Annotated in this window: 61 protein-coding genes and 4 pseudogenes (2 of these 65 cut by a window edge); 25 read left to right on the forward strand and 40 right to left on the reverse strand. The window is 67.1% G+C overall.

Annotated elements, in window-relative coordinates; all coding sequences use genetic code 11:
* From EH231_RS31290 to EH231_RS31300, 3 genes are all read right to left on the reverse strand, one after another.
* Positions 1 to 179, reverse strand: the start of a protein-coding gene (locus tag EH231_RS31290) for a GNAT family N-acetyltransferase (protein ID WP_124714004.1). 385 nt of this gene lie to the left of the window's left edge; the window shows 179 of its 564 coding nt (coding positions 1-179); its start codon is at positions 177 to 179; its stop codon lies off the left edge, out of view.
* A 33-nt stretch (positions 180 to 212) separates the two neighbouring features.
* A complete protein-coding gene (locus EH231_RS31295; protein ID WP_090434625.1) occupies positions 213 to 623 on the reverse strand; it encodes a transglycosylase family protein in 411 nt (136 codons plus the stop codon).
* A 397-nt stretch (positions 624 to 1020) separates the two neighbouring features.
* Positions 1021 to 2376: an alpha/beta hydrolase-fold protein gene (locus tag EH231_RS31300; RefSeq protein WP_090434628.1), complete on the reverse strand. Its 1356-nt coding sequence runs from the start codon at positions 2374 to 2376 to the stop codon at positions 1021 to 1023.
* A 139-nt stretch (positions 2377 to 2515) separates the two neighbouring features.
* Here EH231_RS31300 and EH231_RS31305 point away from each other — a divergent pair, with 139 nt between their 5' ends.
* From EH231_RS31305 to EH231_RS31315, 3 genes are all read left to right on the forward strand, one after another.
* The gene (locus EH231_RS31305; RefSeq protein ID WP_090434829.1) at positions 2516 to 3532 is read left to right on the forward strand and encodes a TIGR03617 family F420-dependent LLM class oxidoreductase; all 1017 of its coding nucleotides are present in this window, start codon (positions 2516 to 2518) and stop codon (positions 3530 to 3532) included.
* A 69-nt stretch (positions 3533 to 3601) separates the two neighbouring features.
* Positions 3602 to 3991, forward strand: a complete 390-nt coding sequence (locus EH231_RS31310; RefSeq protein WP_090434631.1) for a TA system antitoxin ParD family protein — start codon at positions 3602 to 3604, stop codon at positions 3989 to 3991.
* Positions 3992 to 4028: 37 nt separating this feature from the next.
* Complete coding sequence (locus tag EH231_RS31315; protein WP_090434634.1) at positions 4029 to 4619, forward strand: ATPase; 591 nt, start codon at positions 4029 to 4031, stop codon at positions 4617 to 4619.
* A 7-nt stretch (positions 4620 to 4626) separates the two neighbouring features.
* On the opposite strand, the gene EH231_RS31320 is transcribed toward EH231_RS31315, so the two are convergent.
* Genes EH231_RS31320 through EH231_RS31330 form a run of 3 tightly spaced genes read right to left on the reverse strand, consistent with a single transcriptional unit; the run spans position 4627 to position 6577 of the window.
* On the reverse strand, positions 4627 to 4983 hold the full coding sequence (locus tag EH231_RS31320; RefSeq protein WP_090434637.1) for a thiocyanate hydrolase: 357 nt from the start codon (positions 4981 to 4983) through the stop codon (positions 4627 to 4629).
* Between the two features lie 10 nt (positions 4984 to 4993).
* On the reverse strand, positions 4994 to 5719 hold the full coding sequence (gene scnC / locus EH231_RS31325; RefSeq protein ID WP_090434640.1) for a thiocyanate hydrolase subunit gamma: 726 nt from the start codon (positions 5717 to 5719) through the stop codon (positions 4994 to 4996).
* Positions 5720 to 5752: 33 nt separating this feature from the next.
* The gene (locus EH231_RS31330; protein WP_090434642.1) at positions 5753 to 6577 is read right to left on the reverse strand and encodes an SH3-like domain-containing protein; all 825 of its coding nucleotides are present in this window, start codon (positions 6575 to 6577) and stop codon (positions 5753 to 5755) included.
* 266 nt (positions 6578 to 6843) lie between these two features.
* On the opposite strand from EH231_RS31330, the gene EH231_RS31335 reads away from it, so the two are divergent.
* Positions 6844 to 7482, forward strand: a complete 639-nt coding sequence (locus EH231_RS31335) for an FKBP-type peptidyl-prolyl cis-trans isomerase (protein WP_164481095.1) — start codon at positions 6844 to 6846, stop codon at positions 7480 to 7482.
* Positions 7483 to 7530: 48 nt separating this feature from the next.
* On the forward strand, positions 7531 to 8136 hold the full coding sequence (locus tag EH231_RS31340; RefSeq protein WP_124714005.1) for a class I SAM-dependent methyltransferase: 606 nt from the start codon (positions 7531 to 7533) through the stop codon (positions 8134 to 8136).
* Here EH231_RS31340 and EH231_RS31345 read toward each other — a convergent pair.
* A pseudogene (locus EH231_RS31345) lies at positions 8133 to 8892 on the reverse strand (thioesterase family protein). The gene EH231_RS31340 and the pseudogene EH231_RS31345 overlap by 4 nt on opposite strands.
* A gap of 104 nt (positions 8893 to 8996) precedes the next feature.
* Positions 8997 to 9074: pseudogene (locus EH231_RS34930) on the reverse strand (putative immunity protein); the annotation flags it as partial.
* 82 nt (positions 9075 to 9156) lie between these two features.
* On the opposite strand from EH231_RS34930, the gene EH231_RS31350 reads away from it, so the two are divergent.
* Positions 9157 to 9573, forward strand: coding sequence for a hypothetical protein (locus tag EH231_RS31350; protein ID WP_090434648.1), 417 nt, complete (start codon positions 9157 to 9159; stop codon positions 9571 to 9573).
* A gap of 52 nt (positions 9574 to 9625) precedes the next feature.
* On the forward strand, positions 9626 to 10987 hold the full coding sequence (locus tag EH231_RS31355) for a TIGR01777 family oxidoreductase (protein WP_090434651.1): 1362 nt from the start codon (positions 9626 to 9628) through the stop codon (positions 10985 to 10987).
* Here EH231_RS31355 and EH231_RS31360 read toward each other — a convergent pair.
* From EH231_RS31360 to EH231_RS31375, 4 genes are all read right to left on the reverse strand, one after another.
* Positions 10977 to 11534, reverse strand: a complete 558-nt coding sequence (locus EH231_RS31360) for a hypothetical protein (protein WP_090434654.1) — start codon at positions 11532 to 11534, stop codon at positions 10977 to 10979. The genes EH231_RS31355 and EH231_RS31360 overlap by 11 nt on opposite strands.
* Before the next feature lie 278 nt (positions 11535 to 11812).
* Positions 11813 to 12535 carry an ABC transporter permease gene (locus EH231_RS31365; protein WP_234939927.1) on the reverse strand — a complete coding sequence of 241 codons (723 nt, stop codon included), beginning with the start codon at positions 12533 to 12535 and terminating at the stop codon, positions 11813 to 11815.
* A gap of 35 nt (positions 12536 to 12570) precedes the next feature.
* The gene (locus EH231_RS31370) at positions 12571 to 13533 is read right to left on the reverse strand and encodes an aliphatic sulfonate ABC transporter substrate-binding protein (protein WP_164481096.1); all 963 of its coding nucleotides are present in this window, start codon (positions 13531 to 13533) and stop codon (positions 12571 to 12573) included.
* A gap of 1 nt (position 13534) precedes the next feature.
* Positions 13535 to 14347, reverse strand: coding sequence for an ABC transporter ATP-binding protein (locus EH231_RS31375; RefSeq protein WP_124714006.1), 813 nt, complete (start codon positions 14345 to 14347; stop codon positions 13535 to 13537).
* An 80-nt stretch (positions 14348 to 14427) separates the two neighbouring features.
* Here EH231_RS31375 and EH231_RS31380 point away from each other — a divergent pair, with 80 nt between their 5' ends.
* Positions 14428 to 15645 carry an NAD(P)/FAD-dependent oxidoreductase gene (locus EH231_RS31380; protein ID WP_090434838.1) on the forward strand — a complete coding sequence of 406 codons (1218 nt, stop codon included), beginning with the start codon at positions 14428 to 14430 and terminating at the stop codon, positions 15643 to 15645.
* A gap of 5 nt (positions 15646 to 15650) precedes the next feature.
* On the opposite strand, the gene EH231_RS34160 is transcribed toward EH231_RS31380, so the two are convergent.
* From EH231_RS34160 to EH231_RS31400, 4 genes are all read right to left on the reverse strand, one after another.
* The gene (locus EH231_RS34160) at positions 15651 to 16130 is read right to left on the reverse strand and encodes a peptidoglycan-binding domain-containing protein (protein ID WP_205263737.1); all 480 of its coding nucleotides are present in this window, start codon (positions 16128 to 16130) and stop codon (positions 15651 to 15653) included.
* Between the two features lie 119 nt (positions 16131 to 16249).
* Positions 16250 to 17611, reverse strand: a complete 1362-nt coding sequence (locus EH231_RS31390; protein WP_124714437.1) for an NAD(P)/FAD-dependent oxidoreductase — start codon at positions 17609 to 17611, stop codon at positions 16250 to 16252.
* A 25-nt stretch (positions 17612 to 17636) separates the two neighbouring features.
* A complete protein-coding gene (locus EH231_RS31395) occupies positions 17637 to 18806 on the reverse strand; it encodes an RNA polymerase sigma factor (RefSeq protein ID WP_164481098.1) in 1170 nt (389 codons plus the stop codon).
* A complete protein-coding gene (locus tag EH231_RS31400; RefSeq protein WP_044518650.1) occupies positions 18807 to 19214 on the reverse strand; it encodes a YciI family protein in 408 nt (135 codons plus the stop codon).
* 233 nt (positions 19215 to 19447) lie between these two features.
* Between EH231_RS31400 and EH231_RS31405 the strand changes: the two genes are divergently transcribed.
* Both EH231_RS31405 and EH231_RS31410 read left to right on the forward strand, forming a co-directional pair.
* Positions 19448 to 19684 (forward strand): hypothetical protein, encoded by a 237-nt coding sequence (locus EH231_RS31405; protein WP_044518651.1) that lies wholly within the window; start codon positions 19448 to 19450, stop codon positions 19682 to 19684.
* A gap of 26 nt (positions 19685 to 19710) precedes the next feature.
* Positions 19711 to 20559 carry an SMP-30/gluconolactonase/LRE family protein gene (locus EH231_RS31410; protein WP_090434664.1) on the forward strand — a complete coding sequence of 283 codons (849 nt, stop codon included), beginning with the start codon at positions 19711 to 19713 and terminating at the stop codon, positions 20557 to 20559.
* A gap of 8 nt (positions 20560 to 20567) precedes the next feature.
* Here the strand turns inward: EH231_RS31410 and EH231_RS31415 are convergent, their stop codons facing one another.
* The 10 genes from EH231_RS31415 to EH231_RS31460 form a co-directional block, all read right to left on the reverse strand.
* Positions 20568 to 22127, reverse strand: coding sequence for a threonine/serine exporter family protein (locus EH231_RS31415; protein ID WP_090434668.1), 1560 nt, complete (start codon positions 22125 to 22127; stop codon positions 20568 to 20570).
* Positions 22128 to 22191: 64 nt separating this feature from the next.
* Positions 22192 to 22851, reverse strand: a complete 660-nt coding sequence (locus EH231_RS31420; RefSeq protein ID WP_090434671.1) for a class I SAM-dependent methyltransferase — start codon at positions 22849 to 22851, stop codon at positions 22192 to 22194.
* Between the two features lie 187 nt (positions 22852 to 23038).
* The gene (locus tag EH231_RS31425; RefSeq protein WP_090434674.1) at positions 23039 to 24067 is read right to left on the reverse strand and encodes a DUF2278 family protein; all 1029 of its coding nucleotides are present in this window, start codon (positions 24065 to 24067) and stop codon (positions 23039 to 23041) included.
* A gap of 117 nt (positions 24068 to 24184) precedes the next feature.
* On the reverse strand, positions 24185 to 25102 hold the full coding sequence (locus tag EH231_RS31430) for an extracellular catalytic domain type 1 short-chain-length polyhydroxyalkanoate depolymerase (RefSeq protein WP_164481099.1): 918 nt from the start codon (positions 25100 to 25102) through the stop codon (positions 24185 to 24187).
* A 214-nt stretch (positions 25103 to 25316) separates the two neighbouring features.
* Positions 25317 to 26330, reverse strand: a complete 1014-nt coding sequence (locus tag EH231_RS31435) for an alcohol dehydrogenase catalytic domain-containing protein (protein WP_090434677.1) — start codon at positions 26328 to 26330, stop codon at positions 25317 to 25319.
* A 75-nt stretch (positions 26331 to 26405) separates the two neighbouring features.
* Positions 26406 to 27062, reverse strand: coding sequence for a maleylpyruvate isomerase N-terminal domain-containing protein (locus EH231_RS31440; RefSeq protein ID WP_090434681.1), 657 nt, complete (start codon positions 27060 to 27062; stop codon positions 26406 to 26408).
* 22 nt (positions 27063 to 27084) lie between these two features.
* Positions 27085 to 27540 carry a cyanase gene (gene cynS, locus EH231_RS31445; protein WP_090434846.1) on the reverse strand — a complete coding sequence of 152 codons (456 nt, stop codon included), beginning with the start codon at positions 27538 to 27540 and terminating at the stop codon, positions 27085 to 27087.
* 27 nt (positions 27541 to 27567) lie between these two features.
* On the reverse strand, positions 27568 to 29433 hold the full coding sequence (locus tag EH231_RS31450; protein ID WP_090434684.1) for a fatty acyl-AMP ligase: 1866 nt from the start codon (positions 29431 to 29433) through the stop codon (positions 27568 to 27570).
* Positions 29434 to 29442: 9 nt separating this feature from the next.
* A complete protein-coding gene (locus tag EH231_RS31455) occupies positions 29443 to 29886 on the reverse strand; it encodes an SRPBCC family protein (protein ID WP_090434688.1) in 444 nt (147 codons plus the stop codon).
* Positions 29883 to 30215 carry an ArsR/SmtB family transcription factor gene (locus EH231_RS31460; RefSeq protein WP_090434690.1) on the reverse strand — a complete coding sequence of 111 codons (333 nt, stop codon included), beginning with the start codon at positions 30213 to 30215 and terminating at the stop codon, positions 29883 to 29885. Before EH231_RS31460 ends, EH231_RS31455 begins: the two co-directional genes overlap by 4 nt.
* Positions 30216 to 30319: 104 nt before the next feature.
* On the opposite strand from EH231_RS31460, the gene EH231_RS31465 reads away from it, so the two are divergent.
* Positions 30320 to 31090 (forward strand): DUF899 domain-containing protein, encoded by a 771-nt coding sequence (locus EH231_RS31465; RefSeq protein WP_090434693.1) that lies wholly within the window; start codon positions 30320 to 30322, stop codon positions 31088 to 31090.
* A gap of 45 nt (positions 31091 to 31135) precedes the next feature.
* Positions 31136 to 32713: a class I adenylate-forming enzyme family protein gene (locus tag EH231_RS31470; RefSeq protein WP_090434696.1), complete on the forward strand. Its 1578-nt coding sequence runs from the start codon at positions 31136 to 31138 to the stop codon at positions 32711 to 32713.
* On the opposite strand, the gene EH231_RS31475 is transcribed toward EH231_RS31470, so the two are convergent.
* Both EH231_RS31475 and EH231_RS31480 read right to left on the reverse strand, forming a co-directional pair.
* The gene (locus tag EH231_RS31475) at positions 32714 to 33898 is read right to left on the reverse strand and encodes a cytochrome P450 (protein ID WP_170856511.1); all 1185 of its coding nucleotides are present in this window, start codon (positions 33896 to 33898) and stop codon (positions 32714 to 32716) included.
* 64 nt (positions 33899 to 33962) lie between these two features.
* Positions 33963 to 34337, reverse strand: coding sequence for an NYN domain-containing protein (locus EH231_RS31480; RefSeq protein ID WP_164481100.1), 375 nt, complete (start codon positions 34335 to 34337; stop codon positions 33963 to 33965).
* 98 nt (positions 34338 to 34435) lie between these two features.
* On the opposite strand from EH231_RS31480, the gene EH231_RS31485 reads away from it, so the two are divergent.
* The 4 genes from EH231_RS31485 to EH231_RS31500 are packed head-to-tail and all read left to right on the forward strand — an operon-like array spanning position 34436 to position 38323.
* Positions 34436 to 35713, forward strand: coding sequence for a GTP cyclohydrolase II (locus EH231_RS31485; protein ID WP_124714007.1), 1278 nt, complete (start codon positions 34436 to 34438; stop codon positions 35711 to 35713).
* The gene (locus tag EH231_RS31490; RefSeq protein WP_090434702.1) at positions 35710 to 36927 is read left to right on the forward strand and encodes a URC4/urg3 family protein; all 1218 of its coding nucleotides are present in this window, start codon (positions 35710 to 35712) and stop codon (positions 36925 to 36927) included. Before EH231_RS31485 ends, EH231_RS31490 begins: the two co-directional genes overlap by 4 nt.
* A 9-nt stretch (positions 36928 to 36936) precedes the next feature.
* A complete protein-coding gene (gene upp / locus EH231_RS31495; protein WP_090434705.1) occupies positions 36937 to 37566 on the forward strand; it encodes a uracil phosphoribosyltransferase in 630 nt (209 codons plus the stop codon).
* A 34-nt stretch (positions 37567 to 37600) separates the two neighbouring features.
* Positions 37601 to 38323 carry a CPBP family intramembrane glutamic endopeptidase gene (locus tag EH231_RS31500; protein WP_124714008.1) on the forward strand — a complete coding sequence of 241 codons (723 nt, stop codon included), beginning with the start codon at positions 37601 to 37603 and terminating at the stop codon, positions 38321 to 38323.
* A gap of 32 nt (positions 38324 to 38355) precedes the next feature.
* On the opposite strand, the gene EH231_RS31505 is transcribed toward EH231_RS31500, so the two are convergent.
* From EH231_RS31505 to ripD, 3 genes are all read right to left on the reverse strand, one after another.
* Positions 38356 to 39138, reverse strand: a complete 783-nt coding sequence (locus EH231_RS31505) for a hypothetical protein (protein WP_090434711.1) — start codon at positions 39136 to 39138, stop codon at positions 38356 to 38358.
* A gap of 56 nt (positions 39139 to 39194) precedes the next feature.
* Entirely contained in the window at positions 39195 to 40253 is a 1059-nt protein-coding gene (locus tag EH231_RS31510; RefSeq protein ID WP_124714009.1) for a M48 family metallopeptidase, read from the reverse strand.
* Between the two features lie 78 nt (positions 40254 to 40331).
* Complete coding sequence (ripD, locus tag EH231_RS31515) at positions 40332 to 40952, reverse strand: NlpC/P60 family peptidoglycan-binding protein RipD (protein WP_090434717.1); 621 nt, start codon at positions 40950 to 40952, stop codon at positions 40332 to 40334.
* A 347-nt stretch (positions 40953 to 41299) separates the two neighbouring features.
* Between ripD and tenA the strand changes: the two genes are divergently transcribed.
* Positions 41300 to 41983 carry a thiaminase II gene (gene tenA, locus EH231_RS31520; RefSeq protein WP_124714010.1) on the forward strand — a complete coding sequence of 228 codons (684 nt, stop codon included), beginning with the start codon at positions 41300 to 41302 and terminating at the stop codon, positions 41981 to 41983.
* 56 nt (positions 41984 to 42039) lie between these two features.
* Here tenA and tpx read toward each other — a convergent pair whose 3' ends face one another.
* The gene (tpx, locus tag EH231_RS31525; protein ID WP_124714011.1) at positions 42040 to 42531 is read right to left on the reverse strand and encodes a thiol peroxidase; all 492 of its coding nucleotides are present in this window, start codon (positions 42529 to 42531) and stop codon (positions 42040 to 42042) included.
* A 62-nt stretch (positions 42532 to 42593) separates the two neighbouring features.
* Here tpx and EH231_RS31530 point away from each other — a divergent pair, with 62 nt between their 5' ends.
* Complete coding sequence (locus EH231_RS31530) at positions 42594 to 43487, forward strand: aminoglycoside phosphotransferase family protein (RefSeq protein WP_124714012.1); 894 nt, start codon at positions 42594 to 42596, stop codon at positions 43485 to 43487.
* Between the two features lie 26 nt (positions 43488 to 43513).
* Here the strand turns inward: EH231_RS31530 and EH231_RS31535 are convergent, their stop codons facing one another.
* Positions 43514 to 43837, reverse strand: a complete 324-nt coding sequence (locus EH231_RS31535; protein WP_090434729.1) for a hypothetical protein — start codon at positions 43835 to 43837, stop codon at positions 43514 to 43516.
* 160 nt (positions 43838 to 43997) lie between these two features.
* The gene (locus EH231_RS31540; protein ID WP_124714439.1) at positions 43998 to 44963 is read right to left on the reverse strand and encodes an o-succinylbenzoate synthase; all 966 of its coding nucleotides are present in this window, start codon (positions 44961 to 44963) and stop codon (positions 43998 to 44000) included.
* Positions 44964 to 45092: 129 nt separating this feature from the next.
* Here EH231_RS31540 and EH231_RS31545 point away from each other — a divergent pair, with 129 nt between their 5' ends.
* A complete protein-coding gene (locus tag EH231_RS31545; RefSeq protein ID WP_090434732.1) occupies positions 45093 to 45344 on the forward strand; it encodes a hypothetical protein in 252 nt (83 codons plus the stop codon).
* A gap of 18 nt (positions 45345 to 45362) precedes the next feature.
* Positions 45363 to 46025, forward strand: coding sequence for an MOSC domain-containing protein (locus EH231_RS31550; RefSeq protein ID WP_090434735.1), 663 nt, complete (start codon positions 45363 to 45365; stop codon positions 46023 to 46025).
* Between the two features lie 26 nt (positions 46026 to 46051).
* Here the strand turns inward: EH231_RS31550 and EH231_RS31555 are convergent, their stop codons facing one another.
* Both EH231_RS31555 and EH231_RS34685 read right to left on the reverse strand, forming a co-directional pair.
* The gene (locus EH231_RS31555) at positions 46052 to 46705 is read right to left on the reverse strand and encodes an HD domain-containing protein (protein ID WP_090434738.1); all 654 of its coding nucleotides are present in this window, start codon (positions 46703 to 46705) and stop codon (positions 46052 to 46054) included.
* A gap of 23 nt (positions 46706 to 46728) precedes the next feature.
* The gene (locus EH231_RS34685; RefSeq protein WP_277425621.1) at positions 46729 to 46854 is read right to left on the reverse strand and encodes a hypothetical protein; all 126 of its coding nucleotides are present in this window, start codon (positions 46852 to 46854) and stop codon (positions 46729 to 46731) included.
* A 101-nt stretch (positions 46855 to 46955) separates the two neighbouring features.
* Between EH231_RS34685 and EH231_RS31565 the strand changes: the two genes are divergently transcribed.
* Complete coding sequence (locus EH231_RS31565; RefSeq protein ID WP_090434741.1) at positions 46956 to 47927, forward strand: GlxA family transcriptional regulator; 972 nt, start codon at positions 46956 to 46958, stop codon at positions 47925 to 47927.
* A gap of 10 nt (positions 47928 to 47937) precedes the next feature.
* On the opposite strand, the gene EH231_RS31570 is transcribed toward EH231_RS31565, so the two are convergent.
* Both EH231_RS31570 and EH231_RS31575 read right to left on the reverse strand, forming a co-directional pair.
* The gene (locus tag EH231_RS31570) at positions 47938 to 48627 is read right to left on the reverse strand and encodes an Rv0518 family GDSL lipase (protein ID WP_124714013.1); all 690 of its coding nucleotides are present in this window, start codon (positions 48625 to 48627) and stop codon (positions 47938 to 47940) included.
* Positions 48628 to 48782: 155 nt separating this feature from the next.
* Positions 48783 to 49997: an acyltransferase family protein gene (locus EH231_RS31575; RefSeq protein WP_124714440.1), complete on the reverse strand. Its 1215-nt coding sequence runs from the start codon at positions 49995 to 49997 to the stop codon at positions 48783 to 48785.
* A gap of 410 nt (positions 49998 to 50407) precedes the next feature.
* On the opposite strand from EH231_RS31575, the gene EH231_RS31580 reads away from it, so the two are divergent.
* The gene (locus tag EH231_RS31580) at positions 50408 to 50659 is read left to right on the forward strand and encodes a hypothetical protein (protein ID WP_090434861.1); all 252 of its coding nucleotides are present in this window, start codon (positions 50408 to 50410) and stop codon (positions 50657 to 50659) included.
* Positions 50660 to 50677: 18 nt separating this feature from the next.
* Here EH231_RS31580 and EH231_RS31585 read toward each other — a convergent pair whose 3' ends face one another.
* Entirely contained in the window at positions 50678 to 51238 is a 561-nt protein-coding gene (locus EH231_RS31585) for an Rv1352/Rv1906c domain-containing protein (protein WP_124714014.1), read from the reverse strand.
* 100 nt (positions 51239 to 51338) lie between these two features.
* Between EH231_RS31585 and EH231_RS31590 the strand changes: the two genes are divergently transcribed.
* Positions 51339 to 52499 carry an alkaline phosphatase family protein gene (locus tag EH231_RS31590; RefSeq protein WP_124714441.1) on the forward strand — a complete coding sequence of 387 codons (1161 nt, stop codon included), beginning with the start codon at positions 51339 to 51341 and terminating at the stop codon, positions 52497 to 52499.
* Between the two features lie 47 nt (positions 52500 to 52546).
* Positions 52547 to 52675, forward strand: a pseudogene (locus EH231_RS31595) (DUF732 domain-containing protein); the annotation flags it as partial.
* On the opposite strand, the pseudogene EH231_RS31600 reads toward EH231_RS31595, so the two are convergent.
* A pseudogene (locus tag EH231_RS31600) lies at positions 52672 to 53790 on the reverse strand (HNH endonuclease signature motif containing protein); the annotation flags it as partial. The pseudogenes EH231_RS31595 and EH231_RS31600 overlap by 4 nt on opposite strands.
* Positions 53791 to 53885: 95 nt before the next feature.
* Between EH231_RS31600 and EH231_RS31605 the strand changes: the two are divergent.
* Positions 53886 to 54279: the 5' portion of a hypothetical protein gene (locus EH231_RS31605; protein ID WP_241177843.1), read on the forward strand. 353 nt of this gene lie beyond the right edge of the window; only the first 394 of its 747 coding nucleotides appear in the window; it begins with the start codon at positions 53886 to 53888; its stop codon lies off the right edge, out of view.

A 54279-nucleotide genomic window follows, 5' to 3' on the forward strand; every position in this document is an offset into this window, starting at 1 on the left:
CCTACGGTGGCCACCGTCGCGCGCACCTCCGCTTGGGCGCGCGGCCCGCCGAGGAAGCGACGCACCCGCTCATCGGTCTGCGTCTCGACGAGCCCCTCGCCGTCGTCGTCGCGGCCCTTTCTGAGCAGCAATCTGCCGGCCTCGATGCGGGTGGCGGTGAGTGTGGGCTGGTCGTCCATTCGCGCTCGATCAGCTCCGGGGCGAATGTGCGATCATCCCAGCGGATTGAGCACCAAGGTGCACAGCCGTGGCAGGTTCCTCAGGGGAATCCAGACCATCACCTGGCGGCAGGTTCCTGTGGCCTGGCCGATGGGGCCCCCGCAGACGGGCCAGGCGCCGAGGCCTTGAGTCTGCAACACGTTGCGTGCGACGCGAATCTGCTCCTCGCGGCTCGCCATGGCGGGCGATCCGATGCCCCCATGGGAAGCCCACGTGGCGGGAGTGAACTGCAGCCCACCGTAGAAGCCGTTGCCGGTGTCGGCCGCCCAGTTGCCGCCTGACTCGCATTGCGCCATCGCGTCCCAGTTCGGTTCGGCGCCGGCAGTCGGAACCATCAGGAGGTTCTGAGCCAGGGCGATCGCACCGATGAACCCGAAGACGGTGACGACCTTGCGCACGCGCATGTCGATCCCTTCCTGGCGGCGGGCACTGCCTGTGCACGCCGGTAATGGCGGGACGAAAGACTATTTGCAGCCCATCGTGATACAGAGTTTACCGATGGGGCGAAAGTAAAATAGCCGTGCTAGAGAGTCTAATTATCTTCTTTGAGTTTATTTAATAGTTATGGGCTTCTAGTGGCCGGTGAGGCATGTGGGACCACACCTGCACGCCCTGTAAGTACAGGTCAAACGCCAACCTGGCCCGCGGGGCGATCCATGGACATGCGGCCCCTGTTTCATAAAATTTCGCCGGGACCACTGTGGCAATTGCAACCTACTGTGAATTCAGTTTCCAGTGCGATAGCAGTGAAAGAATTGAATTCTGGTGCAGATGTGACAATTGTGAAAGGTGGGGTTCCTGTTACAGGTCAGTGTTCACGATGTTGGCGGGCCGCAGCCGGGCGATGATCCCGTCGAGATCGCGGAGGAACATGTCGGGACGGAAGACGTGGCCTCCGGGCACCTCGTGCGCTTCGAACGGGATGCCTGCGCGGCCGAGGAGGTCGCGGAATTCGCGCTGGCCGGCCAGCACCTGCGTCTCGTTCACGCTGTCGAACCAGTTGAGCGGATCGGGACTGGTGCCGGCGACCAGGAAGATCCGCTTGTTGCGATAGCTCTCGATCCGCTCGACCGGGTTGTCGGCACTGACCCTGGCCTGGTCCCAGAACGGAGCGCCGTAGACCGTTCCGCCGCCCAGATCCAGAACCGCCGACGTGATGTTCGCCCAGTGCACCACGAGGCCGAAATCGCGGCGCAGACTCGCCGGACCGGAGTGGGCACTGACCGACGCGAAGTGGCCGTAGTACTTGGCCGTGTACTTCAGCGCGCCGAAACCGCCCATCGAGAATCCCCCGACCGCGCGGCCGTCGTACTCGGCGTACGTCCGGAAATTCGCCTCGATCCACGGCAGCAACTGCGCGATGTGGAATGTCTCCCAGTTGCGCGGTCCGACGAATGAGGTGACCGGGTTGGAATACCAACCGGCGTGCCCGCCGTCGGGCATCACCACGATGATCGGCTTGCCTGCCGTCCAGTCGCGGATCCCCAGGAAGTCGAACTGACGGAAATCGTCGGCACCCCCGTGGAACATGTACAGAACGGGATAGGTGCGGCCGCTGGTGTGATAGTCATCGGGGAGCAGAACGTTCACACCGGGGTTCCAGCCGACGGCGGCGGTCTGGAATCGGTAGTACCACAGGCGAGGATCGTTCTCGTTGCGGTCGACGATCCGCAGGCCGAACCCGTCGCTGCGACCGCTGAAGATGACCAGCGCCTGTCCCGGGGTGATGTGGCCGGGGTCGGGGATGCCGTTGACACCGGCGATCGGTGGGTAGAACGAGGCGTCACCGTAGAACCGTGATGCCAACGCCGACAACGTATCCCCCGGAGCAACCGTGTATCTCTTGAGTTCCGGGACGATGAGCCGTTGCCCCGGGCTGAGGGCGGCGCCCTCGGCGATCCCATTGGCGGCGGCGATCAACCGGGACAACTCCGCATGCCCGTAGAAACGCGAAGCCACGGCCGACAACGTTTCTCCGGGGGCGACGGTGTGCCGCGCGTAATCGGGAAAGACCAGCTTCTGCCCGACGTTGACGACGTCCGGATTGGGAATTGCGCTGGCCGCAGCGATCAGCCGGTACAGTTCCGCGTCTCCGTAGAACCGCAACGCCAACGCTGACAGAGTCTCCCCCGCCACGACCGTATGAATCCTGACCATGGGTCCCCTCCTTCAGTTGCAACACGCTCTGGTTTACGACGAGTCCGGTTGCCCTGATCTCCCACAAGTCTAGGCGCCCGGTGGCGTGAAACGGTTGACTTCTAAGGCATTACGGATGTTCGACACGTACGCTCCCCACGTGTACGTCGACGTGATGACCGTTCCGCAGCCGCTGGCAAAAATCGGCGACCTTGCCCGCCGCACCCAGTCCGCCGGGTTCTCGGGGCTCCTGCTCACCGAAACGGGACGCACGGCATATCTCAATGCGGCGGTCGCGTCTCAGGCGGCTCCCGGGCTGGAACTGTCGACCGGTGTCGCCGTTGCCTTTCCGCGCAGCCCGTTCATCACCGCGGCGTCGGCCTGGGAACTTCAGGAAGCAACGGGCGGCAGGTTCCGGCTCGGCATCGGCACCCAGGTCCGCACCCATGTGGTCCGGCGCTACGGGATGCCCTTCGAGCATCCGGGGCCGCGCCTGCGCGACTACGTGCTGGCCGTGAAAGCTTGCTTCGCCGCCTTCCGGACCGGCAAGCTCGATCATCACGGCGACTTCTACGACCTCGACTTCATCACTCCCCAGTGGAGCCCCGGGCCGATCGATGTACCAGATCCCAAGGTCGACATCGCCGCCGTGAATCCGTGGATGCTGCGCATGGCCGGCGAGGTTGCCGACGGCGTCCACATCCACCCGATCGGCGAGCCGGGTTACATCGCCCGCCACGTACTGCCCAACATCGCCGCGGGTGCGGCCGAGGCGGGCCGCTCCCCCGACGACATCGCCAAGATCGTCCCGGTGATGACGATCGTCGGCGACAGCGAGGAAGAACGCGCCAACGAGCGCGAGTTCGTGCGGGCCAGCATGAGCTTCTACGGGAGCACGCCGAACTATGCGTTCATCTGGGACGAGGCAGGCTTCGACGGCACCACCGCACGCCTGCGGGAGAAACAGAAAGCCGGTGACATCGCGGGGATGACGGCGCAGATCACCGACGACCACATCGCCGCCTTCGCCACCGAATCGACCTGGGACGGACTGACCGAGGCGTTGAGCGCCAAATATGCCGGAGTCGCGACCCGCATCGTGCTCTACAACGCGCTCGGCGGGCCGGAGCGTTTCGAGCGGTACGGCGAGATCGCCAGGCGGTTGGCGGCGGCATGACGCCGGTCACAACCCGCATCTGTAGCATTCTGCTACGCTTGTTTCAGACTGCTACAACGGAGGCTCGTCATGACTGACACCGCAGATCGGGTGACCCGGTTCGCCGCGGACCTCATCGACAGTGCGGCCGCGGAAGGCGCACGTCAGAGCCGGTCAGCCAAGCAGCAGCTCGACCACTGGGCCCGCGTGGGCCGTGCCGTGTCGAGTCGGCACAGTGCAGCCCGCCGCAAGGTGGAAGCCGCCCTGGCAGGCGATATTCCACTTCGGGAGTTGACCGCCGAGGAAGGCGCGGTGTTCGACGCCGAGATCGCCGCGTCCATCGAAGAGAGTCTGGCGCGCGCCGACTACGGCAAGACGCTGGCCGCCCGCGGCATCACCACCGTCGCGCTCGACGAGAACGGCGATATCGTGCAGTACCGGCCGGACGGCAGCACCGCGGCGCTGGCACAACAGCAGTGATCGCGGCTTGCACTGACACGGACCGTACCGTCGCGCGGTGAAGCGTCTCGATCTCGTCGTCGGATGCAACGGCGCCGGCAAGTCCACCTTCGTCGAACTAACCCTCTCCCCGCTGCTCCCCGGTAGCCCATTCGTCAACGCCGACGAAATCGCCAAGCGTCGCTGGCCCGAAGACCCGGCCCCGCACTCCTACGAGGCCGCGTTGGTTGCCGCCGAAACCCGGGCCAAGCTCATCGAGCTCGGCGAATCCTTCATCGCCGAGACCGTGTTCTCCCATCCCTCCAAACTCGAGCTCATCGACGAAGCGCACGCCGCCGGCTACACCGTGATCCTGCACTGCATCCTGATCCCCGAAGACCTGGCAGTGCTACGAGTGCACCACCGGGTGCAAGCCGGCGGCCACCACGTTCCCGAGGCAAAGATTCGTGAACGCTACCAACGACTTTGGGACCTTGTCGCGATCGCCGCGATGCGGGTGGACTCGGCGACGTTCTATGACAACAGCACCATAAGAGGCCCGCGGATCGTCGCCCAGATCGCCGGCGGATTCGTCGTCGGATCGCCGTCCTGGCCGAAATGGACACCGGCGGCACTCAATTCCCGGTCGGTGGAAGGCAGCGATCACTGAATGCCGGTCAGGTCCCCTCGAGTCGGGCCCGGACTGAGCGCATGCGTTCGGCCAGTGACTGCTCGTCGATGATGTTCCTGGCGACCAGCGAATGTGTCAGTGCGGCAAGCTGGTTCTCCGGGTACGGCAGTGTCACATACACCTCGTTGACCAGACGGTCCTCATCGTCTCGGCGCGTGAGCAACGGCAGAGTCACTCCCTCGTGATCGAGTGCGTCGCACATCCCGTCGAGACTCGACTTCCACGGCGGTACCAGGTTGGAGACGCCATACTTCTGCGCCATGCGGGGCCACACCTGTCCGCGCCCGACAAGCTCCTCCAGCGTCCGCACCCTGACTGTCGTCACGTCCTCTTCGTCTGTCATCGGGTGCCCCTCAGTATCCTTCGGCCGGCCGGACCGCCGCATGTACCGGACGCTGCGCATTCGTCGTCACGCCGGGCTTCGGCAAGGCGACACCGATCATGCAATCGCGGGTGACGATCTCGGCGAGCTGCTCCTCGGTCCAGCCCTCGGTTCCGGCGGGACGGACCGGCAGCACCATGAAACGGCGTTTGGAATTGGAGTCCTCGATACGGATCTCGACATCATCGGACAGGAAAAGACCGAATTCCCCGAGTACCTGACGCGGCCAGCGCACGATGCGGCGCCGATAGTTGGGCGTCCGGTACCACTCGGGTGAATTGCCGAGAAGCGGCCGCGGATAACACGAGCACAACGTGCAGACGATCACGTGATGCAGAGTCGGGGTGTTCTCGAGCACCTCCAGCGCCGTGAAGTCGCTGGGCGTCCCGAAGCCGGTCGGGTGCAGCCAATCGATTCCCACTTCCCGGCTGGCGGCGATGGGATCCCGGAGCGCCAGCTGCTTGAAATCCGGATCGACCCAGGCCTTCGCGACGAAGCGCGAACCCGGCGCCGGTCCGATCTGTTCGACGAATTCGGTGTAGTGCCGATGGTCTTCGGCGGTGAACAAGCCTTTCTCGATCGCCAATTCGCGCAGCGCGATCTCCAAGACCTCGAAATCGGTCACTTCCTCGACCATCGGTGCCGCATGCCGCTCGGGTGCGTCGTCATGCGTATGTGCGGCGTCGTCGTGCGTCATGTCGCATTCCTGTTCGTCTGTCGAATGAGCGGTCTAACCCAGCGGCTGCAACCACAATTCGGAGATCTCGGCCTGGAGGGTGTCGCCTACGGCGCCCGCATAGGGATCCCACACGTCGGTCATGTTGAAGCGCACGATGTAGAACCATTGAGGTTTCTGCTCTTCGCGGTCGAACGCCTCGTCCTCGGGCACCAGGCTTTCGTAGGACACCTCGACTATCGTCGCGGGCTTGCCGCGCAGATACTCCTGGGTTCGGGTGTAGAAGATCGTCGGAAGGTCCCGCACGCGCACCCGATCACCGACGGCGAACCGAGGGGCCCCGGCCTGTCCGTCGAACCGCTGCGGATCGCCCTTACCGAGCGCCTCGATGTGATGGCGGTTCCTGGAGACCGTTGTCGGATCACCGACGCTGCGTGGCGCTGCCGACAAAGCGTCCACGCCACCGGCGGCCACACGGGCGCGCACCTCGTCGACGCGCTCCAACAACTCGCGAAGCGTGATGTGGTCCTTCTCGACGAGGCACCGGGCGATGGCCCACACCCACCGGCCGTAATAGGGGAAGCCGTGGTAAATCGTGCGCCCCACGTCGACGTTCCCCAGCCGCCGCCGTTCTTCGGACGTCCAAATGCCACGCCAGCCGAGAACCTCACATGTCACGAAGGTATTGAGTTCCCACGCCTCTTCTTCCTTTTCCTCGAAGATCGCCGGGGCGTCGGGATCACCGCCGACGTCGTGCGGATTCTTCATGAAGGCGGAGAACAGCGTGTGGTCTATCTGATCGGGATAGGGCCAGTCCTGGAGCCGATGTAGGGCTGGGCGCAACTGGCTGACAAAGTCACCCATGGAATTGTTGGCCATAATCCGTGTCCTCGAGTGTGGATAAACGGTCTGCCTGCGGCGACGCTATCACGGGCAAACAATCGCCTGGTGCCTATCGATGAATCTCTCCGCCCAGCCCTTCACCGAATATTTGAAGTTTCACAATTCCGGCGGAATTCACCGATCCGGACGACAAGCGGACCCGCAATTGACGAAAGCCGAGTTCGAACCCGCGACAGAGCGTGCGGCCGCGATTGCCCGGCTATCGACGGGCACCACCTCGAGCCGCTGTAGCGTGACGAGGCATGAACTCCTTTCGCGTGCCTTCCTCTGTTGCGCTCGTGGCCTGCGCCGCGTCGTTGACCATGGCGCTCGCCGCGTGCGGCTCCGACACGGACACCTCCTCGGCCACGTCCTCGCCGAGCACGCCGTCGGTCGCCGAGGTGCTCACGCCATCGATCGCCGAGACCGCAACCGAGGCCAGCACGTGCCCGACCGCAGCTCCCCAGAACGCGGGCGCCCCCGAATGGACGCTGCCCGGGGCGACCGGCAGCGTTGCGGTCACCGGCTCCACCGACACCGCGGCGCCGGTGGTCAAGGTCGACGGACCGTTCAGCGTGGCCCAGACCCAGGTGCAGACCCTCAAGGCCGGCGATGGGCCCGTCGTGTCACCGTCGGCGAACGTCACGGTCTGCTACATGGGCGTCAACGGACGCGACGGATCGGTGTTCGACAGCAGCTACGAACGTGGCGAACCCGTCGACTTCCCGCTCAACGGCGTGGTGCCGGGCTTCCAGAAAGCCATTTCAGGACAGAAGGTCGGGTCCACGGTGGCAGTGGCGATGACCTCTGCCGACGGTTACCCCCAGGGGCAGCCCGCTGCCGGTATCCAGCCGGGTGATTCGTTGGTCTTCGCGATCAAGATCCTCGACGCCCAGGGCTGAGTCCCACCGCCCGGCCAGGGCCCGTCATCCGCTTGCGACAATGCTCACATGGTCGAGCGGAGCATCTGGATGCAAAAGGTCGCGGCCGATCCTGGGCATTCGAATTGGTACATCGAACGCTTTCGTGCCATGGCGCGTGCCGGTGAGGACCTCGCCGGTGAGGCTCGTCTGGTGGACGCGATGGCGTCGCGCAACGCCCACATCCTGGATGCCGGCTGCGGTCCCGGCCGGGTGGGCGGATATCTGGCCGGGGCCGGGCACCAGGTGGTCGGCGTCGACGTCGATCCGGCATTGATCGAGGCGGCCAAGAAGGACCACCCCGGTCCGCGGTGGCTGGTCGGCGACCTTGCCGAACTCGACCTGCCGGCACGGGGCATCGCCGACGCGTTCGACATCATCGTGTCGGCCGGCAACGTGATGACGTTCCTCGCCCCGAGCACCAGGGTCCAGGTCCTGACCCGGTTGCGCGCCCACCTCGCCGAGGACGGCCGTGCAGTGATCGGATTCGGAGCCGGCCGCGAATACGAGTTCGGTCAGTTCCTCGACGACGCGGCAACGGCCGGTTTCACCCCGGATCTGTTGTTGTCCACATGGGATGTGCGGCCCTTCACCGAAGACTCGGATTTTCTCGTCGCCATCCTGCGCCCCGCCTAGCTCGAGCCGTTCGGGCTGAAGTTGAAATTCGCGACGGCGGTGGATAATCCGGTGCCGATGGGGCCCGACGTGTCGTACAGGGTCGCGCTGCCGGTCGCCACACCGTCGGCGCTGGTGTGGGTCACCGCCGCCATCCCGATGTAGGGACCGACCGGGAGCCGGCTGAGTGCCAGCGTGTAGTCCGCATTGATGAAAGCCAAACCGGCCGAACTGAAATTGGTCATCGAACTCGTGACGTCGACGGCCAGCGCCGCCCGGACGAATGGCGAGAGTTCTTCACCGGCAACCAGATCGCGCACTTCGCGCAGCCATGCGTAACGCGGACCGCACTGCTGCCACGGAAAACCCGCACCGTTCCATTCTGGATCCGGCCCATAGGGCCGGATGAACATGGGCACGGTGTCGTCGAAATCCGCGGGCTCCTCAGGTAGCGGCGGCAGGTCGATCGAGGTGGTCCAGAACTCACCGTCGGGTTGGGTGCCGCGCCTCAGATACAGAGCCGAGGCGCGGGCCACCAGCTCGCCGTCCTGGGTCATCACCCACCGAGGCGGAGACGCGAACCGGTGCGCTGGCGACCCGGCGCAGTATCTCCACGGTGAACCGCGCCGGTTGCAGACCGTCGTCGGTGACGAGTACTTCGACGGCACGCGCCAGCAGGCCACCGACCACCTGACCGCCCAGGGTGGGGCCCCAGCCCCCGTGCGCGATCTCGTTGGGTACGAACCCGCCGTCACCGCTCACAAAGTAGGGCGTCATCGCAGTGCGCTCCACAGATACACCTCTCATCCGGCACTTGGGGCCAGTACGGACTCTATTACAGAGATATCTACAGTTGCTGCGACGATATTCGGCGTGCCCGATCAGGAATCGAAGACCGACCAACAGATGTCATTGCGCAGCCGTTGGTCGTCGAGAGCCAATTCTCGAATGACGTCCGGTCGCAAACAGCCGTGGTGACGGCTATTGCCACCAATGCCCCATCGTTCTACTATCGCTTGTAGTAGTTCGATTGGGGGTCCCATGACGACACCGACAACCGTTCAGACACAACGCTTTCTGCGTCTGACCGCATGGACGTTCCTGGCCGGCTGGGGATTGCACGTGCTCGACCACCTGCTCCGGGGGATGTCGGCGTCACCGATGTTCGTCATGGTCGGCGGCATGATCCAGGGTGTTGTCGTCATCATCGCGATCACGATGGCCGTGCGCGGCCATCCCAGAGCACCTGAAGTCGCGATTTTCACCGGTGTCGGCAGCGCGGTGCTGTTCACCTATGCACATCTGCTGCCGAATTTCTGGCCGGATTTCCAGGACAGCTACCTCAGCGGTCCCCGCATCAACGTCACCTGGTTCTCCTGGGTGACGGCCCTTTCCGAGATCGGTACCGGACTGTTGTTCGCCTACGCCGGCCTGCGGGCGAGGCGGGCCTCGGCGTAGCTGCGGCGGCCGAGCCGCCCCCCGACGCGCATCCTGCGGGTAACGTCGGCCGATGGGATTGGTGTACTCCAGCATCATCGACGCCCCGCAGGAAGAGGTCTTCGCCTGGCACGGCCGACCGGGTGCGTTCGCCAGGTTGTCACCGCCGTGGCAGGCGATGCAGCTCAAATCCGAGGCCGCCTCGCTGCGCGACGGCCGCGCCGAACTCGCGCTGCCCGGCGGCCTGCGGTGGGTGGCGCAGCACCAGGCCGACGCATATGACCCGCCACGACGCTTCGTCGACCAGATCGCCCGCGGTGGGCCGGCCTCGCTGCCCGCGGCACTGGCGGTGCGCTGGAAGCACATTCACGATTTCGAAGCCGTCGACTCCGCCCACACCCGGATGACCGACCGCGTCGAGACGCCGGTCCCCGGCCATTTCCTGCGTCCCATGTTCGCCTACCGGCATCGCCAACTCGCCGACGACCTCGCGGCCCACCAAGAGGCACGCGTACACGGAATGGCGCCGCTGACGGTCGCGGTCACTGGCGCGTCCGGGCTGGTCGGGTCGGCATTGACCGCGTTTCTGAGCACCGGTGGCCACCGGGTCATCCGGCTGGTCCGCCACGCGGCAGCCAAACCTGATGAGCGGCAATGGAACCCTGCGGATCCCCACCCGGAACTGTTGACCGGGGTCGATGTCGTCATCCACCTGGCCGGGGCAACGATCGCCGGCCGGTTCACCGATGGGCACCGCCGCGCGATTCGCGACAGCCGCATCGAGCCGACCCGCCGGCTCGCCGAATTGGTCGCCGACACCGATCGCGGGCCCCAGGTGGTCGTCAGCGCGTCAGCAGTCGGCTTCTACGGGTACGACCGAGCCGACGAGGTTCTCACCGAGACCAGTGAGCGCGGCGGTGGATTCCTCGCCGATGTCGTGGCCGACTGGGAGGACGCGCTGGCCCCGGCGGAACAATCCGGGGCGCGCGTGGTGCGGATCCGTACCGGCATCGTGCAATCTCCGAGTGGCGGCACGCTTCGACTGTTGCGTCCGCTGTTCGCCGCTGGGCTCGGCGGCCGCATCGGCGACGGACAACAGTGGTTGCCCTGGATCGGCATCGACGACCTGGTCGACATCTACTACCGCGCGTTGTGGGACGAGCGACTGTCCGGCCCGGTCAACGCCGTGGCCCCGGAGCCGGTGCGCAACGCTGAATACACCGACACTCTCGGCCGCGTCCTGCACCGCCCGACCGTTCTACCGGTGCCCGCACTGGGGCCACGGGTACTGCTCGGCGATCAAGGTGCCCGCGAACTGGCCTGCGCCAGCCAGCGGGCCGTTCCTGCGGTTCTTACCGCCGCTGATCACCACTTCCGCCATCCGCGCCTGGATCAGGCACTGCGCCACGTGTTGGGACGCGCGATTACGGCGTAGGAGCTGCCGGCGGCGCCGGAGGGCGCTGACCCGGTGAGTTGTACTCGTATCCGGGCGGCGGCGGGCCGTTCAGCGAATAGTAGCCAGGTGGCAGCGCCGGGCCGACCGGACCGCTACCGGGCGCCGGCGCCGTGACCGGTGTCTCAGAACCCGGGGCATTGATCGATACGTAGCCGGGCGGCAGCGGCGGAGGCGGACCAGCGCCTGGAGGCGGCGCGACACCCTCAGGTGCTCCCCCGGCGGCCTGGAACCCGCCCGGGTCGTGGGCTTGATGCCAGAGATCCCTGAGCGTGCCGACCGGACCGGATCCGTACTGGCCGGAGCCGTACACGGGGTTGGCGATCTCGGGTACCTGCGGCGGACCGACCGGTGCGGGCGGCGGCGGGGCGGCTAGCGCCGGATCCGATGGTGCCGGTGCCGGGTCGGGCACGATGGGGTCCGCTGCCGCCTGACCGGCGGTGGCGAGCACGGCACCGACGACGGTCAAGCCTGCGATCGCGAGCTTCGCTCCTCTGACGGAGAGCGTGGCGCGGTGCGCTTCGGTCATCTGTCCGGCGGTCCTCTCTGTTACGCCCGCTGAAACGCCTGCTCGGGAGGCAGCGTGAGTACCGGGCGGTCCGTGCATCGTCGCACATCTCACCGGTGGCGCGCTGGGCTCGCGCGGTGAACGGGCCCCGGAGCAACCCCGTGCACACCAGCTGTGTCGAGGCGCTCGACGCCGCCATCGCCACGACGTCCACGCTCAACAAGCTGCTGGTGGTCTCCACCAACCCGACGCTGTTCATCGTCGCCGCCGTCGCAACCATCGTGTTGGTGCGCCGTAGGTCATACTCGCCGGCGAACGAGGCGGTGCTCGAGGGCACCGAAGGCGGTATCGCTGAGCTTGCCGAGGGCGGCCAACAACACGATCGCCAACATCATGATGTCGGTGCGTCCGGTGTTCTGACTGTCGATGAGCAAGAACCCCAGACCTTTCGATGATGCGATCAACTCGGCGGCCACCAGGAACAACCAGGCGTTGGCCAGCCCGAGCCGCAGACCGTTGACCAGGGTGGGGGCGGCCGCCGGCAGCAAGACTGTTGCCAGAAGTGAAGTACCTTCCCTGCCGTAGGCACGTCCCACCTCGACCAGGTGCGGATCTACGTGGGACAGCGCTGAGGCGGTCGTGGTGTAGACCGGGAAGAACGCACCGATCGCGATCAGCAGGATCTTCGGCTCCTCACCGATCCCTAGCCACAGCAGCAGCAACGGAACCCAGGCCAGCGACGGCACCGTTCGCAACGCGGCGACCGATGGTCCGAGCAGCCGCCGTACGGGCGTCGACAACCCGACCGCGGAGCCCAGACCGATGCCGATGAGTGCCCCGCAGAGGTAGCCGACCAACACCCGCGACAGGCTGGTCTGCAGGTGCGACCAGAGTTCACCGCGGCGCACGAGTTCCCCCAGTGCACCGACGACGTCACCCGGCGGGGGCAACTGGCTGCTGGAGAACACACCGTTGACCGCAACCACCTGCCAGAGCGCCAGAACCGCCAGTGGGACGATCAATCCCCACAGCGCCGAGGGGACGCGGCGTAACGCGGTCAGTGCGCCGACTGCTCCGCGAACTTCGGCTCGATCAGGCTGTCCAGCGCGTTGCGCCCCGCCTCCGGCGAGCGGATGTCGTTGTCGCCCACCGCGATGGGCAGGATGGTGCTCAGCACCGCGATCTGACTCTGGCCCGGGGTCGGGTTGACCTTCAGGTCCGTGCGCTCCAATTCCTCGTGCGCGACGCTCGGGGAGATCTTCGCCTCCTCGGCCAGCAACTGGCTCAGTTCGTTCGGGTGCGCCACGGCCCACCTGCGCGCCTCCTCATAGGCGTTGACCACGGCTTGCACCGTGTCCGGTCGCTCCGCGATGACGTCCTCGCGGGCGTTTAGCACTCCGTAGCTGTTGAAATCCGGGTTGCGATAGAGCAGCCGGGAACCCTGCTCCTGCACGGTCTGTGCGATAAACGGGTCGAGTCCGGACCAGGCGTCGACGTCGCCGCGCTCAAGGGCGGTCTTGCCGTCGGCGTGCTGCAGATTGACGATCTCGACGTCGTCGCGCGAAAGACCGTTCACGGCAAGGGATTGCAGCAGGAAGTAGTAGGGATCGGTGCCTTTGGTGACAGCTATCTTCTTTCCCTTGAGCTCGGCCACGCTGTGGATCGGCGAGTTCTTGCCCACCACCAGTGCAGTCCACTCGGGCTTGCTGTAGACGTCGACCACCTTGATCGGGCTGCCATTGGCCCGCGCGACCAGCGCTGCCGCACCCGCGGTCGATCCGAAGTCGAGGGCGTTGGACCGCAGCCCCTCGTTGGCCTTGTTGCTGCCCGCAGATAGGACCCAGGTGACGTCGAAATCCTGGTTCTCCAACAACTTCTGGTCCCGCACCACCAGGCTCAGCGGGTTGTAGTAGGCGTAGTCGATCCTGACCTCCTTCGACGACGACGAGTCGCCCTCGGAACCGCAGGCCGGGCGGCAAGGGTCACGCCGAGGATCAGGGCCGCCACCGGGCCGCGCCATTTCATACCGAGATCTCCTTCAGGGGTGGGGTCGGTGCGCTTCCGGCGCGGCGCCGGGGCATCCCGAGTTCGTCCAGCAGCGTCTCGCGCAGTGCGGTGAGCGCCGGATCGGAGCGATCCCGAGGTTTGGAAACCGTCACCTCGTGAATCGCACCGATGGTGGCCGCCCCGGACGTCTCGGCGCGGAGCACGATCACCCGATCGGCGAGGATCAGTGCTTCATCGATGTCGTGGGTCACCAACAGCGTGGTGGTCCCCGCGTCCTGCTGCACTTCGTCGAGCAGATCCTGCATCCGTAGGCGGGTCAGGGCATCCAACGCGGCCAATGGCTCATCGAGCAGCAGCACTCCGGGGCGCCGGGCCAATGCGCGCGCCAGCGCCGCTCGTTGCGCCATGCCACCGGAAACCTGTCTCGGCCGGTGGTTCTCGAATCCGCCGAGGCCGACTACCTCGAGCAACTGCCGCACGATCGCCAGCCCATCGGCGCGCGGGGTGTGCGGTGGCAGGCCGAACGCGACGTTGCCGGCCAGCGTTCGCCATGGCAGCAGGCGGGGCTCCTGAAAGACCACGGCGCAGCGCGGGTCGATTCCATTCACAGCCGTGTCATCGATGTCGATGTGCCCGGCACTCTGCTCGTCGAGGCCCGCGATCAGCCGCAGCAGCGTCGATTTTCCGCTGCCCGATGCACCGAGGAACGCGATGACCTCACCGGGCGCGATGTCCAGGTCAATATCGCGCAGCACCGAGTGGGCACCGAAGTTGCGACCGACGCCGCGCAGCGAAACGCCCGCAGGCGCCGGGGTGCTCGACGTCACCGTTGAAAACTAGGGTCGGCATTGCGGGTTCTCGAGCGTTTTACCGGCCGTGATTTTTTGTGGCGTGGCACGCTGAAACCGTGAGTCACGTGCTGATCGTCGGATCGGGTTTCGCCGGCTTGTGGGCCGCGCTCGGTGCCGCCAGACGCGTCGACGAACTCGGAACCGTGGCCGACGGCGTGAAGATCACGGTGGTCAGCGAGCGTCCCTTTCACGACATCCGCGTCCGTAACTACGAGACCGATCTCACCGACTGCCGAATCCCGTTGGGGAAGCTACTGGATCCCGTCGGTGTCGACCACATCGCCGCCGAAGTCACCGCGGTCGATGTCGAGGCCCGGAATGTGACGGCAAAGCGCGACGGGCAAACGCTGATCATCGACTACGACCGGCTGGTACTGGCCGCCGGCAGCCGAGTCGCGCGACCGCATGTTCCCGGACTGGCCGAGTTCGGTTTCGATGTCGACACGTTCGACGGCGCCGGCCGCCTCGCCGCCCATCTCGATACGCTGGCCGTCAATCCCCATACTTGGGGCGCGGATACGGTCGTTGTGGTCGGTGCGGGACTCACCGGCATCGAGACGGCCTGCGAACTGCCCACGAGGCTCGCCGCGATCTTCGAGAACTCCCGGGCGCCGAAGGTGCTGCTCGTCGACCACAACCCGCACGTCGGCTCGGACATGGGCGCCTCGGCGCGCCCGGTGATCGAAATTGCGTTGTCCGACAACGGAGTTGAGGTGATGACCGGTGTCAGCGTGACCGCCGTCGATATCGGTGCGGTGACGTTGTCGTCTGGTGAAACGGTGTCCACGGCAACCGTGGTGTGGTGCGCGGGAATGCGAGCCAACCCACTGACGGCGCAGCTGCCGGTGACGCCGGATCGGTTCGGCCGCGTGCCGGTCGACGACTACCTGCGCGTCGAGCATGCGCCTGGCGTATTCGCCGCCGGCGACGTGGCCGCCGCGCGGGTGGACGATGGCCACCTGTCGGTGATGTCGTGCCAGCACGGCAGGCCGATGGGCCGCTACGCCGGGTACAACGTGATCGGCGACCTCCTCGGCCGGCCCATGCGCGCGTTGCGAATCCCCTGGTATGTCACCGTTCTCGATCTGGGCCCGGCCGGCGCGGTCTACACCGAGGGCTGGGATCGCGACGTCGTGGCGACCGGCGCGGTGGCCAAGGCCACCAAGAAGACCATCAACACCGAACGGATCTACCCGCCGCTCACCGGCGACCGGCAGGCCCTGCTGGCGGCGGCCGCCCCCGACCTCCAGGACAGGCCGGCCCGCGGCGGATAGCGCCGTCAGTGGAACGAGAACTGGACGACCGCGTTGTTGCCGCCGCGGCAGGTCACCCAGTCACCCTCTCGGACACACGCCATGGTGTAGGTCTGATGCGTCACCGGACTGAACACGTTGATCTGCACTGAATCCCCGGGAACCCTGAAGTACTCCTGGCGGACATTCTGGGCGAACGGACACGAGGTGCTCTGGCTGGCCCAGATGCCGCCGTTGCATTCCTTCATCTCCTCGCCCACCGGGCCGGCGCCCTGGGTGGTGAGTTCGTCGAGCTTGGCCAGCGTCTCGGCCCCCGCGACGCCGTTGACGAACAGCCCGGCCCGCTTCTGGAATTCCCGGATCACAGCTTCGGTCTGCGCGCCGAACTCGCCGTCGACCTGCAGGTGTGAATAGGCCGGGTAGTCCAGGTTCAGCAGCGCCTGCAGCGTGGCAACATGCTGGCCCTGGCTGCCGTTCTTCAATGTGACTGTCGGATATGGAGGCATGACAGCGCTCCTCTCATCTCGGTGGCTTCGAGCCAACTTCGGATGATCGGAACGTAGCCGCGCACGGCGGCCGTGGGCACGCGTAGCCGACTACTCGAAACGCGGTGTGGCGCCGCGCGCTACGGGCCGCGCCGGCTGTCGTTGCCGTCCGGTGGCACTTCGGGCGGCGGAGTGAGTGCGTCCCAGGTGGTCCACGTGTAGCGCTGCTCGGGAAGACCGGTCGCTCCGAGCATGAATGCCCGGTGTGCGCGGCGGGCCCGCGCGATGGTGGCCAGCCAGGTGCTCACGGTGCTGACCCGGTTGCGGATGCCGGTCAGAAACGCGATGTGCAGGAAACCCCATGCCAGCCATCCGAGAACACCTGAGACCTTGACCGGGCCGATTTGCAGAAGTGCCTGTCCCCGGGCGATATACGCCGCTGAGCCGAGGTCCCGGTAGCGGAACGGCCGTCGGGGCTTGCCTGCGAGTTCCCGGCGGATACACGAGGCGACATGCAGCCCACCCTGCATCGCGTTCTCGGCCACCCCGGGCAGGTTCTCGCGGCCGGCCAGGTCTCCGATCACGAAAATCTCGGGATGTCCGGCGACCGAAAGATCGGGCCCGACAGCGATTCTCCCGCTGCGGTCGGATTCCGCACCCAGCACCGTGGCGATGTGCCGGGCAAAGGGGACGGCCTCCACTCCGGCTGTCCACAGCACGGTTCGTGCCACGTACTGCTCGTCGGGACCGCCGGCCTTCGGACTGACGGTCACCCCATCCCGTCCGACATCGGTCACGTGGACACCCATGTGCAGCTCGACGCCCAGCCGCTGTAACGACCGTGTCGCCTTCTCCCCCAGTTCCGGGCAGAAGGCCTTCAAGACCCGCTCTCCACCGTCGAACAACAGCACCCGGGCTTCTTCGGGCTCGATGCTGTGAAACTCGTGGGCCAGGGTGCGAGTTGCCATCTCGCGGATCTGCCCGGCCAGCTCGACCCCGGTGGGGCCGCCACCGGCGACGGCGAACGTGAGCCAACCGTCACGCTCGGGCCCCGGCGGCAACGTCTCCGCGATCTCGAAGGCGGTGAACACCCGCTGCCGGATGTTGGCCGCATCGTCGAGCGTCTTCATCCCCGGGGCCCACTGCGCGAAGTGCTCGTTGCCGAAGTAGGACTGCTGCATCCCAGCGGCAACCACCAGCACGTCGTAGTCGATGGTGAACGTCGTCTCGTCCGGCCGGCGCGCGGTGACCTGACGTAGCTGCGGGTCGATGTCGACCGCCTCGCCGAGCAGCGTGGTGACGTTGCGGTGTCGCTCGAACTCTTCACGAAGCGGGCGGCTGATCTGGCCGAAGCTCAACGTCCCGGTGGCGCACTGGTAGAGCAGGGGCTGGAACACATGTCCCGCGGCCCGGTCCAGCAGAGTCACATCGACGTCGGTTCCGCCCAATCGGCGCGCACAGAACAGACCGCCGAATCCCCCACCGATGATCAACACCCTCATCCGACTGTTGCCCACAACTAGGAGGTTAACCGTCCTCCCTGGCAACCCGACCGTGCAAGACAGATGCGCGCAGAGTGAGATGGTTGCGCTCGGCCAGCGATTGCGCCTCGGCCGCCGCCTTCACGTAGAGCCGTGCGGCCGCCGAGATGTCGCCCGCACGCTCGTGCAGGTAAGCCGACGCGGCGGTGTGACGCGGCAGTGCCGGGTCGAGTTCGGCGAGCGCTGCCAAACCTGCCTGCGGCCCATCGGCCTCACCGACCGCGACGGCGCGGTTGAGTCGCACGATCGGGCTGTCGGTGAGCGCGACGAGTTCGTCGTACCACTCGACGATCTGCACCCAGTCGGTCTCCTCGGCCGACTGGGCGTCGGCGTGCAGCGCCGCCACCGCCGCCTGTGCCTGGTATTCGCCGAGCCGGTCACGAGCCAGCGCGGCTTGCAGTACGTACACGCCCTCGGCGATGAGATCGCGCCGCCACAGCGTGCGGTCCTGCTCCGCCAGGGGAATCAGGGTCCCGTCGGCACGGGTACGCGCCCGACGCCTGGCATGGTGCAGCAGGAACAGCGCGAGCAGGCCACCGACTTCCGGATCGTCGGTGGTCCTGGCCAATTGGCGGGCCAGCCTGATCGCCTCGGCGGCCAGGTCGACATCGCCGCTGTAGCCCTCGTTGAACACCAGGTACAGCACGCGCAGCACAGTGCCCAAGTCCCCGGGACGGTCCAGCCGCACCTCCGCCACAGTGCGTTTGGCGCGGCTGATCCGTTGCGCCATCGTCGATTCCGGCACCAGATAGGCCTGCGCGATCTGGCGCGTGGTCAGGCCGCCGACCGCGCGCAGCGTCAGCGCGACCGCGGACGACGAGGTCAGACTCGGGTGCGCGCACAGGAAGTAGAGCTGCAATGTGTCGTCGGCTGCCGGCGCGGGTCCGGCGGCCGGTTCGGTCGAGACCCGGACCTCACGGCTGCGCCGCGCCACGTCGGAGCGGGTGACGTCGAGGAAACGCCGCCACGCCGTGGTGATCAGCCAGCCCTTCGGGTCGTCGGGTTGGCGGCTCGGCCAGGTTTCCCAGGCCCGGACCAAAGCTTCCTGCACGGCGTCCTCTGCGGTCACGAAGTCGGCCCCGCGGTGGACGAGGGCAGCCAGGACACCGGGAATCAGATCCCGAAGCTGCTGCTCGTCCACCGCACCGGGGGCCATCTACTCGGTGACGGTCGGCGCGGCCGTCAAGAACGGGCGCACCTCGAGCCACTCGTGGATCGGCTTGCCGCCCGCGCCGGGTGCCGCCGACAGTTCTCCGGCCAACGCGACGGCGCGCTCGTAGGAGTCGACGTCGACAATCATCCAGCCCGCGATCAGATCCTTGGTCTCGGCGAACGGGCCGTCGGTCACGGGTGGCCTGCCCTCGCCGTCGTAGCGGACCCAGGCGCCCTCCGGGGCGAGGGCCTGGCTGTTGACGTACTCACCGGTGTCCTTCAGCCGGTCCGCGAAGTCGTTCATGTACTGGATGTGGGCCTGGATCTCGTCTGGTGTCCACTGGTCCATCGGGATGTCGTTGACGGACGCGGGCGCGCCTCGGTAGTGCTTGAGAAACAGGTACTTGGCCATGTGGTTCTCCCTTCAGGTTCGCGACCCTAGTTGGTCGCTCACATCTGGGACGGAGCCATCGCGGCGTTCTCGACATCGAAGACCGAAATATTTCTGTTCTCGGTGTCAGGCCATGTCGCGCTGGTTCAGGATGACGTATGACCCCGTCGCCGACCTCAAGTGCACACTCAATCACTTCGTTTGGCTAAGCTTCGGGTATCCAAGTTCAGAGTCAAGCACCGAGGTGGACATTCATGTTCGGAAGCAAGGCAACCCTGGCCACCATCGCGGCCACCGGCCTGATCGGGGCCGCCCTCGGCCTCGGCACCGCCATCGCGGGCGCGGAACCGGATCCGAGCCTCCCGCCGCCGCCGAACGCGCCGAAGAAGCCGGCTGAGACGTGGCAGGGCAAGCCGATGGTCTGGTGGAACCTGCCTGCCGGCGGCCACTGGGGCGTCTGGGTCAACGGCGACTTCCTCCCGTTCACCTGATTGGTTGAACCGGACCTGAGGGCCCGTTGACATCCGTTGAGGCCCTCGCCGCAGTCCCGTTCGTCGACGGGATCGTCTACGGCGAGGGGCCTCGCTGGCACGGTGACCGCTTGTGGTTCACCGACGGCCTGGCCGGCCGGGTGTACTCGGCCGGCGCGGCCGGTGACCTCGCAGTCGAGGTCGAACTCGCCCGCGCGTCCGGACTCGGGTGGCTACCCGACGGAACCCTCGTGGTGTCGACGCTGTTCGCAGCGCAGCTGCACCACGCCGACGCACGCGGAAACGTGACCGCCACCTACGACGTCAGCGATATCGCGTGGTCCACCAACGATCTGCTGGTCGCGCCGGACGGCCGCACGTACGTCGACCTCTACATCGCCGACGGCGGCGGCCTGACCGGCGGGATCGGCCTGGTCGCCCCCGACGGCACGGTGCGGGTCGTCGCGGCCGGGTTGTCGATGCCCAACGGCCTGGCGTTCCTGCCCGATGAATCGACCCTGGTGGTCAGCGAGACACACGGCTCGCGGCTGCTGGCGTTCACCGCCGGCTCCGACGGCGGCCTCAGTTCGCCGACCGTGTTCGCCGACCTCGGTCCTGACCGGCACCCCGACGGGTTGTGCGTCGACACCGCGGGAGGGGTCTGGGTCGGTTGCTATGACACCGGCGAGTTCCTGCGTGTGATCGCCGGCGGCGAGATCACCCACCGCATCGAGATCGACCGCGGATGGGCGGTTGCGCCGGCGCTGGGCGGCCACGACGGGCGAACGCTGTATCTCGTGGTCGACGACACCACGCACGAAGGGCTTCTGGCCGGCTCCTCGACGGGCCGGATCCTGCAGGCGCGGGTCGACATTCCCGGCGTGGGATCACCCTGATCCCTTGATCAACTGCCGGGCTCGCCGCTCTCGTCGTCCTCTGGATCTTCGGCCGGAGCCGCTTCCAGCGGGACGCTTTCCGCGCGTGGCGGGTTGACGGCCGAGGTGTTGTCGGCCGGTTGCAGCCGGACCACCTGCCCCACTGCCCGGCGCAGTCCCGGCGGTCCTTCTTTGCGGAAGAACTCACCGATGCGTCCCGCGCGGTACCGCAGTGGTGAGCCGAGCAGCTCACCCATCACCACGCCGCTGCCGAGTGCCAACGCCGTCGCTGCCGCGGTCAGCAGGTGCGCGAGCCCCTCACCGAAGTTCTCGTCCACGGCGAAGGCGAACACCGCCCAGAACACCGCCAGGCCGGGCAGCATCGGCATGATGCCTGCGGTCGCTGTCACCAGCGCCGGAGACTGCCGGCGAATGGAGATCAACGTGGCCAGGAAACCGACACCGACCGCCGCGATCCCGGTGGCCGCCCACTGGCCGAACCCGGCTGTCCCCAGCCCGATCAATGTCAGCTCGGCCAGCCCGGCCGCCAGCCCGGCAGTGGGCAACGAACGCAACGGCGCGTAGCTGGCCATGGTCAGGCAGATCCCGGCCAGCGCGGCACCCAGCACCGCCAGGACTATCGGCAGAGGTCCTCTCGGGGTGATGAATGTGCCTGCCGTGTTGACATGCAGCTCGATCTGAACCCCGAGCAACGTGGCGGCCTGCAGTGCGCCGGTGATGCCCACGACGATTCCCGCGGTGAGAAAGACCGCGTCGCCGAGCCGCGCGACCGCGGTGACCATGTAACCGGTCAGCGCGTCCTGGACGGCACCGACCAGGGTCATGCCGGACAACAACAGCACGATCCCGGTAGCGACCAGCGCACTGAGACCCTGACCGGTGTAGCGGTAGGCGGCCAGGGCGATCAATGTCGCGATCGCCGCCCCGACCGCATGCTGGAAGAAGAACGGCGTCCCGATTCGGTTGAGCAGCCGGCCGACCCGGTCGATCAGCGCGGCGGTGAGGCTGGCCAGCAGACAGGTCAGCCAGTTGCCGCCAAGCAGCATCGCGATGCCCAGCGCGAAACCCGCCCACCCGGCGGTCGCGAGCCAGCGCGGGAACGGATGCGGGCTCTCGGTCAGCTCGTCCATGGCCTCGTGCGCCTCGTCCACGGTGATACCGCCGGAGGTGATGCGCCGGACCAATCGATCGAGCTGGGCGAGCCGGGTGTAATCCGTCGACCTGGTCCGCACCGCCCGCATGATCGTGACCGGCGGGCTGTCCGCGGTGGGTAGCGCCGACACGATGATCGTCGCGACGGTGATGTCGACGACGCAGTCGGTGAGCCGGTAGGCCTGTGCGACGTCCTGCGTGGTGGCCACGACATCGGCGGTACCCGAGCCCGACGACAGCATGACCTCGGCGAGCCGGATGGTCAGGTCGAGCACCTTGCGGGTGTGTACGTCACCCATCCCCGCCGACGCGCGACTGCGTCGCCCGGCGACCGGTGCCGGGTCGCGGCGCCCTCGCAGGGCCATGCGCAGCCCGCCGCGCAAGCGGTCCCTGCCGTTCAGACCTTCCTCAGCCATCGTTGAAAAGCGTACTGATGAACGGTCGGGTGCTGGTGGAACCGCGCCCCGGCAGGCGGTGTCGTCAGCGAGCGCGGTCGGCGGCCCGGATCACATCCGAGCCGACAAAGGTGAAGATCTGCTCCCCCGGTACCAACGGTTCCGGGTGTGCGGTGAAGCGATGAGCTCCGACGCCGTAACTCACATCCGGTGGCGACACCCAGACCAAGTCGAACCCGCGGTCGTCAAACCAGTTGAGTATCAAGGGAACCCGGTCGGGGACGGTGCGCCCGCGGGTCCACAGCACAGTTCCGCCGGTCTTGGTCAGCTGCGGGAGGAAGCCGATGGCCCGCTCGATGTCCTCATCGGTGATGTTGCCGAAGATTCCGCAGGCCACCACGATGTCGGCGGGCACCAGGTCCGCGTAGTGGTCGATGAGCGAGGCGTCACCGGTCACCACCTCGACACCGGTCAACCGGTGCCTGTTCACCGTTTCGGCGGCGACCGCGGCGTTGCGCGGATCCAACTCGACCAGGCGCGCCCGGACGTCGTCGCGCCGCGGATGCTCGGCCAGTACCTCGAGCAGGTCCCGGCCTTGGCCGGCGCACAGGCTGACGATCCGCAGCGGACCGGCCGGCGCATCGTCCAGCGCTTGTTTGATCAGGGTCTGCACGGCGCGAAGCCGGTGCGCCAGCGCCGAATCGGGTCGGTCGTAGTCTTCATGCCAGCTGTGCCAGTCCACCACGCAAGAAACCCTATGGGCCGAGCACCGTGGGCCGTGGCCGAGCGGGCCGGTCCGGGCCTACCGCACTTGACCGTGCGCGATCCCGGACACTGCGTGAATTCATTTGGCACAGAGCGCTGTTCGATCCTTCCCGCCGCGCCGATCGGGACGCGGCGGGGGTTAATCGCTGCGTGATGAATATTGGCCACTACCGCTGGAATCGCACATAGCGCTCCACGACGCCCGCCTCGGTCTGCGAATACGTGACGCTGTCCACCTGGGTGCCGTGATCGTCGACCAGCAGCAGGTTCCCGCCCGAATTGCCCAGCTGCGCACCTGATCCGTCGAGCACGATGACCGCCGACGCACCGCCGGCCAGGTCGGCGTCCAGCTTGCTCTCCCTGCCGTTGCGGTCGACCAGCCGCCAGCCGTGCAATGACAGCGGCGTGGTCGCGTAATTGCCGACCACCACGGCTTCGCGTCCGGGATCCGGGCCGGCCGGATTGATCAGCGCCCGCTCCAGATATGCCAGGCCGGGCGTCGCCTGGCCAACGGGTCCGGGCCCGATCAACCGGGACAGCGGTTGCGCACCGGGCGCCGCGTCGCCCTGCGCGTCGGTCGGCACCCGCTGGGTCTGGAACGCCAGCAGAATACCGACGACCCGATCGGGGAAGGCCAGCAGAAGTCCGCCGTCGTGGAACGCGCCGTTGTCGCCGCTGTGGGCACCGACGTTGCCCTGGTTCATGTGGATGTCGTGGACGCCGTGCAGACCGTCGGTGTTACCGAAGTCGGCATCGATCGGTTTGTGCAGGTTGCGGTCGAACTTCGCCCCGAAGGCGTAGAGCTCGCCGCCCGCGGCCTGACATTGGGTCAGGTACAGGCTCAGAAGATCCTGCAGGTCATCGGCGTTCGCATTGCCGCTGGGCGGAAGCGCCCGGCCGAGCGTGAAATCGAACATCGGTGCCTTGACGTAGTCCAACGATGCCGCCGAAGTGCCCTGGGTGAAGGAAAAGCCCGACGCCACGGCGGCCAGTCCGTTGACGATGGGGTGCCCGACCAGCGGATCCACCACCCAGAAGACGACCTCGCTGCCGTCGTTGGACTCGACGTTGACCGCAACCCGCCACGGTTGTCCGGAGTCGTCGACCGCGCGGATCTGCAGGTGGGGACTGGATTGCCCGTCCTCTCGCACGAACCGGTCCGGTCGTGCGCGCAGGACGCCGTAACTGATCGCCATGATCGACTCCTCCGTTCCGATGCGGACACAAGGGCTTTCACGTGTCCGCACTCGCAGAACGTATCGGCCCGGCGCGACCCGGACACGCGTAGCCGACTACGCGATTCGGCGGCGGGCCTATCTGCCGTGTGAGGCGAAGAACTGCGCGGAAGCATCCGAGGCGTCGAAGGCCCGGCTGGCCGCTCCGACGGACTGCACGGGAAGGATCTCGGGTACGCCCGGCCAGGTGTGCCCGCCGCCGTCGACCCGCATGAACACCACCGAAGTTCCCGCGGCACACCCGTCGGAGGCGATGCGGTGGGTTTCGGTACCGTCCCCGGTGCTGGGCAGCGCCTCGTCAGACGGAGCCGGGCAGCCGTTGATCTGGCGCCACCGGTCCACCATCGCCGGCCCGGACACCACGGTGCTCCCTCCGCCACGCCCCGTCATCGGTCCCCCGTCGAACGGCACGACGGGGTCGGCCGTCCCATATGTGGCGAGCACCGAAACAGGCCTCGACGGATTGCAGCCCACATTCGTCCCGAGCGTGCCGGCGACCGGGGCGATCGCGGCGAACAGGTCGGCGCGATCACACGCCAGCCGGTTGGCCATGAACCCGCCCGCCGACAGGCCCGTGGCATACACGCGTCCTCTCGGGATGCCGTTCTCGGCCACCAGACGATCGACGAGGGTCGCGATGAACCCGACATCGTCGACCCCTTGACGGTCCGGCACCGAGGCGCCGCGGCCGTCAGCCCAGCTGTAATCGATGCCGTCGGGGTGCACCACGGCGAACCCATAGGCGTCTGCCACCGCGTCGTAATGGGTGAGCGCCGCCTGGTCGGCTCCGGTCGCACCGGCGGCATGCAGGTTGACGACCAGCCCGGAGGGCGGGCCTCCGGCAGGTAGATGGAGCCGATACGTACGCATCGTGCCGCCGTAGTCGATCTGCGCCGACGGTACGGGTACCGCCGACGCCGGCGCGGCCGTGAACCACGAGAGCACGACAAGTGCGGCGGATACCAGCGCTCTGAGACGTCCCGGCGTGAAAAGCACTGGCGCAGAGTAGGTATCACGGGCGAACTTTCGGGCAACGCCACGTGACCTACCGGAGAAGATCCCCCCGGCACCCGTCGTGATCCACTTCCATGTCATCCCCGGCCCCCACCGATTCGTCGTCCAGCAAACGAAGCCCCGACGCTACCCGTTCACTGTGACGAGTGGGGCGAGATAACCCGATTCGACGACGACCGGCCAGGACGTCGACCGATCAGATCGTCAAGACCATGCGGTAACGGGCCTGCCCGTGCTCCATCGCGGCATAGGCCTCTGCCGCTTCGTCGAGCGGGCGCTCTTCGATCAGGGCCCGGACCCCCGACAGCACCGCGAAATGCATCGTTTCCTCGACGTCGCGAGCGGTCCCCGAGGGATGCCCGGAGATGCTCAGCGCAGGCTGGATCAGTTGCACGGGGCTGATCGGCAACGGGTCCGCCGTCACGCCGATCGCCACCAGTTCGCCACGTGGCGCGAGCCCGCCCACGGTGTCGGCCATCGCCTGCGAGTTGCCCACCGTGGCCAGCACCACCGCCGCTCCGCCCAGGTCGCGCAGCGCGGCGCTGACGTCCCCGGCGGTCGAGTCGATGTAGTGCCTGGCCCCCAGCGATCGTGCGTCCGCCTCCTTGCCGCGGCCACGGGCGATCGCGACCGTCTCGAAGCCCATGGCGTGGGCGAACTGCAGACCGAGGTGTCCCAGGCCGCCGACACCGAGCACCGCGACCAGGTCACCCGGAAGTGCGCGGGTGTGGCGCAGCGCGTTGTACGTGGTCACCCCCGCACACCCCATCGGGGCGGCCTCGGCGAAGGAGAGTTCGTCGGGGATCCGGGCGAGCGCGTTGGCCGGCACCGTCACCGATTCCGCATAGCCGCCCGGGTAGTGCAGGCTCGGAATCTGCCCCTTCTCACAATGAATGAACAGACCCTTACGGCACTGGATGCAGACCCCGCAGTGACCGCCGAACCAGCCGATCGCGACGCGGTCTCCAACCGCGAAATCGGTGACGCCCGCGCCGACTTCGGCAATGGTGCCCGCGATCTCGTGGCCGGGAGTCACCGGCCAGGCCATGCCCGGGAACCCGCCGTTGACGATGGCCTGATCGGTGCCGCAGACCCCGCATGCCGCCACAGCTACCCGGACCTGCCCTCGATCCGGTGAGAGCGTTTGGGCGTCAACAAGTTCCAGGGCACCGCCTGAAGACTGGACGTGAACAGCTCGATGTGTAGACATGGAGATCCTTACCCTCGCCGTGGGTGTACCAGGCCATCATCGACCGTTGACAGCCCACTTGGCCAGGGGCGGGTCTCAGCCGAGGATGAACGGGAGCTGCGCGGCCGTCTCGCCGAGACCGGCCTTCTCCGTATCGGTCGGTGCCCGCCGGCCCGTCCCCACCAGCAGAACGTCGCTGTCCGAGAATCCTGCCGGGAAATGGATACCCGCGATATCGCAGAGCATCACTCGTGATCGGGCCAGCCCCGCGACGGGCGGTCCGGCCACGGCCGGCAGATGCGCGACGAGATCGAGGTGGTGCAACGTCCATTCGAGTACGTAGGCGTCGAGGTAGTCGCCGACGGTGAGGACCTGTTCCTTCGTGCTCACCAGCAGGCCCGGGTCGGCGAGAGCGGCCGCCCGTCCGGCAGCCGAACCCACGTCGTCCAGATGGAACGTGAGCAGGTCCGGATCCTCGTATGCGGCGGCCAACCGGACGGTCAACGCATCCAGCGGATCCTCACCGGTCGGAGGCGTGTCCGTCACCTCCCAATAGGTCAGCACGTTGCGGGTGGCTTGGGCATCGGCCGGGGTGGCCAGCGTGATCAACACATCCTGGGCATCAATGATGAGGTGGCACACCAGGTCTCGAACCAACCAGCCGGCACAGCCGGAGGGCTGCTCGAAGTCCTCCGGCTGCAGGTCGGCCACCGCCGCACGTAACGCCGACCACGAGTCCGAGAACTGGCTCACGTCTGCAAGCTAGCAGCGCGCACTACTCTTCCGCGGCAGTCCAGTCGTAAGGCAGGAACTTGCCGTCGAACGTCACCACCACCCGGTCACCGGCAGGGTGCGATTTGCGCTGCACGTCGATGCTGAAGTTGATGGCGCTCATGATGCCGTCACCGAACTGTTCGTGGATGAGTTCCTTGAGCGCGCCGCCGTAGACCTGGAGCGCCTCGTAGAAACGGTAGATGGTGGGATCGGTGGGCACAGCCGTCGGCAGTCCACCGCGCATCGGCACGGCCGCCAGCACCGGAATCGCCGACTCGTCCAATCCGAGCAGTTCCACGATGATCTTGCCGGACTCGACCGGGACCGGATGCTGCCCCAGCAGCGCAGACACCGTCCACACCACGGGCTTGTCGATGGCATCGGCCAACTGCTGCCAGGTCAGGCCCTTCGTCAGGCGGGCTTCCACGATCGCGGCGGTGATCTCGTCTCTGCTCATACCCAGCAGCATGCCTGCGGCGGGTGGTCACCGCACGCCCAATGTGCCCTCCAGATACTCACCGCGACAGGCCACCCGGGCCAGCTTGCCGCTGGTGGTCCGCGGGATCGCACCCGCCGGAAGGAACCGCAGATCCGCCACTGTCAGTCCGTGCCGGTCTGCCACCGCGGCGCGGATGGCCTCGACCGCCTCCTGGGGGTCGGCGCGGTTGGTGCCTGCCGCGCGTTCGGCGATCACCACCAGCCCGGCGCCGTCACCGTCGGCAGCGGGCCCGGGGGCCGCCACGGCGAATGCCGTGACGTAGCCGCGCCGGACCAGCGGCGAGGCGTCCGCCACCGTGGCCTCGATGTCCTGTGGGTAGTGGCTGCGACCGTCGATCCGCACCAGGTCGGCCATCCGCCCGGTCACATAGAACTGCCCTTCGAAATACACCCCGAGATCGCCGGTGCGCAGCCAGGTGACGTTTTCGGGGAGCCCCTCGGCGTGACTGCCCGAGCCAAGGCGCGAGTGCAGCGAGACCCCGAATGTCTTGCGCGTCTCCCCGGGGCGGCCCCAATAGCCCCGACCGATGTTGTTGCCGTGCAACCAGATCTCCCCGACCTCGCCATCGGGTACTTCCTCGGAGAGCACGTCGGCAGTCGCGGCGTCGACGATCACCGCCCACAAGCTGCGGGCCGGATGGCCACACGACACATGCGCGACGGCGCCCTCGGCGTGCGCGTCGACGCGGACCGCTCGCCCGACGGCGAGTTGCTCGCGGTCGAAGTACACCACTGACGCCTGTTCGGCCGGAGCGATTGTCGAGATCAGCAGCGTCGCCTCGGCGATGCCGTACGACGGTTTGAACGCGGTCGGCGGCAGGCCGTACGGCGCGAACACCTCGTTGAACGCCGTCATCACCTCGGGGACCACCGGCTCGGAACCGATGATGAGCACCACATTGCTCAGATCGATGTCCTCCCCCGCTGCGGGCACGCCGCGCTGTGCGGTCCACTCGTAGGCGAAATTCGGTGCGGCCGTGATGACGCGGCCGTGCTTCGAGGCGTCCGACATCGCCTGGACCCACCGCTGGGGGCGACGGATGAACGCCGTCGGCGACATCAGTGTCGAGTGCCCGCCATACACAGCGGGAAACCCGATCATGGACAGGCCCATATCGTGATAGAGCGGTAACCAGCTGAGGCCGTGGGTGTTTCGGTTCAGCAGATCGATGGACAGGATCATCTGCAGCAGGTTGGTGCCGACCGCACGATGGGTGATCTCCACTCCGACCGGCGGACGCGTCGACCCCGAGGTGTACTGAAGGTGGGAGATGTCGTCGGGATCGACCGGGATCGGGGTGAAACCGTCCCCCTCGGAACCGGGCACCTTGTCGATGAGCTCGACCCGGGGGCGCACGGACTCCGGCATCTTCGCCAGGAACTCCTGCACCGCGGCATCGGCTGCGGCGGTGGTGAGCACTGTGGTCGGTCGGGAATCGAGCAGCGCGGTCTCGAGTCGTTCGGCGTGGCCCTGCAGTTCCGGCGCGAACAGCGGCACCGCGATGTTCCCGGCCTTGATCGCCGCGAAGAAGCCGACGACATAGTCGAGACCCTGTGGCGCGAGGACGGCGACGCGGTCACCGCGCGCGGCGACCTGCTGCAGCCGCGCAGAGACGGCACGGAGCCGCACGCCCAGCTGCGTCCAGGTCAGCTCGACGACCTCGTCCTCGGCGTGGCTGTGGTCCAGGTAGCGGTAGGCGACCAGATCGCCGACATGAGCGATGTTGCGGTCGATGAGCGATATCAGGGTCGTCCCCGGAGGCAGCACGATGCCGCCGGCCTCGTCGAGGCAGTCCTCGATGCGAAGCAGGCCCGCCGGGGCCTCGTATTGAACCTGGGTGCCGCTGTCCATGACCGCAGTCTAGGTCGCGGCTCCCTCGAGGAGGGTTGCCAGCTGCTCGAACGTGAGGATCCATCCGCTGTGGAAACTGTCGAATTCCTCTGGCGGCAAAAGGGAATGCTCGATCGACATCATCGTCTGCCCGTCGCCGGCCGGCTCGAATTCGACGTTGACGATGCTGACCACGGTCGGGTCGATCCAGTTCGAGTTGCTCCAGGTGAAGCGCAGCACGCGGGGCCGCTCGATGGCCAGGAACTGCCCGGTGATCAGTACGCTCGTGCCGGAATCATCGACGTCGAACCGAACGATCCCGCCCACCCGGGGTTCCACCGACACCTCGACGCAGTGAACCGGGCGCGGGCACATCCACTCCCGCAGCGACTCCGGGTCGAGCCACTGGTCGAACACCACATCGGGGGTCGCGGGCATCAGTCGTCGCACGCGGACCGTCGGCGCGTCGGTCATCGGGAATCCGCCTGACGCCGTAACCGTGCGGCCAGCGCATCTGCCCGGCTCGACCAGAAATCGGTCTGCTCGCTCATCCACTGCTGGGCCATCGTCAACCCGTCCTGCCTGAGAGACACCCAGTGCTCGCGACCACGGACTTCGCGCTGCACCAGGCCGGCGGCTTCGAGGACCCCGATGTGACGCGAGACGCCGGCGAAGGTCATGGGCAACGGTGCGGCCAGGTCGCTGATGCGGGCGTCGCCTTCCCTCAGAGCCTCCAGCAGCCGCCGCCGGGTCGAATCGGCCAGGGCCGAATATGCGCGGTCCAGAACTTGATCTTCAACCACCTTGTTGACTATAGCCGCGGGTCGTGGTTCCCTCGAGAAAGGTTATTCAACTGAGTTGTTTAACGTTGGATGAGCGCCGCAAGGGACCGACGACGGGAGTCACCGTGAAGAATCCACCGATCGTGCCGGCAGCGGAATGGCAGGCCGCACTCGACGAAATGCTGGTCAAGGAAAAAGAATTCACCCGCGCACGCGACCGGCTCGCGGCGCTGCGCCGGCGCATGCCATGGACGCCGGTGAGCAAGGACTACGAGTTCGAAGGACCCGACGGCAAGGCCACCCTGCTCGACCTGTTCGCCGGGCGCCGGCAGCTGATCGTGTACCGCGCCTTCCTCGATCCCGGTGTGCACGGCTGGCCGGAGCACGGTTGTGTCGGCTGTTCGTTGATGGCCGACCACATCGGCAACCTGGCCCACCTCAACGCCCGCGACACCACATTCGTCTACGCCTCCCGCGGGTCGCAGGCCGACATCGCCCGGATCAAGGCGCGTATGGGGTGGAGCCACCCCTGGTACACCATGGTCCCCCGGGCCGGCGCAGAGTTCGACGTGGACTTCGGCGTCGATGAATGGCACGGCACCAATGCCTTCATTCGTGACGGTGACCAGGTCTTCCGCACCTACTTCATCAACGACCGGGGCGACGAGGCGTTCGTCAACACCTGGAACCTCCTGGACATGACCGCGCTCGGCCGTCAGGAGAGCTGGGAGGACTCGCCGCCGGGCTACCCGCAGACCAAGCCTTACGAGTGGTGGTCCTGGCACGACACCTACGTCGAGCATCAGCCGTCACGGTGGTTCGGTGACCCGGATCCCGACAACCCCCACGATCCGCGCCCGCCACGCGATGACTGCGCCGCCTGCGGGAGCAACTGACCCACCGCGGGCAGAGCCGCGGCACTCATTGGAGAAGATGGGCGGGTGACGCAATCTCCGCTGACCGTCCCCGCTCTGCTACGGAACAGTGTCGCCGAGTTCGGTGAATCCGTCTACCTGGTCACCCCCACCGAACGGCTGACCTACCTCGACGCCGACCGACGGTCCGCGCGCCTGGCGCGGTGGCTACTGCACCAAGGGGTCGGCAAGGGCAGTCGCGTCGGCCTGTTCTTCCCCAACGGCGCCGAGTGGGTCACCTGGTGGCTCGCGGTGTCGCGGATCGGCGCGGTGGCCGTGCCCCTGAGCACGCTGTACACACCCGCCGAGATCGCAAAGGTGTTGCGCCTGGCCGACATCGGGCTGCTCATCGGTCCCAGCACGGTGCTGAACATCGATGTCGCCGAACGGTTGGAGGCAGCACTGCCCGAACTGGCGGAACACTCCACGAGCCGGCTGGCCCTGAGCGCCGCCCCCTATCTGCGCCGCATCGCGCTGACCGGCGCCGACGATCGGGCGTGGGCGTCACGCGGATGCGACGAGGGCGCCGACGAGGTGCCGGTCGAGATCCTGGCCGCCGCCGAAGCCGAGGTCTCCCCCGCCGACCTCGCCATCATGGTGCACACGTCCGGGTCCACCGCCGATCCCAAAGGCGTCCTGCACACCCATGGGACGCTCGTGCGTCAGACCTCGACCTGGCCTGCCGCCATCCGGGCGGTCACCGGGTCACAGGACCGGTCCCGGATCCTGTGCGCCATGCCGTTCTTCTGGATCGGCGGACTGCTCGCGGTGACCGGTGCCCTGCACGAACCCGTCACCCTGGTGGTCATGCCGAAACTGGATCCGGAAACCGCGCTGGACCTGGCTGAGCGGGAACACATCACCGGGATCGTGGGCTGGCCGGCGTTCACCCAGCGGTTGCGCGACCATCCGTCGTTCGCCGACCGCGACCTGAGCAGCGCACCGATGCTGCGCGACGGCCCGCTGGACATCGCCATGACCGATGTGCCCGACGGATTTCCGGTGCACCGCACCATGTCCGAGACCGCAGGCGGCTTCGTCTTCACCGACATGGCCATCGTCGACGAGCACGGCTCCCCGGTCCCATCCGGGGAGACCGGCGAACTCCTGGTCCGCGGCATCGGGGTCATGGCCGGGTACAACAAGCGCGAACGGTCGGACACCTTCGACGCCGACGGTTGGTACCACACCGGCGACAAGGTGTACCGGCGCGACGGCGATCCCCGCCTGTTCTATGTCGGGCGCACCACCGATCTGATCAAGGCCGCCGGGGCCAATGTCTCCCCGCTGGAAGTCGAGGCCGTCATCGCCGCGTCTGCCGACGTAGCGCAGTGTGTGGTCGTCGGCGTCGACGATCCGCGACGCGGCGAGGAGGTCTGCGCGGTCCTGGTACCCACCGCGGATCTCGACCTGAGAGCCCTGGCCGCCTACGCTCGGGAACAATTGTCCGCCTACAAGGTGCCGACCCGGTGGGCGCTGGCCACCGGTGACCGGATACCGACCCTGTCCAGCGGGAAGTTCGACCGGAAAGCCCTGCGGCAGTTGATCATCGACGAAGAGATCGAGACGGTACGCCTGCAGCCGGCGCACCCACCCGCAAGCTGATCATGCCGCGCTGAACCGTACCGGCATCGAATGGATGCCGTTCATCAGATTCGAACGCACCCGCCGCACCGGCCCGGTGACCTCGAGATCCCTCATCCGGTGCAGGATTTCGGGGAAGATGGCCGCCGCCTCCACCCTGGCCAGATTCGCGCCGAGGCAGAAATGTGTCCCGCCGCCACCGAAAGCCAAGTGCGGATTCGGGTTTCGGCCGATGTCGAACCCGTCAGGATCGGAAAAATGCGCCTCGTCGCGGTTGGCCGACGGGAAGAACATCGCCACCCGATCACCTTCGGCGATGCGAATGCCATGCAGTTCGGTGTCTTTCGTCGCCGTGCGGGTGAACGCGGTCACCGGACTGACATAGCGGAGCATCTCCTCGACCGCCGTGGACAGCAGCCCCGGGTCGGCCACCAGCCGAGCGAGTTCGTCCGGGTGCTCCATCAGTGCCAATGTGCCCGCCGAGACCAGGTTGCGGGTCGTGTCTCCCCCGGCATTGATCATCAACAGGAAGAACATGTTGAACTCGAGGTCGGTGAGGCGCCGGCCGTCCACCTCGGCATCGAGCAGCGCGGTCGCGATGTCATCGCCGGGTTCGGCACGCTTGCGTTGCGCCAGCGCAGAGGCGTACTCGAACATCTCGATCTGAGCCTGCAGCACCGTATCTGTGGCTTCACCGACGTGCTCCGAGTTCATCGTTTCCGTGAGGTGGTACAAGCGGCGACCGTCCTCGTGGGAGATGCCGAGGAGTTCGGCGATCACATACGACGGCAATGCGCCCGCGATGTCGGACACGAATTCGCACTCACCGCGGTCCAGTACCCCGTCGACGATCTCGGCGGCCAGGCAACCGAGCCGCTCCCGCAGCTGGGCGACATGCCGCGGGGTGAAACCCTTGCTGACAAGCGTCCGGAGTCCGCTGTGCCGCGGTGGATCCATCGTCAGCATCATGAGCTCGAGTTGATACGAATTCTCCGGCAGCGGAACGTCGAAGAGCACTCCGGTCCGCTGCGAGGACCACGTCGCGCTGTCCCGGGACACAGCGAGGATCTCGTCGTAACCGGTGAGTGCCAAGAAGCCCGCCCCATCCGAGTACGGATGCCAGGCGACAGGCGCCCGGCGCCGAAGTTCCCGGAATGCCTCGAACGGCATACCCGCCTCGTAGACCGCTGGATCGGTCAGGTCCACACCGCTGATGCTGACCGCATCGTCGACCATGTCGTGACGGTAGTGCACCGCAGCGCCCGGATAATCAGAATCGCTCGATCAGATCGCGGAATCCGGCGGCAGGCTGCACGAACGCACCCGCATCGCGAACCCTCGCGGCCAGCCCGCTGTCCGATGTCACGACGGTGATCTCGCCGGGGCGAGCAGAAGCCCCGACCAGCCGCACAATCTCGTCGTCGGCGGAGTTCGCGGCGGCCCGGGGAGCGCTACCCACATCGACGACAGCAGACTCGATCGGCGGTGTCGTCGGCCCTTCGAACACCACCGTGACAAGGTGTCCCCCGGCCGCGGCCCAACGCTCGAGCCGCTCGACCAACCCGGCCATCGCACCGCGCCGGTCCTTCCACCAACCGTCAGGCCGAGAGCCGATGACGTTCATGCCGTCCACGATCCAGCGCACCCAACCGACGGTACGGGCACACCGCATGCACAACCGGCCGAATCGGGGTTGACTGGACTGTCTCAGCCGGGCGCACGCGCGGAGGAAGGAGCACCGACATGGTGGCCGAATCAGGTGGTGGTGCGCCCGTGGAGCCGGCGAAGGCCCGGCATATCCGGTTGACCTCCCACAGTGCGGCAGCGGGTACCCCGACGATCCGATGGGCCGCGCCGAGCGCTGCCGAGCGCGGTCCGGTGATCGGCACCACCACCACACGCGCGCACCGCAATGTCATCGGCACACACAGCGGCTCGTACAGCGTCTACCGGGCATTGGCCGTCGCCGCGGGCGCGCTCTCGCCGGAGCACCGTGCCGATCTGACCAACACCTCGCCCACCGACGTGGTCGGGCCGTATCCACAGTGGAGCCAACCAGAGGCGATCGTCAGCCTGGATCCGTGGGGCGCGATGGTCTCCGATGCATTCGCCGCTGAACTGGCCGCCGGATACGACATCCGGCCGACCATCGCGGTGACCAAGGCCCACGTGATCGTGCCGGAGATCGCCGCGGCCATCGCTGCCGGCCGGCTGCACCCGGACGGCCATGTGCTGCTGGAAAGCGGTGCGGCACTGGTGACGAAGGCCGCCATCGAACCGGTGTGGTTCCTTCCGGGGGTGGCCGCCCGGTTCGGCTGCACGGAGACCGCATTGCGCCGGGTGTTGTTCGAGGAGACCGGGGGCATGTACCCCGAACTCGTCACCCGTGGCGATCTCGAGGTGTTTCTGCCCCCGATCGGCGGGCAGACCGTCTACATCTTCGGCGCACCAGACGATCTGGCTGATCCGACGGTGGAACTGACCGCACGGGTACACGACGAGTGCAACGGGTCGGACGTCTTCGGCTCCGACATCTGTACCTGCAGGCCCTATCTCACGCATGCCATCGAGGAATGTATCGCCGGGGCGCAGCGCGGAGGGGTCGGTTTGGTCGCCTATGCGCGCAAAGAAGGCCGCGCACTCGGTGAGGTGACCAAATTCCTGGTCTACAACGCACGCAAACGCCAGCACGGCGGCGACACCGCCGACCAGTACTTCGCCCGCACCGAATGCGTGGCGGGCGTGCAGGATATGCGGTTCCAAGAGCTCATGCCCGATGTCCTGCACTGGTTGGGGGTCAGAAAGATCCACCGCCTGGTATCGATGAGCAACATGAAATACGACGCGATCACCGGTTCGGGGATCGAGGTCGGCGAGCGGGTCAACATCCCCGACGACCTGATCCCGGCCGATGCCCGGGTCGAGATCGACGCGAAGATGGCCGCCGGTTACTTCACCCCGGGCCCGGTGCCCGGCACCGACGAACTCAAGATCGCCAAGGGCCGCGGGCTCACCCCATGACCACAACCCTGGACGGCTCGGCGGCTGTCGCGGCCCTGCGCACCACCTCCGCGATCCGCGAACGGGCCCGACACCTCCTGCAGCGGGCGCGGACCGGCGACTCCCCCTGGTTCCTGGTCGACGATGACGCCCTGGCCCATGCCGCCGTAGAGGTCGCCGACGTCACGCGTAACCGATACCCCACGCTCGCCATCCCCTACCACAGCCGGTGGCGCCATTTCGAGGCCGGCGGCAGGGACCGCCGCGCGGAATTGGCCACGCGCACAACCCATGTGGATGCTGACGTCCGGGCCCGCTCGATGATCGACCTGGCGGTGGTGAGTGTGTTGCTGGACGCCGGCGCCGGAACCGACTGGCATTACCTCGAACCCGGTACCGGCCTTGCGCTGACCCGCTCGGAAGGGCTGGGGGTGGCCAGTTGGCACGCCTTCTGCGGTGGGCTGTTCTCCAGCGACGCGGGCGATCCGCTGCGGGCCGATGCCGCCGCGCTGCGCCGCCTCGACGACGAGAGCCTGGCTGCCGCCTTCCAGGTGGACTCCGGCAATCCGTTGCTCGGGCTGGCCGGCCGGGTGCAGCTGCTGCGCCGCCTGGGCACGCAACTGGCCGCTCGCCCTGACGTATTCGGCCCGCACGGCCGGCCCGGCGGACTGTTCGACACGGTGACAGGCCCGACCGTCGCGGCCCACGACCTGCTCTCGACGGTGTTGGACACGTTGTCCGGAGTGTGGCTCACGGGTAATGCCATCGGTGGTCAACCGCTCGGTGACTGCTGGCGGCATGAGGCGGTTCCCGGTCCCGGCCTCTCGCGTGGATGGATGCCGTTTCACAAGCTGTCCCAATGGTTGACCTACTCGCTTCTGGAACCTTTCGAATGGGCAGGCGTCGCGGTCACCGATCTCGATGCCCTGACCGGGCTGCCCGAGTACCGCAACGGCGGTCTCCTGCTGGACACCGGTGTACTGCGGTTACGTGATCCCGCAGTCGCGCAGTCGGACTGGGCGGTGGATGACGAGATCGTAGTCGAATGGCGGGCACTGACCGTCGCGCTGCTCGACGAACTGGCGCCGCTGGTCCGCCATGAGCTGGCGGCTCCGCGACTGCCGCTGGCCTGCGTACTGGAGGGAGGGACCTGGGCGACCGGGCGTGCACTCGCGGCACGCCTGCGCGATGGCCGCCCACCGTTGTCCATCATCAGCGACGGCACGGTCTTCTAGGAGGACACCATGGGCAACCTGCATGTCATCGACCATCCGCTGGTCCAGCACAAGCTGACACTGATGCGGCAGAAGGATGTGTCCACCAAAGGATTCCGCCAGCTGCTCAACGAGATCTCGATGCTGATGAGCTATGAGGTGCTGCGCGACATCCCGGTGCACGAGATCGACATCGAGACACCGCTGGAATCCACGACGGGAGCCGTGATCGACGGCAAGAAACTGGTGTTCGTGTCCATCCTGCGGGCCGGCAGCGGCATCCTGGACGGCATGCTCAGCGTGATGCCGAATGCCCGAGTCGGCCATATCGGCCTGTACCGCGATCCGAAGACCCGGGTGGCCGTGGAGTACTACTGCAAGCTTCCGAGCGACCTGCACGAACGGGATGTGGTGGTCGTCGATCCCATGCTGGCCACCGGTAACTCCGCCGTCGCGGCCATCGACCGCATCAAGGAATATGAGCCCCGCTCCATCAAGTTCGTCTGCCTGTTGACGTGTCCGGAAGGCGTCGAGGCGATGCACCGGGCGCATCCGGAGGTTCCGATCTACGCCGCGGCACTGGATCGGGAACTCGACGAGCAGGGCTACATCGTTCCCGGCGTGGGCGATGCCGGTGACCGGATCTTCGGGACCAAGTGACGGTGTTCGGCCAGGGCCAGTAGCCTCTGGCCGCATGGATGCCGTTCAGGAAGCGCCGACCGCACCGGTCTGGCCCGCTCACCGCTGGGGACTGGGTGCCTTCGTCGTCGTCGAGGCCGTCTATCTGCTCACCTCGGCATCCTTCGGCCTGTTGGCTCCCTCGGGCCCACCGCCGGCCTGGTTGATCACGGTGGCGATCGGGGTGCCCACCCTCGTCGCCGCGGCCTGCGCCATAGGAATCGCGAAGTGGCGGGGCAACGGTCCCCGCATCGACTTCCGGTGGCAATGGTCCTGGCGCGCCGTGGGTCTCGGTCTGGCCTTCGGCATCGGCGGACTGTTCGTCACACTGCCGGCGGCGTTGCTCTACCAGTCGATCGTCGGACCGGACGCGACCTCGGCCGTGGGAGGCATCTACGAGGGCGTGCGGACCACCTGGCCCCTGGCGGTTGCCGTCCTGCTCCTGGTGGCCGTCATCGCCCCGATCTGCGAGGAGGTGGTGTACCGCGGCCTGCTCTGGGGAGCGCTCGAACAGCGGTGGGGGCGCGTCATCGCCGTGACCGTGTCCACCCTGGTATTCGCCCTGGCCCACCTGGAACCGCAGCGGGCCCCGTTGCTACTGGTGGTGGCGGTGCCAATTGCGTTGGCCCGGTTGTATTCCGGAAGTTTGTGGGGCGGCATCATCGCGCACCAGGTGACCAACCTGCTGCCCGGCATGGTGATGATGTTCAGCCTGCTCGGGATGATGCCGACCGGCTGAGCCACACCAGCCTTTCGCGCCTCCCACGCGTATCACCGCTTGCGGTCACGCACTTTGTACGTCGAGGGCCACGACAGGCGGGATTCATCGCCCACCAACGGAGTTCCCGATCCGCCGACCCGAACGTCGTACGCCTCTTGCCCGGCCCCCACCTCGCGGTTGGCGTGCTCCTGGGCCAGATAGTAGAGCTGGTCGATCTCGGCTTCGGAGAACGCCACGAATGTGGTCTTGCGCACGATGTCGTTGATGCCGGCTGTCATGCGGTCGGGCAGGATGCGGGAGGCCAACGCGGCCAGGCCCAGCAGGATGAACGGGATGACCCAGTAGCAGATGAACGACAGCGGAGTCTTGGTATCCAAAATCGTGGCGTCACCCTGCACGATCGGCGGGATCGCCGAGGAGATCGTCATGCCGGCGAATGCGCCAACCCAGATCCAGGTGAGGATCTTGACAATCCGTTGGAACAGGTCGCTTTCCACGACTCCGGGCGGTTGGCCGGCCGCCGCGAACTCCAGCACGAACGGCTTGCCGATCAGCAGGCCCACCAAGGCGACCAGGAAGATTCCCGCGGTGCTCAGCGGCTGGATCCAGCGCTCCATGACGTCCTGGCTCAGCACCAGGGTGAGGATCGTGAGCACGATGAAGGTCGCGAGTGCACCGACCTCCAGAGTGCGCCCCGGCGCCCCGGAGATCCGGCTGATCGCGAACGTCGCGACAGCCGTCGCCAGCGCCACCAGCACGGCGACCAGGAACGGCACGTTGCCGACGAGTACCCAATAGATGATCCACGGCGCGAAGCCAAACAGGATGCCCACGAGCGCCTAGTCTAGGGGCTTACCGTTGATCCGACGGCAACTACCCACCGGCGCCGCTATTCCTCGCCCTGCCTGTTGTTGCGGCGCCACTCGGAGATCTTGCGGCCCATCGAGTCGGCCGCGCTCGTCGCGGCCTGCCCTACTCCGTCGACGACACCGCCCAAGCCGTCCCGGATGCCCCGGATCAACGGATCGTTGGACTGGTCGAAACCGTCTTTGTAATGGCGCGCCGCCGCGCTGACATCGTCAGCCCAGCTCGCCGTCGCATCGTCGGACCGCAGCGGATAGTTGCCGGCCATGATCGCGCCGTATCCGCCGGTATCGACCCACTTGGTCAGGTCCGCCGCTCGAAGCACCGAGAAGGGGTGCGTCTGCATCTCCAGATTGAGCAGTTTGAGCACCCCGTCGCGCATGTCCCCGGTCGCGTCATAGTCGCGTGCCTGTGCGAGGAACGCCTGCGAGTCGAGCTTGTCCAGGTGCCGGCCCGCCGCCAACTTCAGCTCGACCCGGATCGCCATGTCGAAGTCCTGTCCGCACAGCAGGCCCGCGCGGTCCCCCGAAAGTTCGGATTTGCGTTGCCATTCCTGCAGGGCGGCGACGATCGCGCGCAATGCCCAGCCACCGATCGGGACGAAACCGAACGACGACGCCAACCGCATCAGGTGATGGAGCATGGTGCGGTAGACGGCGTGACCGCTGAGCGCGTGACCGAGCTCGTGACCGATGACGAAGCGCATCTCGTCATGCGTCATCAACTCGTACATACCCGAGGTGATGACGATGAACGGGTCCTCCATGCCGATGCAGTACGCATTGACCTCCGGCGACTGGATGATGTACATCTCCGGACGTACCGGAGCGTCGAGCACCCGCACGCAGTCGTCGAGCAGCGCATCAAGGTCGGCGAACTGCCGCGGACCCACCCGCGCCGAACTGGCCAGATACAGCAACCGGTGCTTGCGCTCGCGCAGCATCCCCGACAGCACCTTGAGAACCTGATCGAATCCCTTGAGCCGGCGTAACGCGGTCAGCGCGGTCCGGTCAGCAGGATGTTCCCAGGCCCGCGAACTGATGTCGGGAAATATGGTCCGTGTGGTCGCAGGTGTCTGTTCCATCAGTGCGGTGCGCCCTCCTCGTCGACAGCTCAAAGCCTACGGACAGTTGAGCCGCCTCGGGCGCACAAATCTCGGGCGTCAGGCGATGATGCGGACCAGGTAGGGAGTCATGCCCTCACCGCGCACCGGGGTGACCGCGACCGCGGGCTCGGTGCCCTGGATCATCTGGTTGTTCCCGAGGTAGAGCGCCACGCTCTGGGTGCCCTCGGGTCCGTAGAAGATCAGGTCGCCGGGCAGCGCCTGGGCGGGCAGCACTTTCTGCCCCACCTTGTACTGCTCGCCGGACGACCGCGGCATCTTCACCCCGGCTCCGCCGAACGCGTAGACGATCAACCCTGAGGCATCGAATCCGACCACATTCGCCGACGGATCGGGCACCGCCGCGACGCCCGGGGTGGTCAGCACGGGCGCCGACACCGCCGGCGTGGACAGACCCGGGATCAGACCGCCGCCTGCGAGCGACGGGGTCACCGGGGCCACGCCGGGAGCGGGCAGGGTGCGGGCGACACCACGGGTCGGCCCGTTGATGTCACCGCCGCCGTAGCTGAACGGAACGCCGCGCTGCGACATCGCGCGGGCGATCACGAGATCGACATAGCGCTGGTTGCCGGTTGGGCGTTCGATCGGTGCGGCGCCGGCCAGTCCGGGAGCCGCGACCAGGAATGCCAGACCGAACAGAAGGGCAAAGGTACGTCTCATCGAACATCAACTCTCTCGACCACCAGAAGGCGACATCGACTGCTGGTCGTGGTCAGTCGAGTCAACCATTTGTACCGCTCGCAGAGCGGTTTGCCCAATTTGCATGGGGCACAAGCTCAATCAGATGCAGTACCGTGACCGAACAGTGACCGCACACGGTGTCGGCGGTCGTTGCGCCCGTGCCGGCCGCTTCGTCACCGGGACCGGCAACCGGCTGAAGTCAGACCGTCCTGAGCAAAGTGGCCGGGACAGGTCCGGTTTGGCCTGCACCGTGGTGAAAATCGTTGTGGTGCACGGCCCGCCGGGGAGGTACACACCGTTTGCGGGTCACCTGACACCATGGTGGCATGCACCCCGATGCGAAACCGCAATCCTGGTCGGCCCGGCTCTGGGACGCGATCGAGCCGACGTTCTCCGCGATTCTCGCGCACCCGTTTCTGACCGGCCTCACCGACGGGAGCCTGGCCGACGGGGCATTCGCCCACTATGTGGCGCAGGATGTGCACTACCTGCGCGACTATGCCCGCGCGCTGGCGATCGTCGCCGCCAAGGCCCCCACCCTGGCCGATACCGCGATGTTCTCCCGGCACGCCGCCGAGGTCTTCGATGTCGAATTGGGGCTGCACAGCGAACTACTCCCCGAGCTGGGGCTGGATATCGAGGCACTGAACGCGACGCCGGTCACCCCGACCACACGCGCCTACACCAGTTATCTGCTGGCCACCGCCTACGGCGGCACCTTCGCAGAGGGGTTGGCGGCGGTCCTGCCGTGCTACTGGATCTACGCCCGGGTCGGAGCGGCGCTACTGGAACGCGGATCGCCTGATCGGCGGTATCAGCGTTGGATCGACAGCTACGGCGGCCAGGACTTTGCCGCGACAGTCGCCGAGGTGCTCGACCTGACCGATCGGCTCGGACCGACACTGGGCGGGGCGGACGAAGCCGCCGCGCGAACCCATTTCGTGGTCACGTCGAAATACGAGTGGATGTTCTTCGATGCGGCCTATCGCCGCGAGCAGTGGCCGGTCTGACCGCCTGCCGGTCCCTCACCGGCGCGAGGCGCGCCGGTGAGGAAAGGTAACGACGGTCAGAGCGCAGCCAGCGCGGCGTCGTAGTTGGGCTCCTGAACGATCTCGGGCACCAGTTCGGTGTAGGCCACGTTGCCGTCGGCGCCGATGACGACGACGGCGCGTCCCAGCAGACCGGCCATCGGACCGTCGGCCATGGTGATTCCGTAATCCTCGCCGAAGGTGTCCCGGAAAGCCGACGCGGTGATGACGTTCTCGATGCCCTCTGCTCCGCAGAAACGGTTCAGCGCGAACGGCAGGTCCTTCGACACGCACAGGACCGTGGCGCCGGCGGCAGCGGCCCGTTCGTTGAAGGTGCGCACGCTGGCGGCGCAAATCCCGGTGTCCACCGACGGGAAGATGTTCAGCAGCACCGACTTGCCCTGGAACTGGTCATTGGTGACGGTGCCGAGATCGGTGCCGGTGACCGAGAAGCTCGGGGCCTGGCTGCCGACTGCCGGCAGGTCGCCGACCGTGTTGATGGGGTTTCCCTTGAAGGTTATCTGTGCCATGGGGCACAGTCTGTCAAAACCGGGTGCCCGGCGGGTGGGCCGGGGTGCGACGATTGACGGCGATGATCGATCTGCCCGAGGCGGTGCGCGCGATGGGCACGCGGGGACCGCAGTGGCAATCGTGGGTCGATGGCCTGCCTAGACTGATCCGGGCCCAGTTCGACGAATGGGACCTGCGTGCCGACGGGCCGGCGCTTCACGGCTACTGCTCGATCGTGTTGCCGGTGCAGACCGGTGAGGGGGTGCCCGCAGTCCTCAAGGCCGCCTTCCCCGATGACGAGTCCGAACACGAACACCTGGCGCTGCGCCGCTGGGCGGGTGCCGGTGCGGTCCGGTTGCTGCGCGCCGATCCGCACCGCCGGGTGATGTTGCTGGAACGGTTGGAGCAGCGAAACCTCAACGAGCTCTGGGACATCGAGGCATGTGAGATCGTCGCCGGACTCTACGGCCGGCTTCATGTGCCTGCGCTGCCCCAGCTAAGGTCGCTCACCGAGCACACCGAACGATGTACCGCCGACCTGACCCGACTCCCCCGCGGTGCGCCGGTTCCGCGTCGACTGGTGGAGCAGGCGATCACGCTCGGTAGAGATCTGGCCACCGATCCCGCCGTCAGCGGCACTCTGATCCACGGCGACCTGCATTACGAGAACGTCCTCGCAGGCGACCGCGCGCCATGGCTGGTGATCGATCCCAAGCCGATGAACGGGGACCCTCACTACGAGGTCGCGCCGATGCTGTGGAACCGGTGGGATGAATTGGCCGGGTACGTTCGCGACGGCGTCCGGCGCCGGTTGTCGGCCCTGGTCGATGCGGCCGGACTGGATCCCGACCGGGCCAGGGCCTGGGTGATCGTCCGGATGCTGCACAACGCGATGTGGGAGCTGACCGAGACGCCCGAACCCGACGCGGACTGGTTGACCACCTGCGTGGCGATCGCGAAGGCCGTGCAGGGCTGAGACGTGCAGACGCGTCGATCGACGCCTCAGATGACTTTGTAGGTGAGGTCGTACAGTGCGCCCGCTCCGTTGAACTGCTGGGTGAGCTCTCCCCGCCCCAACTCGTCCGAGCGGATGAAGATCGAACCCACGTCCTGCATCTCGTCGGTGCGCAGGTCCACCTCCCTCAACACGATCTCCAGGTGGCCGTCGAACGGCAGCAGTCGGTCCAGATCCACCACATCCCCCTGGCACATCGACACAGCCTTGAACTGGAATCCATCAGCTCTGCTGATACTGAGCTCGTCGGTCCCACCGGAGTCCTGGGTCCTTACGGCCCGGAGTTCCGACAGCTTGGCGAACAACGACATGGCATCCTCCGTTGGATCTTCCCGCCAGCGGTAGCTGACGCAGTCGATTCTCGAGTTGCCTGCCCGTCGCACACATGCGTAGTGCGCTACTTGAATCTGTTCGGCCGAGGCTTCCGGGGCGCATGTCCTGGTGAGCCGGCCGAAACGGCATCGGGGCTGATCACGATGCTGATATGGCGCTCCGCAGACGCTCACGCCACCATGCCGAGCGCTCCGGGTCCGTGACCGCGTAGCGCTCGAGTCGCTCGCGCTGCGGAGCCGGGGGCATCGGCGCCACGGGTAGGTAGCCATCGACCGGAACCAGCGAACGCGAATCCGCGACCAGGTCACCGGCGAGAAAACCCCTGGTTCCCAGCTCACAGGCGAACGGCAACCGGGGTAATGCCCCGGCCAGCGCGAGTCCGGCCGCCAGGCCGATGGTCGTCTCCAGCGTCGAGCTGACCACACAGGGCAGTCCACACGACTCGGCCACCCGCAACGCCCGCCGGGCCCCGCCCAACGGGCCGCTGGCCAGCACAGCGATGTCAGCCGCTTCGCCGAGCCGCAGGGCCATCGGGTCGTCGGCGTTGCGGATCGACTCACCGGCCGCGATGGGCACCTCGACCTGCCGTCTGACCTGGCCCAGCTCCTGCACCGTCCGGCACGGTTGTGCGACGAACTCCAGCCCGCCGGCCGCCCGGTCGAGGGCCGCGATCGCGGTGACCGCGGTATCCGGATCCCACCGCCCCTTGGCGTCGCACCTGATGACACCGCCCGCGCCGAGCCCGTCGCGCACCGCTCGCACCCGCTCGACGTCCTGCGCCAGTCCCCCCGCCCCGACCTCGACCGCGGCCGTCCGGCAGCCGGACGCCGCGGCGATCTGGTGAGCGCGGGCGGCCTCGACGGCGGGAACGGTGACCGCGATCGGCACCCGCCCACGCACCGGATCGGGCCAGCCGACGGTTCCCGGCTCGGTCGCCGCGGTGAGCCAGCGGACCAGCGCGCGCTCGCCCGGCAGCGGGCTGAACTCCCCCCATCCCTGCGGCCCCTCGAGGAGCATGCCCTCGCGAGCGGTGAGGCCACCGACCCCGTCGGTGGTCGGAATGGCGAACACGGGCGCACGGTCGAAGTCGATCAGGGTCTGCACAACCACGTGACGCTAGCGGACCGGCCCGGCCACGGGCCGACAACGGGACAACTGCCGGTGTCTGTCCCGCGCGCGGCCTAGACTGCGCCCATGGTTCGGGAGCAGGTGCCGCTCATGAGGAGACAACCAATGACGAGCGCAGTGTGGCGCGGAATGTTCACCGTGGTGTCGGCCGCGGTGCTGTCGGCCGGGTCGATGGCGGTGGCCACGATCGTGACGCCGGCCCCCAGTTCGGCGTGCGCGCCGGGAGAAACGGGCGTCACCAACGGATGCTCACCGTTCTGTGTGCCGGGCAGGCAGCTCGACCTCGCGACCGGACTGTGCCTGCCGGTGCCGCCACCGCCGGCCGTCCCGAATGGTGTTGCGACACCCGGTTACTGAGCAACTACGCTGGCTGTCATGGCGCAGGTACTGACGGTCAACGTCGCTCACCCACGACCCAACACGGCCGAGGGCCGTGCCGTCACCGGCATCGACAAGCGCCCTGTCGACGGGGCGGTCGCGGTACGCGCTCCCGGCCCGATGCACGGCGGCCTCGGTAGTGGCCTGATCGGCGACACGATCGGCGACCAACAGTTCCACGGCGGGGACGATCAGGCGGTATACGCGTACGCGCGGGAGGACCTCGACGTCTGGGAGTCCGAACTGGACCGTGAGATCGCCAACGGGGTGTTCGGGGAGAACCTGACCACCGCGGGCATCGACCTCACCAACGCCGTCATCGGTGAACGGTGGCGGGTCGGGTCCGACGGACTCGAGCTCGAGGTGTCCCGGCCGCGTATCCCCTGCCGAACCTTCGCCACCTGGCTGCAGCTCAACGGATGGGTCAAAACCTTTACCAGAGCGGCGATTCCGGGCGCCTATCTGCGGCTGGTGACACCCGGGTCCGTATCGGCCGGCGATGAGATCGTGGTGACCGACCGGCCCGACCACGACGTCACCATCGGATTCGTGTTCCGGGCCCTGACCCTGGAGCCGCAGCACCTACCCGCGATCCTGCGGGCTGCTGCCCTGCCCGAACCTCTGCGGGAACTCGCCGAACGACGCACCGGCGCGAGCTGAACCGATGAATCCGCCAGCGGGGCAGGCTATTGCGGCCAGCTGTTGTTGCGGATCACCTCGACGAAGTCCTCGCGTACGAACGAATCGTCGAAGTGCGCCAGCACATCGGCGTTGACGGTGCCGAACGTCGAACCCGGTCGCTGCCGCACCCCGTCGGCGAACGCGTGCAGGATCCGGTTCTTGAAGTCCGGCCTCGGATGCGCCGAGGTGACGGCATTCAGATCAGCCGATGTCAGGTTGTCACGGCCGATCCCGAGCACATCGGTTTCGACCCCCGCTGTCACCAGAGCGATCTCAGGATCGAGGAACTCGGGGATGCCCGGCGTGGTGTGCAGCGCTATCCCCAGCCAGACCTTGCGTGCGGCGGCCTCGTCGACCCCGCGCTGCAACAGAAAGTCCCGCGCGGCATTGGCACCGTCGACCTCGAAACGCAGTTGTGAGGTCGTGCGGTACCGCTCGGTCAGCCCGAGGTCGTGAAACATCGCGCCCACGTACAGCAATTCCAGATCGGGCGTCAGCCCGATCTGCAGGCCCTGTAGCGCGCCGAAGTAGAACACCCGGCGGGAATGGTGGAACAACAGGTCATCCTCGACGTCGCGGATGTACTCGGTGGTCTCCCGCACCAGTGCGGTGTCCGGCAGTTCGATCCCGGCGATGTTGCCGGTCAGTGAAGTCGTCATGGTGTGTCTCCCTCAAACGCGGATCAGTAGACCAGACCACCGGTTGTGCGGCCGGTCAGTTTGAAAACCGCACCGAAACCAGGGATTTCAGCGGTGTCCCCGGCCCCGGGCTGGACCACTGTGACGGTTGCACCTGTGGTGGATGACATGTGAACCTCCTTGTCGCCGTGCAACCAGTCTGCGACGCGGACCCTGGCAATGCCCATGTCCGATGCGCCACCTTTCCCACAGAAAGCGACACAATGGACGGATGGCACAGGCGGTGGGGCCACGCGAGGTCGTGATCGTGGTCTTCGACGGGATGAAACTGCTCGATGCCGCCGGACCCGCCGAGGTTTTCGCCGAGGCCAACCGGTTCGGCGCCGACTACCGCCTGCGGATTGCCTCGGTCGACGGTGCCGATGTCACCAGCTCGATCGGCACGAGGTTCGCGGTGACCGACCGCATCGCCGAGATCGACGGCGCCGACACCGTATTGGTGTCCGGTGGAGACGATCTGGTGGGCCGGCCGATCGATCCCGGGCTGGTGGCAGCGCTGCGGGACCTACCCACGCGGACCCGGCGGCTGGCGTCGATCTGCACCGGGTCCTTCATCCTGGCCGAGGCCGGCCTGCTCGACGGCCGCCGGGCCACCACGCACTGGCGTCACGCACGGCTGCTGGCGCGTGCGTATCCCACGATCTCGGTCGAGCCCGATGCGATCTTCGTCCGGGACGGAGACGTCTACACCTCGGCCGGCGTATCGGCGGGCATCGACCTGGCGTTGGCTCTGGTGGAGGCGGATTGCGGAGCCGACCTGGTGCGCAATGTCGCACGGTCACTGGTCGTGTACCTCAAGCGTGCCGGCGGCCAGTCACAGTTCTCCACACTGGTCGAGTCGGATGCGCCCGCCGAGTCGGTGCTGCGGCGGGTCACGAGTGCGATCGCAGCCGACCCGACCGTGGACCATAGCGTGAAAAGCCTTGCGGCACTGGCCTCGCTGAGTACCCGGCAGCTGACCCGGCTGTTTCAGGCCGAACTGGGCACCACACCGGCGCGCTACGTCGAAACGGTGCGGATCGATGTCGCACGCGCGGCCCTCGATGCGGGACGCCAGGTCGGAGAAGCCGCCCGCCTGGCCGGGTTCGGCAGCGCCGAGACCTTGAGACGGGTGTTCGTCAATCACCTCGGGGTGTCGCCGAAGGCCTACCGGGACCGGTTCCGCAGCACGTCCAGCGGTTGAGTCCATGCGGTCAGACCCAGCGCGGCAGCTCCTTGCCGATGAGCGGCGCGATCTTGTCGGCCATGTAGGCATGTCCGGCGTCGGTCGGGTGGATGCCGTCGGCGCCGATCAGCTCAGGGCGATCGAAGAACCAGCGCTCCGCGATCGGATCGACGAACGTCGCACCCACCTGCCGAGCCTGGTCTCGCAGGATGTCGCGAACGCCCAGCAGATTCGGCGGAACATCGGGACTCACCCACGGCGGCCCGATCACCAGCATCCGAGCGGCGGGCGCGGTTTGCCGGGCCGTGGTCAGGGCGTCGTGGCTCAAGCGGGTGACCGCACCCAGATCGGAGTCCTTGTCGTTGCGTGACCCGAAGAAGACGATCAACGCGTCGTCGGGCTGCACCGCCCGGTTGGTCAGGTCCGCGAAGACGCTGCCGCGGTTGCCGCGGGCTTCGTAGCCGGCGCCCCCCTCGGCAAACACATCGGCATCCACCTGCACACCTCGTTGCGCCAACTCCTGCCAGGCCAACGGAGCCCAGTTCCTCGGCCCCATGCCGCCCTCGGCGACCATGCCCGTGGTGTAGGAGTCCCCGATCACCGCGATGTGGTTGATCTGGGGGTCCAGGCCCGAGGTGACATAACGCCGCTCAGGGGCCTGCGCGAACAGCCCTACCAGGAGGGCGAGCGAGACGACGAAAGTGGTCAGACGACTCACTGCAACCTCCACTCCCAGCGAGACTCAGTTCGTCCCGGACCGAAATACCGGAACAGCCTATGGGGTGAAGCTGGGCCGTAGATAGGCGGTCGATGACACAGCGATAACAAGGGCATAACAACCTGTCGCACAGCGGGTTTGGATGGTTACAACCGTCAGCCCGCGCGCGCCGGAACCTCGTCGGACCGGTCCTGGGACTCGGTGTCGATCCGGTGCAGCCTGGTGTTGGCCTGCTCGACGGGCCGGATGTCGACCATTCGGCGCATCCACCGCCTGGCCGGCTCCTCGACGAGGTGATAAAGCGCAATCGCGCCTACCACGGCGATCGCGAACAGGCCCACAAGCGTCGCTTTACCCGAGAGGGTGGGCGTCAGAGTCAGCTCGAACTGCCTGGTGGTCCAGATCCAGGCGGTATGGACCAACTCGTGCACCATGTACAGGCCGAACGAGATCTGACCGCCGTAGACCAGAAGCCGGGTGGACAGCAACGCCGGGAGGCTACCGACGCCGACAGCCAGGGCGACCACCTGCGGGACGAACAGGATGTCGACGATGCCGCCGGCGTCGCCGACGGTGTTCATCGGGTGCTTGTCGAAGAAGTACAGTCCGCCGATGATGACGACGCCCAACACGATCGACAGGTAGCCCGCGCGCTTCTGGGTCCGTTCCGTCAGATGCAGCTTGCGTACCGCGGTGCACGCCAGCGCACCAGCGGTGAACTGCATGACGATCCTCGGCAGCCAGCTCCACGGGGTGTAGAAGTGCCCGGTGGCCATCAGGAGCACCACCGGCGGCACGGAGGCGGCGATGGCCAGCAGGACCAGGCTCCGCGCCCGGGTGGCCCGCGCGATCCTGAAGACGACCATGATCAGCGCCCCGAACAGCAGGTAGGCCAGCCATTCGGCACTGATCGACCAGGCGGGCCCGTCCCAGCTCGAACCGTCGAAATAGGGCTGGAACCACAGTTGGACCAGGAAGAGCTGGCGCACGTAGCTGACGGCGTTGTAACCGCTGGTGTCCTCGGGCGGGATGTGGCCGACGTTGAGGGTGAAGATCAGCCACAGCGCGGCCAGGTGCAGCGTGACCAGATACACCGGCCACACCCGGGACAAGCGCAGCCACAAGAAGTGCAATGTGGCCCGGGCGGACCAGGTCGGCCCCATCCGGTCGATGTAGTTCCAGGTCAGGACGAATCCGCTGAGGATGAAGAACAGGTCGACGCCCTGGGCGCCCCGGTCGAGCACGGGAGCCAGCGCCTCGGTGACGTCGGGTGCCACTTGGTAGAGCAGGGGTCGGAAGTGGAACAGGACCACCCACACCGCCGCAACGATGCGCAGACCCGTCAGGGCCTTGATCTCTGCGCCGCGCACAACACCCTTTTCCGTATCCACTCAGCTGATTCGTCACTTCGCTGTTTCGTCATGTCACCGCCGCGGCTGGCCGGGCGGATCGGCCCGCGATTGGCGCAACCGGCAGCTCTCGCAGACTAGCAGCGTGCCGTTGCGCGACGCGCTGCCCGCGCGGTGTGCGCTTCCTGGGCGACACCACAGGGCGGGTCGCATCGGGCTCGGGTGACCTTGTGCAGCAAAGCAATTGCCGATACCGGCGTCGACGTGGGACTCGCCGTGGTCAGAGACGATGCGGCGTGTCCGATTCCTGGCAGTCGGCTGAGTGGCCGGATAGGCTCGGGCCACGTGATCTCTCGGGGAGGTTTGAGATGACCAGCATCATCGAGCGCTGCGCCGCGGGCATCGGCACTGTATTGGCACCACTCGGTCTGATGGCGGTAGTCACGGTGGCGGCGCCGGCCGTCAGCAGTGCCGACTGCGGCGCCGGAGAATGGTGGGACCCGGTGGCCAGTGTGTGCCGCCCGCCGGTCGTGCCGTTGGGCTGTGAAAACGGCGCGTGGTGGGATCCGGTGGCCAACACCTGTCGCCCGCCCGTGGTGCCGCCGCCGCCGCTGTGCGACAACGGCTGGTGGTGGGACCCCGTCGGAAATGCCTGCCGGCCGCCGCTGATCCCGCCGGGCTGATCGCTCAGCGCCGGGTCATCACGGCATGGGTACCGAGGAACCGTCGTAATTGCGGGCGTTGTTGTTGAGTGAATCCATCCACGCGCGCAGCTTGGCCTGGCCGACCAACGCCGGGATGGTGCCGCCGCCGCTGGCCGGGGCGTCGGGAGCGGCGTCGGTCGGCTGCCAGGGCTGGCAACCACTGGTCTTGAATGCCTTGTCGGTGGCTTCGATCGTGATGACCTGCGGCTTCTTCGTGAACGCGTTGTCGATGATGTCGCCGCCGTGCAGATCGGCCATGCGCTTCCAGTAGCAGGTGCCGCCCTCGACCGGTCCGGCCGAGGCGTAGTTACCCGGCTGGATATCGGTGCCGACCATGAACAGGCCGTCGTGGTCGATCGCCTTGCCGGCAACGGGTGCCGCGGCGGGGGCAGCTGGCGCAGCGGGATCGGCGGGGGCCGGCTCAACGGGACCCGGCGGTGGGCCCGGAGCGGGGATGGGCGCGGGCGCGTCCGGATCGGCGCCGGCGATGCCACTGAACGCCCCACCTGCGGACACCACCAAGGCGGCGGCGAAGATCACGGCTCTCATCGGCTTCATGAAAACCCAGCGTACCGGGTACGGCGGGATGGTCGGGCCCACTCGCGGGGAGGTCTGCATTGCCGGAACCCGCCGGCGTGATCTGTGGCACCCTCGCGGTGTGGAGCCGCCGTCACCTGATCCCGATGCACCCCACCTGGCCGACGTCGTTCCCTCGGTCCTCGCCGCGATGGGGGCGCCCGGATTCGAGGCACGGATCCCGTGGCCCGGACCGATCCGGGGCGCATGCGTTCTGTTGATCGACGGGCTCGGGGCCGAACTGCTCGCCGCCCACGCCGCCGATGCGCCCGTCCTGACAGCTCTGGCCGACCAGTCGGCCAACCGGACCCTGCACGTCGGGTTCCCGTCCACCACGGCGGCGGGACTGGCGGCGATCGGCACCGGATGCCGATCGGGTGAGCACGGTTTCGTCGGTTACTCGTTCAGGGTTCCCGAGGCCGGCCCGGAATTCGACATCGTCAACGCGCTGCGGTGGCGCCCCCATCCCTGGGGGCCGGACCTGCGCGACCGCGTGGTGCCCGAGCTCATTCAACCGTCGCCGACCACCTTCGAGCGTGCCGGGGCGGCCGGATTCGAGGTCTCTGTGGCCTCGGGCGCCCAGCACACCGGCTCGGGATTGACCCGGGCGCTCCTGCGCGGCGGACGCTATGTCGGGGTGCACGCACTCGGCGATCTCGCGGCCGCGGTCATCGCAGCCGTCGCGGGCAGCGGCTTCTGTTACGGGTACCACGCCGACCTCGACCTGGTGGGCCACCTGCACGGGCCCGGGTCGGCCGCCTGGCGCATGCAGTTGCGCCAGGTCGACCGGCTGGTGGAATCGGTGTTGGAAGCCCTGCCGTCAGAGTGTCTGCTGACCGTGGTGGCCGACCACGGCATGGTCACGGTGGACCCGGCCGCCGTGGTCGACATCGACGAGTGCGAACCGCTGCTCGTCGGGGTGGCCGCCGTCGGGGGCGAAGCCCGCGCTCGCCACGTCTACACCGCGGCCGGGGCGGCCGATGACGTCCTGGCGGCATGGCGCACCACTCTGGGGGATTCCGCGTGGGTGATGTCGCGGGAGGAGGCAATCGGCGCCGGATGGTTCGGCCCGCGGGTGCGCGACGACGTCCGGTCCCGCATCGGCGATGTCGTCGCCGCGGCCCGCGACACGGCGGCGTTGCTGCGGCGGACCGTTGAGCCCATGGAGTCAGCGTTGATCGGCCAGCACGGCTCGCTGACGATTGCTGAACAATATGTACCGCTGGTGTCTGTAATTGGATGAGCAAACCGCACACCCGGAACAGGCTTAGGTGGGCTAAGATTCACCGCATGAAGCTTGCAGGCCTGGCAGTAATTGGTGCCGCAGCGGCTATCGCCTTCGCCGCTCCCGCACACGCCGATCCCGACACCGATTTCGCCAATGAGCTGCACACTTTTGGCATTTACGGGCAACGCGATAGCCGATCAGCGGGCCCGGTGATCGTGATGAGGCGTCGGTGGTGCAGGCGATGGTGATGCGGACACACCAGAACCAGGTTGTCCAGCTCGGTGGGTCCGCCGTTCTCCCAGTGCACGATGTGGTGGGCGTGCAGACCGCGAGTGGCCCCGCAGCCGGGCACGGCACAGCAGCGGTCGCGATGCTCCAGGGCCCGGCGCAGCCGGCGGCTGATCGCGCGGGTGCTGCGCCCGGCGCCGATCACCTGCCCCTGGCGTTCAAACCAGGCTTCGTACGTGGCGTCGCACAGCAGCTCACGTCGTTCGTCGTCGGTCAGCAGCGGACCCAGATGCAATGCGGCGACCGGCTTCTCACCGTCGGTGTCGAGGTCGACATGCACCACGACGGTGGTGTGCTGCCCATGCGGACGGCGCGCCGCCTCAACATCCCACCCAGCCTCGACAACACTCATGAACGCGTCCACACCATTCGGAAACGGCGGTGCCTGCTCCGCGTCGCCACCATCGGACTCGGTGTCGTGATCGTGTTTCCAGTCCGCGACCAACCCCTCGTGATGGGCTTGGCGGGCCGCGTCGAACTTGGCTGCCTCCAACCGGGTCAAGCGGATCCGGTAGGTGGTGTACTCGCCTTCACCAGTCTTGGTGATCGAACGCCCAGGATCGGGACCTGGCACAGGCTCGTGGTCTGGTTCGGGGCGTGGCTCGAGCTTGACCGCGGTACGCAACTGATCAACGGTAGCCACCGCCGCCAACTCTGCGTAGTGCTCATCGGATCCGTCGGCGGCGTTCTCGGCGATCACCCCGACCTGATCCAGCGACAGCCGACCCTCCCGCATCCCCTGCGCGCAGCGGGGGAACTCCTCGAGCCGCCGCGCGATCGCCACCACAACCTCGGCGTTGCGCGGTGTCACACCGGCCTTCCAGGCCACCAGCGCCTTCATAGAACGGGCACCGGTGGCACCGCACAACTCGTCACGGTCCAGTTCAGCGACGATCTCGACGATGCGGCCATCGATCGCATTGCGCTGACCGATCAGCTCCGACAACTCGGCGAACAACACCTCGGTACGCTGCGCCGGGCTCACCTCAACATCGAAAGAGGCTGCGGCCGAGGACATGACCCCATCATCGCAGAGGGGTCCGACAAGTTTCTGGACGAGAATGACGACAACCGCATCCTTCCGGCAAGATAGCTGTGGTGGGGATAAACCTGTTGCCTTGCACCCGCCTCTCGGACGCTGATGTCGCGGGCGCGCTCGACCATGCGGTAGCCGTGATCAACCCGGCGCTCGACGTGTTCACCCGATTCGACCCGCTCGGGCTGAGGCGACGTACCCATCGAGAGGAGCCCGCAGAGGGCGCCGTGGGCAAGTCCCTCGACCTCGCGGCCGCTTTGCTCAATTTCGCCGAGCTGCCCGGCACCAAGGCCTGGACCGAGATGGATCAAGACGGCCACGCGAAGTGGTGGGTGCATCGCGCCGGGGCGGTGACCACCATCCTCGTCGCATTCCCGGGTGCGTTCGGAGTCATCGCCGACCGGCTTGGTGTGCAGGACTTCCTGGGTTTCACCAACCAAGCGATCGTGTTGTGCGCGGTGGCCCGCGAGG

Source organism: Mycolicibacterium nivoides (assembly GCF_003855255.1).
Taxonomy (GTDB): domain Bacteria; phylum Actinomycetota; class Actinomycetes; order Mycobacteriales; family Mycobacteriaceae; genus Mycobacterium; species Mycobacterium nivoides.

What these genes read in the sequence shown, in the direction of transcription:
- EH231_RS31295 (WP_090434625.1), bottom strand. Translation starts at nt 623, where the DNA reads ATGCGCGTGCGCAAGGTCGTCACCGTCTTCGGGTTCATCGGTGCGATC.
- EH231_RS31300 (WP_090434628.1), bottom strand. Translation starts at nt 2,376, where the DNA reads ATGGTCAGGATTCATACGGTCGTGGCGGGGGAGACTCTGTCAGCGTTG.
- EH231_RS31310 (WP_090434631.1), top strand. Translation starts at nt 3,602, where the DNA reads ATGACTGACACCGCAGATCGGGTGACCCGGTTCGCCGCGGACCTCATC.
- EH231_RS31320 (WP_090434637.1), bottom strand. Translation starts at nt 4,983, where the DNA reads ATGACAGACGAAGAGGACGTGACGACAGTCAGGGTGCGGACGCTGGAG.
- scnC (WP_090434640.1), bottom strand. Translation starts at nt 5,719, where the DNA reads ATGACGCACGACGACGCCGCACATACGCATGACGACGCACCCGAGCGG.
- EH231_RS31330 (WP_090434642.1), bottom strand. Translation starts at nt 6,577, where the DNA reads ATGGCCAACAATTCCATGGGTGACTTTGTCAGCCAGTTGCGCCCAGCC.
- EH231_RS31335 (WP_164481095.1), top strand. Translation starts at nt 6,844, where the DNA reads ATGAACTCCTTTCGCGTGCCTTCCTCTGTTGCGCTCGTGGCCTGCGCC.
- EH231_RS31340 (WP_124714005.1), top strand. Translation starts at nt 7,531, where the DNA reads ATGGTCGAGCGGAGCATCTGGATGCAAAAGGTCGCGGCCGATCCTGGG.
- EH231_RS31350 (WP_090434648.1), top strand. Translation starts at nt 9,157, where the DNA reads ATGACGACACCGACAACCGTTCAGACACAACGCTTTCTGCGTCTGACC.
- EH231_RS31355 (WP_090434651.1), top strand. Translation starts at nt 9,626, where the DNA reads ATGGGATTGGTGTACTCCAGCATCATCGACGCCCCGCAGGAAGAGGTC.
- EH231_RS31360 (WP_090434654.1), bottom strand. Translation starts at nt 11,534, where the DNA reads ATGACCGAAGCGCACCGCGCCACGCTCTCCGTCAGAGGAGCGAAGCTC.
- EH231_RS31370 (WP_164481096.1), bottom strand. Translation starts at nt 13,533, where the DNA reads ATGGCGCGGCCCGGTGGCGGCCCTGATCCTCGGCGTGACCCTTGCCGC.
- EH231_RS34160 (WP_205263737.1), bottom strand. Translation starts at nt 16,130, where the DNA reads ATGCCTCCATATCCGACAGTCACATTGAAGAACGGCAGCCAGGGCCAG.
- EH231_RS31390 (WP_124714437.1), bottom strand. Translation starts at nt 17,611, where the DNA reads ATGAGGGTGTTGATCATCGGTGGGGGATTCGGCGGTCTGTTCTGTGCG.
- EH231_RS31395 (WP_164481098.1), bottom strand. Translation starts at nt 18,806, where the DNA reads ATGGCCCCCGGTGCGGTGGACGAGCAGCAGCTTCGGGATCTGATTCCC.
- EH231_RS31400 (WP_044518650.1), bottom strand. Translation starts at nt 19,214, where the DNA reads ATGGCCAAGTACCTGTTTCTCAAGCACTACCGAGGCGCGCCCGCGTCC.
- EH231_RS31405 (WP_044518651.1), top strand. Translation starts at nt 19,448, where the DNA reads ATGTTCGGAAGCAAGGCAACCCTGGCCACCATCGCGGCCACCGGCCTG.
- EH231_RS31415 (WP_090434668.1), bottom strand. Translation starts at nt 22,127, where the DNA reads ATGGCTGAGGAAGGTCTGAACGGCAGGGACCGCTTGCGCGGCGGGCTG.
- EH231_RS31425 (WP_090434674.1), bottom strand. Translation starts at nt 24,067, where the DNA reads ATGGCGATCAGTTACGGCGTCCTGCGCGCACGACCGGACCGGTTCGTG.
- EH231_RS31435 (WP_090434677.1), bottom strand. Translation starts at nt 26,330, where the DNA reads ATGTCTACACATCGAGCTGTTCACGTCCAGTCTTCAGGCGGTGCCCTG.
- cynS (WP_090434846.1), bottom strand. Translation starts at nt 27,540, where the DNA reads ATGAGCAGAGACGAGATCACCGCCGCGATCGTGGAAGCCCGCCTGACG.
- EH231_RS31450 (WP_090434684.1), bottom strand. Translation starts at nt 29,433, where the DNA reads ATGGACAGCGGCACCCAGGTTCAATACGAGGCCCCGGCGGGCCTGCTT.
- EH231_RS31455 (WP_090434688.1), bottom strand. Translation starts at nt 29,886, where the DNA reads ATGACCGACGCGCCGACGGTCCGCGTGCGACGACTGATGCCCGCGACC.
- EH231_RS31485 (WP_124714007.1), top strand. Translation starts at nt 34,436, where the DNA reads ATGGTGGCCGAATCAGGTGGTGGTGCGCCCGTGGAGCCGGCGAAGGCC.
- EH231_RS31490 (WP_090434702.1), top strand. Translation starts at nt 35,710, where the DNA reads ATGACCACAACCCTGGACGGCTCGGCGGCTGTCGCGGCCCTGCGCACC.
- upp (WP_090434705.1), top strand. Translation starts at nt 36,937, where the DNA reads ATGGGCAACCTGCATGTCATCGACCATCCGCTGGTCCAGCACAAGCTG.
- EH231_RS31500 (WP_124714008.1), top strand. Translation starts at nt 37,601, where the DNA reads ATGGATGCCGTTCAGGAAGCGCCGACCGCACCGGTCTGGCCCGCTCAC.
- EH231_RS31510 (WP_124714009.1), bottom strand. Translation starts at nt 40,253, where the DNA reads ATGGAACAGACACCTGCGACCACACGGACCATATTTCCCGACATCAGT.
- ripD (WP_090434717.1), bottom strand. Translation starts at nt 40,952, where the DNA reads ATGAGACGTACCTTTGCCCTTCTGTTCGGTCTGGCATTCCTGGTCGCG.
- tenA (WP_124714010.1), top strand. Translation starts at nt 41,300, where the DNA reads ATGCACCCCGATGCGAAACCGCAATCCTGGTCGGCCCGGCTCTGGGAC.
- tpx (WP_124714011.1), bottom strand. Translation starts at nt 42,531, where the DNA reads ATGGCACAGATAACCTTCAAGGGAAACCCCATCAACACGGTCGGCGAC.
- EH231_RS31530 (WP_124714012.1), top strand. Translation starts at nt 42,594, where the DNA reads ATGATCGATCTGCCCGAGGCGGTGCGCGCGATGGGCACGCGGGGACCG.
- EH231_RS31535 (WP_090434729.1), bottom strand. Translation starts at nt 43,837, where the DNA reads ATGTCGTTGTTCGCCAAGCTGTCGGAACTCCGGGCCGTAAGGACCCAG.
- EH231_RS31545 (WP_090434732.1), top strand. Translation starts at nt 45,093, where the DNA reads ATGACGAGCGCAGTGTGGCGCGGAATGTTCACCGTGGTGTCGGCCGCG.
- EH231_RS31550 (WP_090434735.1), top strand. Translation starts at nt 45,363, where the DNA reads ATGGCGCAGGTACTGACGGTCAACGTCGCTCACCCACGACCCAACACG.
- EH231_RS31555 (WP_090434738.1), bottom strand. Translation starts at nt 46,705, where the DNA reads ATGACGACTTCACTGACCGGCAACATCGCCGGGATCGAACTGCCGGAC.
- EH231_RS34685 (WP_277425621.1), bottom strand. Translation starts at nt 46,854, where the DNA reads ATGTCATCCACCACAGGTGCAACCGTCACAGTGGTCCAGCCCGGGGCC.
- EH231_RS31565 (WP_090434741.1), top strand. Translation starts at nt 46,956, where the DNA reads ATGGCACAGGCGGTGGGGCCACGCGAGGTCGTGATCGTGGTCTTCGAC.
- EH231_RS31580 (WP_090434861.1), top strand. Translation starts at nt 50,408, where the DNA reads ATGGCGGTAGTCACGGTGGCGGCGCCGGCCGTCAGCAGTGCCGACTGC.
- EH231_RS31585 (WP_124714014.1), bottom strand. Translation starts at nt 51,238, where the DNA reads ATGAAGCCGATGAGAGCCGTGATCTTCGCCGCCGCCTTGGTGGTGTCC.